Raw genomic sequence first — 41,854 nt, 5'->3', positions numbered from 1 at the left:
TCTGGGTGACCAGTTCCACGGCGCCTGTGGACCAGTCGACGCGTGTGGTGGGGACACCTACGTGCAGGGTGGGTGGCACCACGCCTGCGGTCATGGCCTGCACCATTTTGATGACGCCTGCCACACCTGCGGCTGCCTGGGCGTGTCCGATGTTGGACTTGACCGAGCCCAGCAGCAGTGGCCGGTCCGCTGGGCGTTGCTGCCCGTAGACCGCCAGCAACGCCTGTGCCTCGATCGGATCGCCCAGCGAGGTGCCCGTGCCGTGGGCCTCCACCACATCCACGTCGGCGGGAGTCAGCTCGCCCTGGGCCAGTGCCTGCCGGATCACTCGCTGCTGCGACGGACCGTTCGGAGCAGTCAGCCCATTCGACGCACCGTCCTGGTTGACCGCCGAACCCCGCACCACCCCCAGCACCCGATGCCCACGACGCCGCGCATCCGACAACCGCTCAAGGAGCAGCAGCCCGACACCCTCACCCCACCCCGCACCGTCCGCGTCGTCCGAGAAAGACTTGGAGATGCCGTCGGCCGAGAGCACCCGCTGGCGGGCGAACTCCACCAGGATCGACGGGTAGGTCATCACCGTCACCCCGCCCGCCAGGGCCAAGGAGCACTCACCACCACGCAACGCCTGCGCCGCGAGATGGATGGCGACCAGCGACGACGAACACGCCGTGTCCACGGAGACCGCCGGCCCCTCCAACCCGAACACATACGAGATCCGTCCGGCGGCGACACTGGCCGCGCCGCCGATGCCGACGTAACCGTCCAGCGTGGCCGGGTTGAGGTTTCCGGCGCTGTCGTAGTGGTGGTACATCATGCCCGCGTACACGCCGGTGTCGCTGCCGGCCAGTGAGTGGGGGTTGATCCCCGCGTGCTCGAAGGTCTCCCAGGCCGTCTCCAGCAGGATGCGCTGCTGCGGGTCCATGGTGGTCGCCTCGCGGGGCGAGATGCCGAAGAGGTCGGCGTCGAAGAGGTCGGCGTCGTGCAGGAAATTGCCCGCGCGGGCGTACGTGTGCCCGGCCGCGTCGGGGTCGGGATCGTAGAGGTCCTCGGGCCAGTTCCGGTTGACCGGAAAGTCCGACAGGGCATCACCGCCGTCGGCCACCAGGCGCCAGAGGTCGGCGGCCGAGCGGATGCCACCGGGGTAGCGGCAGCCCATGCCCACGATCGCGATGGGTTCCGACGAACCAGCAATCAGCTGTTCGTTTTCGTGGCGAAGTCGCTGACTTTCCTTCAACGAGGCCCTGAGTGCCCGCACGAGGTCGTCCTGCGAATTACTCACACACTCTCCCACGGTTGATCGCGGACGAGCCAAAATGGCACCACTACAGGCCTCGCCGGATGAATGGGGCGGTGAGCTCATCCGGCCGGCGGGCCAAACAATGGATTTCTCGTCCTCGATTCTTTATGGGCGGGGACGGGGCGGGCAACCCTTAGATCCCGTCGACGCCCCCTAATTCGGGGGTTGCAGAAGCTCGGCGGGCAGGTGGGTCAGTTCGGTACGGCGGCTTATCCCGAGTTTGCGGTAGATCTGCGTGAGATGCTGCTCGACGGTGCTGACCGTCAGGAACAGCTCGCCGGCGATATCGCGGTTGCTGCGTCCGGCCATGGCAAGCAGCGCCACCCGTTTCTGGCTGGCGGTCAGCGCGGTGGCGGCGGTGCGGCCGGCCCGCTCACCCAGGCCGGCGTCGGCCAGGTAGCCGCGTATCCGTGCTTCCAGCTCGGTGTCGGCGCATTCCTCCGCGAGTCGCAGGGCGGTGGTCAGGGTGGCGCGGCCGCGCTGCCGGTCCGCGCAGCGCAGTTGCTCCACGCCGGTGTCACACAATGTGTAGGCGAGTTCGATGCGGGCGCCGGCGTTCTCGTGGACGAGCGCCGACTCGCGCAGCAGGTCGAGCCGGAACGGGGAGTCGGCGAGGGCCGCGGCGCGGCGCAGACTGATGCCCAGGACCCGGGGTGCGGCGCAGGCGCGGGCCAGCCGGATCTCCTCCAGGGCCAGCGCGAGGCCCGCGTGCCGGTCACCCGAGGCTGCCAGCGCGTACGCCGCACCGGAGCGCCAGAGCACGACGACCGAGTTGTCCATCCGCCACGACTTCAGTGCGTTCCCGCAGGCGATGAAGTCGGCGTGGGCCTCGGCGTGGCGTCCCGCGGTCAGGTGCACCTGGCCGCGGGCGTAGCGGTGGTAGAGCCACAGCGCGCTGGTCGGGGGCGGTTCGACCGCGACCCGGTCGAGTACCTCACTGTCGTGCCGGAGGGTGGCCACCAGTCTGCTCCACTCGATCACCAGCCGCCACGGCGACGTGGCGAACTGCTCGGCAGCCAGTTCCAGCGCGAGCGCGTTGTGCCGAACCGATGCCTTGAGTGAGCCCAGTTGGCGCTCCACGGTGGCCTGAATGGTCAGGAACAAGGACTGCCAGGCGACTCCGGAGCTGCGGCGGGCCTGCTGGGCGAGCCGTCGGCTCCAGGTCGCGGCGCTCTCCAGACGGTCGGCGTGCAGCAGTGCCCAGATGGCGGCCAGCGCGCCGTGAAAGGTGCGGGGGCCCAACTCCAGGGCGGTGAGAGCCCATTCGGCACGCGGAGCCACCTCGTAGGCGGGCATCCCGTTGAGCGCCGCCGCCAGCGCTTCGGTGGCGACCGTCAGCGGAGGGGTGTCGCCGATTCCGTTCCAGGTGCCGGCCGTCGGGGCGGGCGGCGTGCCGAGCTCGCCCGGGTACAGGCATCTGATGAGCGTGCGCACGCTGTGGAAGGAGGCGGCGTCGGCGTCGGACGGCAGTGGGCCGCGCAGCAGGGAGAGTGCAGCGCCGCCCTGGCCCACCCAGCACAGTTGCTCGGCGAGGAGCAGCCGTGAGGGGGCGTCCAGCCTGCGGCGAACGGCGGCGCGCAGCCGCGCCAGTACCCAGGGGTCCGGTGACTCCGGCGGGGTGTCCGTGGCGCCTTCGAAGAGGTGCAGCAGCCAGATCTGCACCGCCGACCAGCGCGGCGACTCGACCAGGCGGTCGAGCAGCCGCGCGGCGAGCCGGCGGCGGGCCGGAGCGTGTCTGAATCGCACCGGCATGGCATCGTTGTCGACGAGGCCGTGTTCGGCGAGGACCGCCGCGCAGCGGTCGAGCCGGGACGAGGGGACGCGGGCCAGTCCGGCGAGACGTTCGCAAGGCACCGTACCGGTGGCGATGCTCAACAGCAGTGCCACGGGCAGCAGTTCGTCATCGAGGTGGTCGGCGACATGGGCGACGGCGCGCGCGAGCCGGGGGCCGTCCGCCATGCGGACGGCGGCGACGCGACCGGCCTCGGGTACGACCTGCCCCGGAGGCAGGTCCATCAGGTCCTCTGTCAGCGCGTGGATCAGGGGCTCGACGCCACCAGTGGCGTCGAGCAGGGCGTGAACGAAGGCGACATCGGGAACGCGGCCGAACGCGGAGGTGAGCGCCTTGCGTGCGATCGGCCAGCTCGTGCTGGTCAGCGGCATGACCGGGCCGGACCGGGGTCGAGGAGCAGCGAGAGCACGGAAACGGATAAAGGTCTTAAATCCATCAACACCTCCCCATGTCCCTCGCGCCACGGGCCACGGACCCCGGGGGCGAGGTGCGGAACACTGCGTACGGTCGCCGATATTAACCCTGTTCATCCGTCGGGCCAATGGGCCCAGGCGGGGGAGAGCGCGGCAGGGAATTCTCTGCGCCATCTCTCGCCAATCGTGCAGTTCATCCCGATGTAACTAGCAGGTTATGCCTGGGAAACTGGCGGTTGCGGGGAGGGCCGCGCTCCAATCCCACGCCGGTCTCCTGGGCGGCACTTGCGTAAGCAAAACTGCTAAAGCCGGGGGGCCTCCGCTCTGCGGGAAAGAATGAGGGCAGCCACTGCGCATGCGGCACCTCGGGTCATCGCACACCTGCCGCATCCGAAAACCGTGTGCGCGGGAAGCGCATTGTTAGGGGGCGGGTAGGGGCTGACGGACCCGTCGGCTTCCTCCTTATTCTGTGTTTGGCCCATCCGCCGGTGACCTGGAAGAGGAACTCGCGATGGCTCTGATCCCGGCTCCGTCCACGCCCACTTCGGACGGCACCGATTTCCGCGACCCGGACCTGCGTCTTTCGGGACTGCTCGACCCCGGGTCCATGGCCCCGGTCGGTCCGGTCGACGGGTGCGGCGTGACCCGGGTGACGGGTCTGATCGACGGCGCGCCCGTGGTCGCGTTCTGCACCGATGCCACGTCCATGGGTGGCGCGCTCGGGGCGGCCGGTGCGGACCGTATCGTCGAGGCCATCGAGTTCGCCGTGGAGCACGGCCGGCCCGTGATCGGGGTGTGGCACTGTGGCGGCGCCCGGCTCACCGACGGTGTCGAGTCCATGGACGGCGCCGGGCGCATGTTCCGGGCCATGACCGCAGCCTCCGGCCGGGTCCCGCAGATCTCGGTCGTGGTCGGTCCGGCCGCCGGCGCCGCCGCGTACGGCCCCGCCCTCACCGACTTCGTCATCATGTCCGAAGCGGCCCGCGTCTTCGTCACCGGACCCGACGTGGTACGTGCCGTCACCGGCGAGACCATCGACATGGCCGGGCTCGGCGGCCCCGAACCGCACGGGACGCGCTCCGGCGTGGCACACGTGGCCGTCGGGTCCGAAGCGGAGGCCTACCGCACGGCGCGCGCCCTCACCGGCTACTTCGCCCGGCCCGGCGCAGTGGCCCCCGGCACGCTCGGCGACTGCGCCGACCCGGCCGGCCTGCTGCCCGAGTCGCCCCGGCGCGCCTACAACGTGGTACCGCTGGTGCGGGCCCTGCTCGACGACGACACGTTTCTCCAGATCCAGCCCCGCTGGGCCCGCAACATGGTGGTCGGCCTCGGCCGGCTGGCCGGCCGCTCCATCGGTGTCGTGGCCAACAACCCGCTGTACAAGGCGGGTTGTCTCGACTCGCTGTCGGCGGAGAAGGCGGCGCGGTTCGTGCGCACATGCGACGCCCTGGGAGTGCCGCTCCTCGTGGTCGTCGACGTGCCCGGATATCTGCCCGGTGTCAGCCAGGAGTGGGACGGCGTCGTGCGGCGCGGCGCCAAACTGCTGCACGCGTTCTCCGAGACGGTGGTCCCCCGGATCACGCTGATCACCCGGAAGTCGTACGGCGGTGCGTACCTGGCCATGAACTCCCGTCCTCTGGGCGCCGACGTGGTCTTGGCCTGGCCGGACGCCGAGGTGGCGGTGATGGGCGCGGAGGCCGCGGTCAACGTGCTGCACCGCCGTGTGCTCGCCGCTGCTGACGCCGCCGAACTGCCCGAACTGCGCAGGCGCCTGATCGGGGAGCAGCAGCGCAAGGCCGGCGGCCTCGGGCGGGCGCTGTCGCTCGGCGCGGTGGACGAGGTGGTGGCTCCGGCCGACACCCGGCGCCGCCTCGCCCGGGCACTCGAGGACCTGCCCCCGCGCCGCGGAGCGCACGGCAACATCCCGCTGTGAACATCCGCTGTGAACTTCCCGCTGTGACGCGCCCTTACGACCGGAGAAACGCGTGGTGAATGCTATGCAGCTGCTGTCCACCGAACCCCTGGCGGTGACCGGTCTGGCGCTCCCGGCCGCGGACGGGGAGCCGGTGCCCGCCCCCGCCGTTCTCACGGCGCTGGGAATCGGCGACGGCGATGTCACCCACCCCAGGCTGCTGCGGCGGGTGTGGGAGGCGCTGGAGGATGCCCGGACCGTGCCGTCGCGGCTGCGCGGCACCCCGGTCACGCTGCTGCTGGCCGACGGCGCGGACGAGGTGCGCCGCGCGTTCGGGCTCGCCCACGACGACTGCGACGACGACTGCGACGACGCCGGCGGCAACGGCGGCGGCAACGGCGGTGACGGTGAAGGCGGCCGTCACGGCGACAGCGGCGGTTTGACACTCGCCGGCGGGCCGGACGGCATCGTGGTGCTGCGCCCACTGGCCGGGGCACTGGCCGACGGCGACCCGATCCGCTGCGTGGTCGGAGCCATGGCCGCAGCCGGGACGGGCGCTGAGAGCGGAGAGGCGGACGGCGGAGAGGCGGACGGCGATCTCGCCGAACACGTCCGCGCGGTGCTGGCGCCGTACTGGTCCGGTCTCCCGCTCACTGTCGGGCCGGCGCCCGCCAGTCCGGCGGAGGAGCCCGGCAACGGACCGCTGTCGCCGCCCTGGGTGCTGTCCGCGCCCACCCCGGCCGGCCTCGCCGCCCGCGCCGCCGACCTGCGTGATCTGCTCGTCGGCCCGGCGGCTCCCGCCTCCGCCTCCGCGCCTGCACCTGCACCGCGCGATGCCGACCTGGGCTGGTCGCTGGCGACCACCCGCGAGGAGTTCCCGTACCGGGCTGCGGTTTTCGGCGCCGACCGGGCCGCCGCCCTCGACGGGCTGGCCCGCGGGGAGCACGGCACGGGTAGCGCCACCGGGTTCGCCGAAGTACCGCCCGGTGTCGTGTTCGTCTTCCCCGGCCAGGGCCCCCAGTGGCAGGGCATGGCCGTGGAACTGCTCGACACCCATGCGGTGTTCGCCGCCCGCTTCCACGAGTGCGCCCAGGCCCTTGAGCCGTATCTGACCTGGCGGATCGAAGACGTGCTGCGTGGCGCGCCCGGCGCGCCCGCCATGGTCGCGCTCGACGTCGTACAGCCGACGTTGTTCGCGGTCATGGTGGCGCTCGCCGCGATGTGGCAGGAACTCGGGGTCCGCCCGGCGGCCGTGGTCGGACACTGCCTCGGCGAGGTCGCCGCCGCCTGCGTCACCGGGGCGCTGTCGCTGGACGACACGGCCCGCGTCGTCACCCTGTGGAGCCAGGCCCAGGCCACCCTCGCCGGACACGGCGACATGATGTCGGTACCCCTGCCGGCCGAACGGGTCACGGAGCTGCTCGCCGACTACGGCGGCGATCTGGAACTGGCCGGAATCAACGGCCCGGCCCTGGTCACTGTCTCGGGGCGGGCCACCGCGGTCGACGACCTGCTGACCCGGCTGCGTGCCGAAGGAGTCCGTGCCCGCAAACTCCCGGTCGGCTTCGCGGGCCACTCCGTCCAGGTGGAGACGCTCCGCGAGGGCCTGATGGCCGATCTCGCCACGCTGCGTCCCCGGCTGCCGCACGTGCCCTACTTCGCCACGCTCGACGGCGTATGGCTCACCGACGACCGGCTCGGCTCCGAGTACTGGTACCGCAATCTGCGCGAGTGCGTCCGCTTCGACCGGGCGGTGGGCGAGGTCCTGGACGCCGGCCACCGGATCTTCTTGGAGATCAGTCCGCACCCGGTGCTCACGCTCGCCGTGGAAGAGGTGATCGCACAGCGCGGCGTGGACGCCACCGCGCTGGCCGGCCTGCGCCGCGACGCGCCGGGCGCCGATCGGGTCGCCGCCGTCCTCGCCGAACTGTACGTGCGCGGAGTGCCGGTCGACTGGCGGGCCGCGTACGCGGGCTGGCGGCCGCGCACCGTGGCGCTGCCCGGCTATCCGTTCGACCGGGCCGCCGGTACCGCCGGCGCGGTGGCCGACGGGCCGCATCCGCGCTGGGCGGCACTGGCGCCCGACGACCTCGACGCCGAGCTGCTGGCGCTGGTCCGGGCGGAGGCGGCCGCGGTCTGCGGCCAGGAGCCGGAGCCCGCTCTGACGTTCTGGGAGCAGGGCTTCGAGTCGGTCACCGTGGTGGAACTGCGCCGGCGGCTCGGCGACGCCATCGGGCTGCGGCTGCCGGTGACCCTGCTGTTCGACCACCCCACTCCGCTCGCCGTGGCCGCCCGGCTGCGTGCCGAACTGACCGGCGCCACCGAACCGGCGTCCGCCCCCGGGCCGGCGCACCCCGGCAACACCCCGCACCCTGGCGGCGCCGACGACGATCCGGTCGCCGTGGTCTCCATGGCCTGCCGTTTCCCGGGCGGCGTGCGCACCCCCGAGGAGTTCTGGCAGCTGATCGTCGCAGAGCGCGACGCCGTCGGCCCGTTTCCCGCCGACCGGGGTTGGGACGACTGGACGGGGGAAGGCGAACTCGCCCAGCAGGAGGGTGGGTTCCTCGACGTCACCGGCTTCGACCCGGCGTTCTTCCGGATCTCCCCGCGTGAGGCACTGGTCATGGACCCGCAGCAGCGCCAGCTGCTGGAAGTCGCATGGGAGACGTTCGAGCGCGCCGGCATCGTTCCGGACACGCTGCGCGGTGCACGAGTGGGCGTGTTCGTCGGCGCCATGGCCATGGACTACGGCCCGCGTATGCACGAGGCCGGCAACGACGCACAGGGCTATGTGCTGACGGGCAACACCGCCAGTGTCGCCTCGGGGCGGCTCGCCTACACCTTCGGCGTGCAGGGTCCGACCGTCACCGTGGACACCGCCTGTTCCTCGTCGCTGGTCGCCCTGCATCTCGCGGTCCAGGCCGTGCGCACCGGCGAGTGCGCCATGGCACTGGCCGGCGGTGCCACCGTGATGTCCACCCCGGGCATGATCGTCGAGATGGGCCGGCAGGGCGCGCTGTCCGCCGGCGGGCGGTGCCGCGCGTTCTCCGCCTCCACCGACGGCTTCGGGCTCAGCGAGGGCGCCGGTCTGGTGCTGCTCGAACGGCTCTCCGACGCCCGGCGCAACGGCCACGACGTACTCGCCGTCATCCGCGGCAGTGCCATCAACCACGACGGGGCGTCCAACGGTCTGACCGCGCCGAACGGGCTCTCGCAGCGCCAGGTGATCCAACAGGCACTCGCCGCCGCCGGGGTCGGCCACGCCGACGTCGACCTCATCGAGGCCCACGGCACCGGCACCACGCTCGGCGATCCGATCGAGGCCGAGGCGCTTCTCGACACCTACGGCCGCGGGCGTCCGCCCGGCAGTCCCGTCCGGCTCGGCTCGGTGAAGTCCAACATCGGGCACACCCAGGCCGCGTCCGGCATCGCCGGGGTGATCAAGGCGGTCCTGGCCATGCGGTACGGCGTCATGCCCCGCAGCCTGCACATCACCGAGCCGACCCCGCACGTCGACTGGTCCTCCGGTGACGTCTCGCTGCTGACCGCCACCGTCCCGTGGCCCGAGCTGGACCGGCCGCGCCGTACTGGCGTCTCCTCGTTCGGCATCAGCGGCACCAACGCCCATGTGATCCTCGAAGGCGCCGACGAGCCCGCCACGTCGGGGGCCGCGGACGGCGCACCGGTGACGGACCCACCAGTGACGGACCCACCGGCGACCGCCGTACCGGTGGTGCTGTCCGCGCCGACAGCGGGCGTCGTGCGCGAACAGGCCGCCCTGCTGCGCGACGCGGTCGCCGCCGACCCGCGGACCCGGCCCGCCGCGCTCGGCGCCGCGCTGGCCCGGTCGCGCACCGTGTTCGGCCACCGGGCCGCCGTGCTCGCCGCCACCCGCGAGGACCTGCTGGCCGGCCTCGACGCGCTGGCCGACGGTCTCCCGGCGGCCGGAGCCAGGACGGGTGAGGCGGTCGCCGGCCGACCGGTGTTCGTCTTCCCGGGCCAGGGCGGGCAATGGGCCGGCATGGGGCGCGAACTGCGCGACGCCTCGCCGGTGTTCCGCGAGCGGCTGGCCGAGTGCGAGGCGGCCCTCGCACCGTATGTCGACTGGACCATGGACCAGGTACTGGCGGACACGCCGGAGGCGGCGGCCCTGCTGCGCCGCTCCGACGTGGTGCAGCCGGCGCTGTTCGCGGTCATGGTGGCGCTGGCGGCCGTATGGCGCTCCTACGGTGTGACACCGGCCGCGGTGATCGGGCACTCCCAGGGTGAGATCGCCGCCGCCTGCGTGGCCGGCGCGCTGTCGCTCGACGACGCGGCCCGGGTGGTGGCGCTGCGCGCCTCGGTGCTGATGGACGTGGCCGGCACCGGCGGCCTGGTCTCCGTGCAGGCCGACGCCGAGCGGGTGGCGGAGCTGCGCGCCCGGTTCGGGGACCGGCTGGAGGTCGCGGGGCTGAACGCGCCGACGCTGACCGTGCTGGCCGGTGCCACGGCCACCCTCGACGCCTTGCTCGAACTGTGCCGGGCAGAGGGCGTGCGCGCCCGCCGGGTCGACATCGACTACGCCTCGCACAGCTCGGCCATGGCCGGGCTCGGCGACCGGCTGCTGCCGCGGATCGACGGCATCCGCCCGCGCTCCGGCCAGGTGCCGCTGTACTCCACGGTGACCGGCGCCCGGCTCGACACCGCCACCATGGACGGCGCGTACTGGCTGCGCAATCTGTGCTCCCCGGTCCGGTTCGCCGACGCGCAGCGGGCACTGATCGCGGACGGCCACCGGCTGTTCGTCGATGTCGGCGCCCACCCCGTGCTGACGGTGGCGATCCAGGAGAACCTGACGGCGGCCGGGGTGAGCGGGGCAGCGCTCGGCACGCTGCGCCGCGGCGCGGGCGGCCCGGCCCAGATGCTGACGGCGCTGGCCGACGCGTGGGCGCACGGTGCCGCCCCCGACTGGGACGCCGTGTTCCCCGGCGAGCGCGGCGACGTGTCCGTGCTGCCCACCTACCCGTTCCAGCGCGAGCGGTACTGGCTGGCCCCGGGGGACGGCCACGCCCGCGGGGGATCCGTCTTTGGCGCGGTCGCCGTCGACCACCCGCTGCTGGAGGGCCGGATGACACTGGCCGACGGCGACCGCTCGGTGCTCACCGGGACGGTGTCGCTGGCCGCCCACCCGTGGCTGGCCGGGCACGCCGTGGGCGGCGGCGTGCTGCTGCCCGGCACCGCGCTGCTCGAACTGGCCACCCAGGCCGGCGACGGCGTGGGCTGCGATCTCGTCGAGGAACTGGTGCTCGAAGTGCCGTTGCCGCTCGACGAGGACGCCGCTGCCTCGCGCATCCAGATCGTAGTGGACTCCGCGGGCCCCGACGGACGGCGCCCGCTGACCGTGCACGCACGACGCTCGGACGACGAGCCGTGGACCCGGCACGCGAGCGGCACGCTGGCCCGTTCGGCGACCGCCGCACCCGACGCCACGCCCGGCGCGGGAGCCGGCCTCATGCCGCCCGCCGACGCCGAGCGGGTCGACCTGACCGGGGCGTACGCGCGGCTGGCCGAGGCGGGCTACGCGTACGGCGACACGTTCCGGGGGCTGCGCGCCATGTGGCGGCGCGGGGACCGGATCTGGGCCGAGGTGCTGCTGCCGGACGACGTCGCCACCGGCGGCTTCCATCTGCACCCGGCGCTGCTGGACGCGGCACTGCATCCGCTGCTGGTCGGCTCCGCCCGTCTTGAGCTGCCGTTCACACTGCGCGGCGTGCGGCTGCACGCCACCGGCGCGACGATGCTGCGGGTCTGCCTGGAGCGTTCCGGGGACGGCCCGGTGCGGCTGTGGGCGGTGGACGCCGACGGAGCTCCCGTACTGAGTGTGGCGGCGCTGACACTGCGCACCGTCACCGCCGGGCAGGCGCCCACCGGCGCAGACGGCCTGTTCCGGATCGCCTGGCGGCCGGTCACGGACGCGGCCGCGGCCGAGGCACCGGACGGCGCCACCGTGCTCGCCGCGCCGGACACCCCGGCCGGCGTCGACCCGGCGAGTGCCGCGCACCAGGTCGCCGAGCAGGTCCTGCACCGGGCACAGGAGTTGCTCGACGGGGCCGGACCGGTCGTCGTCACCACGCGTGGTGCCGTGGCGGCCCGGCCCGGCGAGGACGCCGATCCGGCACAGGCCGCGGTCCGGGGTCTGCTGCGCGGCGCGCAGGCGGAGCACCCGGGGCGGTTCACGCTCGTCGACACGGACGGCAGTCTCGACCCGGCGGCGGTTCCGGCGGGGGAGCCGCAGGTGTGCGTCCGCGACGGTGCGGTGCTGGTGCCCCGGCTCGTCCCCGCCACGGCCGAGGGGATCCTGCCACGCTCCGACAACTGGCGTCTGGACGCCACGGCTCCCGGCACCATCGACGGGCTGGGCGTGGTCGAGGCGGCGGCGCACGGCGAACTCGGCCCACACGAGGTGCTGGTGGGGGTGCGGGCGGCCGGCCTCAACTTCCGGGACGTGCTCATCACCCTCGGGCTGTATCCCGGGGACGCCGCGCTCGGCACCGAGGGAGCGGGCGTGGTGCTCGCCACCGGGCCGGACGTCACCGGCCTGGCGCCGGGCGACCGCGTCACCGGATTCCTGACCAACGGGTTCGGCCCCCGGGCCGTCACCGACCACCGCAAGCTGGCGCGGATCCCCGACGGCTGGACGTACGCGCGCGCCGCCGCGGTGCCCGTGGCGTATCTGACCGCCTACTACGGCCTGGTGGAACTGGCCGACGTGCGTCCCGGCCAGAAGGTGCTGGTGCACGCGGCGGCCGGCGGGGTCGGCGTGGCGGCCGGCCACATCGCCCGGTACCTCGGCGCTGACGTGTACGCCACCGCACACCCCGGCAAGTGGGACACGCTGCGCGCGCTGGGGTACCCGGACTCGCACATCGCGAGCTCGCGCGACGCGGGTTTCGCGGAGGCGTTCGGCGGCGGCTTCGACGTGGTCCTCAACTCACTGACCGGCGAGCTGCTCGACGCCTCGATCGGCGTGCTGCGGCCCGGCGGCCGGCTGCTGGAGCTGGGCAAGACCGATCCGCGTGACCCGGCCGCCCTGCCGGATGTCGTCTACCGGCCCTACGACCTGCTGGCGGAGCCGCCGGCCGAGCGGCTGCACGAGATGCTCACCACCGTCCTCGGGCTGCTGGCCGACGGCACCTGTCCCGAGGCGCCGGTGACCACCTGGGACATGCGCGAGGCCCCGGACGCGTTCCGCCACCTCCAGCAGGCCCGGCACGTCGGCAAGATCGTGCTGACCCTGCCGCCGCCGCTCGACCCCGACGGCACGGTGCTGATCACCGGCGGCACCGGCACGCTCGGGGCCCTGGTGGCCCGGCACCTGGTCACCACGCACGGCGCTCGGCATCTGCTGCTGGCCGGCCGGCGCGGGCCCGCCGCCGACGGCGCGGCCGAGTTGCGCGCCGAACTGGCCGCGCTGGGTGCCACGGTCACCATCGCGGCGTGCGACACCGCCGACCGCGACGCCTTGGCCGAGCTGCTGTCCGCAGTCGATCCCGGCCGTCCGCTGACCGCCGTGGTGCACGCGGCCGGCGTGCTGGCGGACGCCACCGTCGGCAGCCTGACCGACGAGCAACTGCACGCCGTGCTGCGCCCGAAGGCGGACGCCGCCTGGCATCTGCACGAGCTGACCCGCGACCAGGAGCTGGCTGCCTTCGTGCTGTTCTCCTCGACCGCCGCAGTGCTCGGCACGGCCGGGCAGGCCAACTACGCCGCCGCCAACGCGTTCCTGGACGCGCTGGCCCGGCACCGGCACGGTCTCGGGCTGCCCGCGACCGCGCTGGACTGGGGGCTGTGGGCCACGGCGAGCGGCATGACCGGCTCCCTGAGCCGGGGCGACCTGGACCGGCTGCGGCGCACCGGGCTGCGGCCGATGAGCGCCGCCGACGGGCTGTCCCTGCTGGACGCCGCGCTGCGCTGCCCGGCTCCGCAGCTGGTGGCCGCCCGGCTGGACCGTGCCGCGCTGCGGGCCCTGGACACGCCCGATCCGCTGTTCCAGCGGCTGCTGCCCACCACGGTCAGCCGGCCCGCCGCCCAGGGCGCCTCCGGCTGGGCCCGCGAACTGGCCGGCCTCGAAGACGGCGAGCGGCGCGCTGCCGCGCGGCACCAGGTCCGGACACACGCCGCAGCAGTCCTGGGACACACGCCGGAGTCCGTCGGCCCGGACCGCACCTTCCGCGACCTCGGCTTCGACTCGCTCACCTCGGTCGAGCTGCGCAACCGGCTCGCCGCCGGCACCGGTCTGTCGCTGTCGGCCGCCGTCGTGTTCGACCACCCGACCGTCACGGCGCTCGCCGATCACCTGCTGTCCCTGGTGGCGGGCGAGCAGCCGGCGGCGTCCGGGCCCGCAGTGGCCCGCGACACCGGTGACGACCCGGTCGTGGTGGTCGGCATGGCGTGCCGCTTCCCCGGCGGGGTGCGCTCACCCGAGGACCTCTGGCAGCTCGTCAGCGACGGGAAAGACGCCATCGGCCCGCTGCCCGACGACCGCGGCTGGGACCTGGCCGCCCTGCTCGACCCCGCCGGCCGGCCGGGCACCACGTACGCGGAGGCCGGCGGATTCCTGTACGACGCCGGTGACTTCGACCCGGAGTTCTTCGGCATCAGCCCCCGTGAGGCGCTGGCCATGGACCCGCAGCAGCGGCTCCTCCTCGAGACGACGTGGGAGGCGTTCGAGCAGGCGGGCATCGACCCGACCCGGCTGCGCGGCAGCAACACCGGCGTGTACACCGGCGTGGTCGCCCAGGAGTACGGCACCGACCGCCACGACGGCGACGAGGAGACCGAGGGCTACCTGCTGACCGGCCGGACGTCGAGCCTGGCCTCCGGGCGGGTGTCGTACGTGATGGGCTTCGAGGGCCCGGCCATCACCGTCGACACGGCGTGCTCGTCGTCCCTGGTGGCGATGCACATGGCCGCGCAGGCGCTGCGCGCGGGCGAGTGCGATCTCGCGCTGGCCGGCGGCGTCACCGTGATGGCCACCCCGTTCACCCTGACCGAGTTCGCCCGGCAACGCGGCCTGTCCGCGGACGGGCGCTGCAAGGCGTTCTCCGACGACGCCGACGGCACCGGCTTCTCCGAGGGCGCGGGCCTGGTCGTCCTGGAACGACTGGGCGACGCACGGCGCCTGGGACACCGGGTGCTCGCGGTGCTGCGCGGTTCAGCGGTCAACCAGGACGGCGCCTCCAACGGGCTCACCGCCCCCAACGGACCGGCCCAGGAACGCGTCATCCGCCAGGCCCTCGCCACCGCCGGACTGCGCCCCGGCCAGATCGACGCCGTCGAGGCACACGGCACCGGCACCCGGCTCGGCGACCCCATCGAGGCACACGCGCTGCTCGCCACCTACGGGCGCGACCGGCACCGGCCGCTGCTGCTCGGCTCGGTCAAGTCCAACATCGGGCACACCCAGGCCGCCGCGGGCGTCGCCGGCGTCATCAAGATGATCCTGTCGATCGGCGCGGGCACCCTGCCCCGCACGCTGCACGCCGCGACCCCGTCCCGGCACGTCGACTGGTCCCAGGGGCGGGTGCGGCTGCTCGACGAGCCCGCGCCGTGGCCGCACACCGGCGAACCGCGACGCGCCGCGGTCAGCTCCTTCGGCATCAGCGGCACCAACGCGCACGTGATCCTGGAACAGCCGCCGGAGCACGCCGGCGCCGAACCCGGGCCCGCCCCCGCCTCGGGGGTGACGCCGGTGCCGTGGCTGATCAGCGCGCGCGGCGAGCCGGCCCTGCGCGCGCGGATCCGGCAGCTGCGCGAGCTGATCGACGCCGACCCGGGACTCTCCCCGCTCGCGGTGGCCCGTGAACTCGCCGTCGGCCACGCCCAGTTGGAGCACCGTACGTATGTGGTGGGCACCACGGCGCAGGAGCTGCGCCGCCGTCTGGACGATCCGTGGGACGCCGTCGAGGCCGGTACCGCCGCTGTCGCCTTCCTGTTCAGTGGACAGGGCGCGCAGCGGGCCGGGATGGGCCGCGAACTGGCCGGCGCGTACCCGGTGTTCGCCGAGGCGCTGGACGCCGCGCTGGCGCACCTCGAACCGGAGCTGCGCGAGATCATGTGGGGCGACGGGGCCGCGCTGACGCGCACCCGGTGGACCCAGCCCGCGCTGTTCGCCGTGGAGACGGCCCTGTTCCGGCTGCTGGAACACTGGGGAGTGCGCCCCGCCCACCTGCTCGGCCACTCGATCGGCGGGATCACCGCCGCGCACGTGGCCGGAGTGCTCGACCTGGCCGACGCCGCGACGCTGATCACGGCCCGGGCCCGGCTCATGGACGAGCTGCCGGCCGGCGCCATGGCAGCCCTGGAGGGCACCGAGGACGAGATCGCCGCGGCGCTGCCCGACGGCGTCAGCGTGGCGGCACTCAACGCCCCCGGCACGGTGGTGGTCTCCGGCACCCCGGACGCGGTTGCCGCGCTGTCCGCCCGGTGGCGCGAGCGCGGCCGCCGTACCCGCGCCCTGGACGTCAGCCACGCCTTCCACTCGCCCCACATGGACCCGGTCCTGGACGCGTTCCGGGCCGTCGCCCGGCGTCTGACCTACCACGAGCCGAACATCCCGGTCGTCTCGGACCTCACCGGCCGCCCCGCCACGGCAGAGCAACTGTGCGACCCCGAGCACTGGGTGCAGGCGCTGCGCAGGCCGGTCCGTTTCCAGGACGGCCTCGCCGCGTTGGCCGAGCTGGGCACCGAGGTCTTCCTCGAACTGGGTCCCTCCCCGGCGCTGAGCCCCCACGTGCCCGCCCCCGGCGTGGCCGTGCCGCTGCTGCGCACCGACCGGCCGGAGCCCGAGAGCCTGGCGGCTGCGCTCGCTGCTGCGCACACCCACGGCGTGCCGGTCGCCTGGGACACCGTGCTGCCCCAGGCGCCCCCGGTGACGCTGCCCGCCTATCCGTTCCAGCGAGAGCGGTACTGGCTGACCAGTCGCCCGGAGCGGGCCACGGCGCAGGACGCCGGGTTCTGGAACATGGTGGACGGCGGCGACGTCCGGGCGCTGGCTGACACGCTGCGGGCCGACGAGGACGAGGCCGACGCGCTGGCCACTGTGCTGCCCCGGCTGTCCGCCTGGCGGGAGCGCGGTCGCCCCGGCTCCCGGTTGGACGGCTGGCGCCACCGCGTGACCTGGCGTCCGGTGGCCGCGGACCCGGCATCGGCAGCGGCTCCTCGCGGCACCTGGGTCGTGGTGGTCGCCGACGGCGAACCGGACACGGCGTGGCCGGACGCGGTGACCGAGCTGCTGGCCGAGCACGCCACCGTCGAACTGCTGACCCTCGCCGGCGAGCCGGACCGCGAACGGCTCGCCGAGCGGCTGCGTGCCGCCGCGCCGAGCGCGGTGCTGTCCCTGCTGCCGTTGTCGCGGGCGACACATCCCCGCCACCCCGGCCTGCCCTGGGGACTGGCCGCCACGCTCGTGCTGACCCAGGCGCTGGCCGACACCGGCCTGGACGCACCCATGTGGACACTCACCTCGGGCGCGGTCGGCGCAGGCGCCGACGACCCGGTCACCGACGTGGCGGCCGCCCAGTGCTGGGGCCTGGCCCGCTCGGCGGCGCTGGAACACCCGCGCCTGTGGGGCGGCCTCGTCGACCTGCCCGCCGCCCCGCCCGGCGAGGAGCTGCGCGACCGGCTGCGGCTGGCCCTTTCCGGACCCGGCGGCGAGGACCAGCTGGCGGTGCGCACCACCGGACTGTTCGCCCGCCGTCTGGTCCCCGCGCCGGTGGCGGCACGCCCCGGCCCGGACGACGCATGGCGCCCGCGCGGCACCGTGCTGGTCACCGGCGGCACCGGCGGCCTGGGCGCCCATGCCGCCCGCTGGCTGGCCGCGAACGGTGCCGAGCGGCTGGTACTGGTGAGCCGGCGGGGCGCCGACGCCCCCGGAGCCGCCGCGCTCGCAGCCGAGCTGGACTGCCCGGTCACCGTCGCCGCCTGCGACGTCACCGACTCCGGGGCGCTGGACGAGCTGCTCGTCCGGATCCGCGCCGAGGGGCCGCCGCTGCGGGCCGTGGTGCACGCCGCGGGCCTGCCGCAGGACACCCCCCTCGCCGGGACGAGGATTGCCGAACTGGCCGAGATCAACGGCAAGGCGACCGCCGCCGGGCACCTGAGCCGGTTGCTGGCCGACGACCCGCTGGACGCGTTCGTGCTGTTCTCGTCCGTCGCGGCCACGTGGGGCAGCGCGGGCCAGGGCGCCTACGCCGCCGCCAACGCCGCGCTCGACGCGCTCGCCGAGCAGCGTCGCGCCCGGGGCGCCACCGCCACCTCGATCGCCTGGGGGCTGTGGGCCGGGCAGAGCATGGCGACCGACATGCTCGCCCGGGTGGAGCGCACCGGGCTGCGGGCGATGGCCCCCCGGGCCGCGATCGCCGCCCTGCAGACGGCGCTCGACCAGGACGACACGACGGTCACGGTGGCCGACGTGGACTGGCCCAGATTCCTGCGTCTGTTCGCCATCGCCCGGCACCGGCCGCTCTTCGCCGACCTGCCCACCGCGCGAGACGCGGGAGCCCCGGCCCGGTCCGGCGAGGACTCCGTCAACGACGCGGCCGGGCTCGCCGGGCTCGCGCCCGTCGTCCGCTCGGCCCGCCTGCTCGAGCTGGTGGCCGGGCACACCGCGGCCATCACCGGCCGCGCCGCCGATCCCGACACCCGTCGGCCGTTCAAGGCGCTGGGATTCGACTCGCTGATGACCGTCGAGCTACGCAACCGGCTCGCCGCGACGCTCGGCATCGAACTGCCCAGCACGCTGGTCTTCGACTACCCGAGCCCGGCCGACCTGGCCGCACGGCTCGACACACTGATCGCCGGCCCGCCGGCCCCGGACGCCACAGTCCCGGACTCCGCGACGCCGCCGGCGACCACCACCGCGGCTGCCGACGACCCCGTCGTGGTGGTCGGCATGGCGTGCCGCTTCCCCGGAGGCGCGCGCTCGCCCGAGCAGCTGTGGCGGCTCGTCAGCGACGGCGTGGACGCCGTCGGCGCGTTCCCCGCCGACCGTGGCTGGGACGTCGACAACCTCTACCACCCCGACCCCGACCACCCGGGCACCACCTACAGCGACCGGGGCGGATTCCTCTACGACGCCGGTGACTTCGACCCGGAGTTCTTCGGCATCAGCCCCCGTGAGGCGCTGGCCATGGACCCGCAGCAGCGGCTCCTGCTGGAGACCGCCTGGGAGGCGTTCGAGTACGCCGGCATCGACCCCGCCCGGCTGCGCGGCAGCAACACCGGTGTGTACGCGGGTGTCTCGGCACAGGAGTACGGCGGCGGACCCGGCCACGGCCCGGACGACGTGCGCGGGCATCTGGCGACCGGCGGCGCGACCAGTGTCGCCTCCGGCCGCATCGCCTTCACGCTGGGCCTGCACGGTCCCGCCGTCACGGTCGACACCGCGTGCTCGTCGTCGCTGGTCGCCACCCATCTGGCGGCGCAGGCGCTGCGTACCGGTGAGTGCGATCTGGCGTTGGCCGGCGGCGTCACGGTGATGTCCGGACCGGCGGTGTTCCTGGAGTTCAGCCGGCAGCGCGGGCTCGCCCCCGACGGGCGCTGCAAGGCGTTCTCGGACGACGCCGACGGTACCGGCTGGAGCGAGGGCGCCGGACTGCTGGTGCTGGAGCGCCTGTCGGACGCGCGCCGGCTCGGACACCGCCCGCTGGCGATCGTCCGGGCCACCGCGGTCAACCAGGACGGCGCCTCCAACGGGCTCACCGCCCCCAACGGACCGGCCCAGGAACGCGTCATCCGCCAGGCCCTCGCCACCGCCGGACTGCGCCCCGGCCAGATCGACGCCGTCGAGGCACACGGCACCGGCACCCGGCTCGGCGACCCCATCGAGGCACACGCGCTGCTCGCCACCTACGGGCGGGAGCACACCGCCGAGCGGCCCCTCCACCTGGGCACGGTCAAGTCGAACATCGGGCACACACAGGCCGCGGCCGGTGTCGCCGGAACCATCAAGATGATCATGGCGATGAACCAGGGCGAGCTGCCCCGCACCCTGCACGTCGCCGGCCCGTCGAGGCGCGTGGACTGGGACACGGGCCACGTCGCGCTGCTCACCGCGGCGATCGCCTGGCCCGACACCGGCGAGCCCCGCCGCGCGGCGGTTTCCTCGTTCGGCATCAGCGGCACCAACGCGCACCTGATACTGGAGCAGGCCCCACCGCTCGCCGACGCGTCCACGGCGGAGCCCGCCGCCCCGCCCGTTCCCGTGCCGTGGCTGCTCAGCGCGCGCACCGAGCCCGCGCTGCGAGACCGGGTCCGCCGGCTGCGCGCCTTCCTCGACGAGCGTCCCGAAGCCACCCCCGCCCAGGTCGCCCGCGCCCTGGGCACCACCCGGACGCACTTCGAGCACCGGACCTCGGTGGTCGGCGCCACCCGCGACGAACTGGCGCGCCGCCTCGACGGACCGCCCGCCGCCGTACGGCGCGGCGACGGGCACACCGCCGTGATGTTCCCGGGCCAGGGTGCGCAGCGGGCCGGGATGGGACGCGAGCTGTACGCCTCGTACCCCGTCTTCGCGGCCGCCTACGACGAGGTCTGCGCCCATCTCGACCCCCGGCTGCGGGAGATCGTCGACAAGGGCGGGGAGCAGCTCGACCGGACCGAGTTCACCCAGCCCGCGCTGTTCGCGGTGGAGACGGCGCTGTACCGGCTGCTGGAGAGCTGGGGCGTCCACCCCGGCCTGCTGATCGGCCACTCCCTCGGGGAGCTGACGGCGGCCCATGTCGCGGGCGTGCTGAGTCTGCCCGACGCCGCCCGGCTGATCAGCGCCCGGGCGCGGCTCATGCAGGCGCTCCCGCAGTCGGGTGCGATGGCCGCACTGGCCGTGGCCGAGGAGGAGATCCGGGCGGAACTGCCGCCGGGCGTCGGCATCGCCGCGGTCAACGGCCCCGGCTCGGTCGTGGTCTCCGGCGACGCGGCGGCGGTCCTGGCGCTGACCGGCCGCTGGCGCGAACGGGGCCGCAAGACGCGCAGGCTGGCGGTCAGTCACGCGTTCCACTCGCACCACATGGACCCGATGCTCGACGAGTTCCGCCGGGTCGCCGAGGAGGTCACCTACCATGAGCCGGCCATCCCGATCGTCTCCCACGTGACCGGCCGCGAGGCCACCGCCGCCGAGCTGACCGACCCCGGGTACTGGGTGCGGCAGCTGCGCGAGCCGGTGCGGTTCCACGACGGTGTCACCCGGCTGCGCGAACTCGGCGTGAGCGTCTTCCTGGAGGCCGGTCCGGACGCCGTGCTCTCCGCGCTGGTGGAGGGCGCCGACGCCGTCGTACCGCTGCTGCGCGCCGGGCGCCCCGAGCCCGCCACGGTCATGACGGCGCTGGCGACCGCGCACGACCACGGCACGCCTGTCGACTGGGACGCGGTCCTGCCGCCGGCGGCGCCCCTCCGGCTGCCCACCTACCCCTTCCAGCACCGCACGTACTGGCTGCCCGGCGGCCGCACGTCCGGCACCACCGACGCATCGCCCTCCGCGGTCGGGCACCCGCTGCTGCGGGAGCTGATCGAGCTGGACGACGGCGGTGCGCTCTACACGGGACGGGTCTCGCGGCGCGCTCACCCGTGGACCGACGACCACGACGTGTTCGGCACCACGGTCATCGCCGGGGCGACCTGGGTGGAGCTGATCGCCTGGGCGGCCCGCGAGCAGGGCTGCCCCGAGATCGTGGAGCTCAACCACGAGGCGCCGCTGGTGCTCCCGACCGACCGGGTCACGGATCTGCAACTGCGCCTCGCCGCGCCCGGAGCGGACGGCCGGCGGCAGGTCACGCTGCGCTGCCGGGCCGACGGGACGCGCTCCGGCTGGACCGGCCTGGCCCGGGCCGTCGTGACCGGCGGTGCCCCGCTCGACGCGGCTGCCCCCGACACGCTGCGCGTCTGGCCGCCGAGGGACGCGGAGCGGCTCGACACCGAGACGTTCTACCGGCGGTTCGAGGAACATGGGTTCTTCCGCTGGGGCCCCGCGTTCCAATCGCTGCGCACGGCGTGGCGCTCCGGCGACAGCGTCCTCGCCGAGCTGCACTTTCCCGAACACACCGACGCGGGTGGGTACGACCTGCATCCGGCACTGCTGGACGCCTCGCTGCACGCCCTCGGCCTGGACGGCACCCCGGACGGGCTGCTGCCGCCGATCGAGGACGCCGGGCTGCCGACCGAGCGGCCCCGTATTCCGTTCGCCTGGCGACGGGTGCGGATCCACGGCCGGGGTGCCCGGACGGTGCGCGTCCGCATGGTCGCCGCCGCCGACGGCGGCGCCGAGCTGACACTGGCCGACGAGTCCGGGCGGATCGTGGCCGAGATCGGCTCGTTCGTCACCATGCCGATCTCCCGTGACCAACTGCGCGGTTCGCTGACGACCCCGCGGCACGAGTCGCTGTTCCACCTGACGTGGGACCGGATCACGCCACCCGAGCACGACGCCATGCCCCGGGCGGTCCGGCTCGGCGACGAGTACGAGCGCTCGGACGACCGCGCCGCGGCCCTGGCCTCCACCCCGCCGGAAGTCGTCGTGGCGCGGGTCCCCGACGGCGACGACCCGCACTCCGCATCCGCCGACCCGACGTCCGTGCACGCGCGTACCGTTGGAGTCCTGGGACTGATCCAGAGCTGGCAGGCCGCCCCGAAACCGGCGTCGGCCCGGCTCGTGGTGCTCACCCGCGGCGGCGTGACCCTGCCGTCGGACCCGGTGCCGCCCGCACCGGCACACGCGGCGGTCTGGGGCCTGGTGCGGGCCGCCCAGGCCGAGGAGCCCGGCCGGTTCACACTGATCGACGTCGACGAGGAGCCCGCCGACGCGCTGCTGGCCGCGGCGCTGGCCACCGGCGAGACCCAACTGGCGCTGCGCGGCGGCCAGTTCCATCTGCCCCGTCTCGCGCGGCTGCCCGACGCCCCGGCGCAGCGCACCGTGCGCCCGTCCGACCCGGACGGCACGGTCCTCGTCACCGGCGGCACCGGCACGCTCGGCGGGCTGCTCGCCCGGCATCTGGCCGAGCGGCACGGTGTGCGCCACCTGCTGCTGGCCGGGCGACGGGGCGTGATCAGCGACGAACTGCGCGACGAACTCGCCGCGCTGGACGCCGAGGTGACGGTCGCGGCCTGTGACACCGCCGACCGCGACGCACTGGCCGCGCTGCTGGCCTCGGTGCCGGCCGCACACCCGCTGACCGGCGTCGTGCACGCGGCCGGGGTCATCGACGACGCGGTGCTGGCCGAGCAGACGCCCGAGCGGCTGCGGGCCGTGCTGCGGTCCAAGGCCGACGCGGCCTGGCACCTGCACGAACTCACCAAGGATCTCGACCTGTCCGCCTTCGTGCTGTTCTCCGGCGCCGCCGGGGTCCTCGGCGGCGCGGGGCAGGCGAACTACTCCGCCGCCAACGCGTTCCTTGACGGGCTCGCCGCCCACCGGGCCCGGCTCGGGCTGCCCGTCACCTCACTGGCCTGGGGTCTGTGGGAACAGCCCAGTGGTGTCACCGGGCACCTGGACGACGCCGACCGCAGCCGCATCGCCCGCGGCGGTATGCGGCCGCTGCCGACCAGGATGGCGCTGACCCTGTACGACGCCGCGCTCGCCTCCGGCGTCCCCACGCTACTGCCGGCCTGGCTGGACCCGTCCGCGGTGGCCGATCCGGCGGCGGTACCCGCGGTGCTGAAGACCCTGGTACGCGACAGCACACGGTCCGGCGCGGGCGCGACGGGCACCGCGGCGGCCGCACGGGCCGCCGCCGACGACCTGCGCGGGCTCAGCTCGACCGAGCTCAAGCGCCGGCTGCTCGCCCTGGTCACCACACACGTGGCCACGGTCGCCGACCACGCCGCGCAGGGTGTCGAAGCGCGCCGCCCGTTGAAGGAGCTGGGCTTCGACTCCTTGATGACCGTCGAGCTACGCAACCGCCTGGCCGGCGCGACCGGTCTGTCGCTGCCGGCCACGCTGGTCTTCGACCACCCGACCCCGGCGGCGTTGGCCCAGCACCTGCACGATCTGCTGGGGCCGGACGACACCGGCCCGGAACCCGCACAGGAGAAGGTCTCCGACGAGGCCGTCCGTGCGGCGCTGCTGTCGGTCCCCATCGCCGCGCTGCGTGACGCCGGTCTGCTCGACGCCCTGCTGCGGCTCACCGCGCCGGAGCCCGGAAACACCGCGGCGCCGGACGTCGAGGAAGCGGCCGAGTCCATCGACACCATGGACTCGGAGGACCTGATCCGCATGGCGCTCGGCGGAGGCAGGTGAGCAGCGCACCCGAAGACCCCGCAGCGGGGCGGACGTCCCACGAGGAACGTACGCCGACCGGACCACCGCACCCAGGTGACCTGGACGGGTCGCTGCCACCGGGAGGACCTCCCGGCGGCAGCACGCCCCCGCCCACTGCGGCCCCTCGGGCGGCCCCGGACCCCCGGGGCCGCCCGGCGCGGCACAAGGCCGCCGCCCTCCTTTGACCCCCTCACCCCCTCCGACGAGCCTGCCCGGGGCCGGTGTACGCCACCGGGTTCGCCGTCCGGAAGCGTTAGGAGCAGCATCCCGCCATGCCCCAGCAGATACTCGCCGACATCACCGCACACGTAGGGCAGGTCCTCGTCACGGAGGGCACCACGGTCACCGCCGGAGACACCCTCGCGATCCTGGAGTCCATGAAGATGGAGATCCCCGTCGAGGCGGACACCGCCGGCACGGTCACCAAGCTGGCCGTCATCGAGGGCGACGTACTCCGCGAGGGGGCTCTGATCGCCGAGATCTCCTGAAACGCTGTCGTCCGGGCAGCCGGTTCCGTCGGCTCATGGGTGACCGGCACCTGGGCGAACACGGTGTGCGGCGGGCGGTGCTCACCACGGACGCGGAGCAGTGGAGCACCACCACCGCACCGGCTTCCTCCACCGCGCCGGACGCGGCGCCCGGCACGCCGGTCCCCGACGATCCGTACGGGCCGGCCGGGAAATGCCTCCCACATGCTGCGGCGGCTCGGGCTCGGCGAGATCTCGCTGACCCACGACGCCTTCCCGGGGGCAGCAAAATGATCTTGGACGACGAACCGCCGCAGTAAAAGCCGGATTCTGCGATCTGCGATGGAGCCTCCGCGGTGATCTTCGCGATCAGCACCAGGCTCCGGTGGAGTCGTAGATCGCTCCGACGTTCGCGCTGTAGATCCAACCATCGTAGGAGCCCCTGCCGGGCGGATAGGCCGTGACGTGGTACCAGAGGTGTTCGACGTCCTGCGCCTGGGCGGCAGAGGCCTCATCGCCTGGCCGTACGCCCGCCGCAGGGCCGCTCTGGATCGCTTGTTCACCGATGCGGGGCTTTCCGCGCCGTTTACGCTGTGAGGTTCGCCCTCGGGAGTGGACACCGGGTTTCATGCGACGAGTGACAGCGTAGGCGACAAGGTCAGTTGTTGTTCGAACTCGGCTGGTGTGAGGTAGCCGAGGGCGGAGTGGCGGCGGCGTCGGTTGTAGTAGGCGAGCCAGCTGAACAGCTCCAGACGTGTCTGCGCTTTCGAGGTGAGGCGTCGCCCGTGGAACAACTCGCGCTTCAGGCCCTGGAAGAACGATTCGGCCAGGGCGTTGTCATAGCTCGACCCGACGCGCCCCATGCTGCGGCGGATGCCGTGCCGACGGCAGACTTCGACGAAGGCCCGGCTGACGTACTGGGCGCCCCTGTCCGTGTGAAAGGCGACGCCGTCGACCCGGCCGCCGCGGGCGGCGACCGCCATCTCGAGTGCGTCCGTGACGAGCTGAGTGCGCATATGGTCGGCAATGGACCAGCCGATCACGCGGCGCGAGCAGATGTCGATGACCGTCGCCAGGAACATCCACGACGAGCCGACAGCGACATAGGTGATGTCGCCGCACCACCTGCTGTTCAGCGCCGTGGCCGTGAAATCGCGCATCACCAGATCCGGTGCGGGCGGAGCCGTCCTGTCCGCGATCGTGGTCCGCTTCTTGCGACGCAGATGACGGCCGACGATATGGTTCACCCGCATCAGCCGGGCCACCCGCTTCCGGTTGACCTTGCGGCCCCGAGCCCTAAGTTCGGCATGGATGCGCGGGGCGCCGTAGGCGCCATGGTGCTCGGCGTGGATCTGCCGGATCTCAGCGACCGCGGCGGCCTGCTCGGCCTGACGCGCGGCGCGGGCCTGCGCGGTGGCCTGCTGCTGGTAGTAGCCGGACCTCGAGACGCCCAGGACCCGGCATATCCGCTGCACGCCGAAAGCGGCGCGATGGTCGGAGATGAAGTCCCAGCGGTCGGGGCTCACTTCACCTCCCGAGCGAAATAGGCGGCTGCCCGGCGCAGGATCTCCCGCTCCAGCTGCCACTCCTTCTCCGCCTTCAGCAACCGCTGGTTCTCCGCCCGCAGCCGGGCCAGCTCCTCGGCCGGGCTGAGCGCGGTGCCACCTGGCGGCCCGGGCGCGGGCCGGCCGGCGTCCTTGCGGACCCACGTGCGCAGCGTCTCGCCGGTCATCCCGAGATCCGCGGCCACCGCCGCGTACGTCCGCTTACCGCCCGACGCGCGATACAGCGCGACAGCATCCTTCCGGAACTCCTCCGGATACGGAGACTTCCGTCCCACCTGGACATCCCTCCCTGGACCATCAAGATCCATTGTCAGGGTGTCCACTCCAAAGGGTCAGCCTCACTGCGCCCGTCGACCACCGACCCGGCAACCGCCCGCGAGCGGCTCACCTGGACGAGTGCCGGCCTCGAGAACCTGTGGTCGAGGGGAGCCCGGAGCATCCTGGCCGCAGCACCGACTCCCGCCGTGGCCGCGAAGTTGCTCCGGAGGTGCCTGCGGTCTCCGCTCAAGCAGGCTAGGGCCTGTTGCGAAAGTGGATCTTGTTCGTTGATGATCACTTGGCGTGGGACGCGGGGATCTGACGAACGGCCAGTGGGCCCGGCTTGAGCCGTTGCTGCCGCGGGGCATCAAGCCGGGTCGGCCTCAGGTGTGGACGCGGCGGCAGCTGATAGACGGCATACGGTGGCGAACCCGGACTGGTGCTCCCTGGCGGGATGTGCCCGAGCGGTATGGGCCGTGGGACCGGGTCTATGACCTGTTCCGACGCTGGCAGCGGGACGGCACCTGGGCCCGCATCCTGACCCGGCTCCAGGCCGAGGCCTACCCAAAGGGGCTGATCACCTGGGACGTGAACGTCGCCTCCACCGTCTGCCGGGCCCATCAACACGCCGCCGGAGCGGCGAAAAAGGGGATCTCCAAAAGGAACCGCCCGGCGGGATCTTCGTCGAGCCGGCCGACCACGGCCTCGGACGTTCCCGCGGCGGACTGACCAGCAAGATCCACCTCGCGGTGGAGCAGGGGCAGAAGCCCCTGTCCGTCGTGATCACGGCCGGGCAGCGGGGCGACTCGCCGCAGTTCGAGCCGGTCCTGGAAGCCATCCGGGTTCCCCGGCCGGGTCTCGGCAGGCCACGCAAGCGCCTGGACCGAGTCCGGGCCGACAAGGCGTACGACTCCCGCCGTAATCGCTCCTACCTGCGCAGACGCGGGATCAAGGCCACCATCCCGGTTCCGGCGGACCGGGTCCGCAACCGTCTCAAGCGCGGGTCGCGTGGCGGGCGGCCGCCGACGTTCGACAAGGACGACTACAAACAGCGGCACGCGGTCGAGTGCGGGATCAACCGGCTCAAGCGCCACCGGGCCGTCGCCACGCGGTACGACAAACTCGCCGTCCGCTACGAAGCGACCGTGCTGATCGCAGCCATCAACGAATGGCTCTGACCTCCGTATATGCTGCGGTGGCACCCACTGTCGAGCAGTAGCCTGCTCCTATGGGGATCAGCGTTCAGGTTCGCGCGTACACAGGCGCGGTTGAAGCCACGTGCGTACATCCATCCATTGCTGACCTGTGCAGACGGGCGGCGAGCCAGAACCTGCCCATGCTCGGATACGTCGATCCCTGCGACGACACCGTGTTCAACCGATCGCAGCTCAAAGTCCTCATCCCGGAACTCCGGGCCTTGGCGAACGGCTCAGTCGCCGAAGAAGCCGAGGCGGTGCACGAGATCCTTGTGCTGACCGCCCAAGTCGAGCGCAAGGCTCACCGGTATCTCGTCTTCAACGGCGACTGACGGCGCCACTTTCACAACAGGCCCTAGCCGCGTCCGCGGCATTCGGCGTGAAGCCGAACGGCTCCACGAGGTCCTTGGCCGCGACTACCTCCACCAGCTCGCCCAGGCCCAGGCGGCTCTGGGACAGCAGACTTCCGCTCTGCTCAGGCAGCTGGACACCGCATGAAACAACGCCGACCAGCTCGAAGAAGCGGGCACGCATGCCTTGGGGTTGCATCCAGATGCGCCGGTCAGCGCCGGTCATCCGCAGCTTTCCTGGGCTTGCCGCACTGACCGGCGCCCGGGTCCTGGCGGAGATCGGCGACGACCGCGCAGGCTGAGACCGGTCAGGAGACGCATAACGTGCGGGGACGTTGCGGTGTGTTCGTCAGGTGTCGAACCGACCGCGTGCACTCTCGATGTGTCCGAGGTACTGGTGGGTCCAGCCGCAGATGGCGTCGACCGTGGTGCGCAGGGCCCGGCCCGGCTCGGTGAGGGTGTACTCGACCTTCGGCGGCACGGTGGGGTGCACCTTCCGGTCGACCAGACCGTTGCGTTCCAGCATGCGGAGGTTCTGGGTGAGCATCTTGTGGCTGATGCCCTCGACCTCGTTCCGCAACTCGCTGAAGCGCAGGGTGCGCTCGCCGAGTGCCTCGATGATCAGGAGCGCCCACTTGTTGGCGACGTCCGAGAAGATCTCCCGCGCCAGGGAGTCCGCACGCCGCAGATCAGCGTTCTCGGGCAGATCCTTGAGCAGTTGCTTGGTCACCATCAGGTTCCTCAGTCACCGAAAAGTGCGTTCTTCCAGGTCGGCCGTCACTCTCCTACAGTTTCCGAGTAACCACAAGAGAGCACTAACCGGAAAGGTGAGCACCATGGCCACCGCTGATGTCTTCAATCACCACGTGCCGGCCGAGAGCGAGTTTGGCTACTCACAGGCGATCAAGTCCGGGGACCTGATCCACGTCTCGGGACAGCTCGCTTTCGACGCGGCGGGCGAGTTCCTCCACGCGGGCGACTTCGCCGCCCAGCTCGAGCAGACCTACGCCAACATGGACAAAATCCTGAACCACTACGGCACCACCCGGAACCAGGTCGTCTCGCAGACCTTGTACGTGGTGAACCTGCGGCAGAACGCCCAGGCGGCAGCGGAGGGCAACCGGGAGTACTTCGGCGACCACCGCCCGGCCAGCACGGTCCTGGGCGTCACTGAACTGACCTTGCCCGGCCAGGTCATCGAGATCAGCTTCGTCATCGACACGAAGCTGCCCGCTTGAGGCCCCCCGCACGCGACGTCTCTCCGCTGGACGGACCACGGGGATGGACGAGGTTGGCAATCAGATCCAAGCGTCCTGGCTGCGCATGGACGGCGATCCAGCGCCAACCATACTCAGAGGTGTCCTGGTGAGTGCGTGTGTCTGATCCGGTCCGGCACAGGCTGGCGTCTTCGTGTCCGGTTCCGGGTGAGGCTGTGGAACACCGCGAGGGACAGCCAGATCCTGGCTGTCCCTCGCGGCTGCCTTAGCGGTCTGGCATAGTGCTCCGGACCTGATGCCTGGTCAGGTCACTCGGCGGCGGATCCACCAGGCGCAGAACGCGGTCAGGGCCAGGGCGAGGACGAGGTAGAGCCCGGTCTCGGCCAATTGAAGAGCCCAGAAATTGCCGGCGGGCTGGTACGTCACCTGCTGCTTGTAGCCCAGGGCGCCGAGGTCGGCGACGCAGCGGTCGACCTGCTGCAGGGCGGGCGGGCCCGCCTCGGTGCGCAGGCAGTCGGCGAAGGACGACGGCACGGGGGCCGGCTGACCGGCGGCGTTCAGCGTCTCCTGGGAGGTGACCCAGGCCCCGGGCATTTCTTCGAGGTGCACGATGATCTGCTCGGCGCCGTCCTGGATGCTGATGGGGGCACCGTCGGGCTCGATCGACACGGTCGTCCGGTCTGCGGCGGCCAGGTGGGCCCGGATCCACATGGCCACGGCGATCTGGCCGGCGGTGTAGAGGGCGAAGGTGGTGGCCATCGCGGGCAGGGTGCGGCGGATGACCAGGCCGAGGGCGACGCCCAGGACGAAGGCGAAGGCGGCGTGGGCCATGGGGACGACACCCCGTGCGGCGAAGGCCACGGGGTCGAGCCGTGGGAAGTACGTGTCCGTCGCGCCGCCGCCGTTGATGGCCCGGTCGATGGGGCTGCTCCACCAACTCACCGCGAGGCTGGTCAGCCCGGCGGCGGCCATGGAGGCTGCCGCGCCGAGGCCCAGCTTTGTCGCCAGCCAGCGGGTGCGGGTGATGCCCTGGTTCCACGCGAGGTAGTGGGTGCCGGTCTCCAGTTCGCGGGCGATCAGCGGCGCGCCCCAGAACATCCCGATGACCGCCGGCACGGCGAGTACGACCAGCAGTCCGGTGTAGTAGAGGGTCTGGTCCGCACTGGAGACCTGGTCCACCAGGCTGCTGCCGGCCGTCCGGTAGAGGTCGGCCAGCTGCGGGCCGGAGACCGCGAGTGTGGCGGCGAGGACGGCCACGGCGGCGAACAGCACGGCGGCCTGGGTACGGAACTGGCGCCAGGTCAGCCAGATCATCGGAGTACCTCCAGTGCGGGCCGGGTGTCGCGCACCACATCGGCGGGCCGGGTCATGTAGGCCAGGACGATGTCTTCCAGACCGAGCGGGGTGACGGTCCAGGAAGGGTCGTGGACCGCGGTGTCGGTGCGCACCAGCAGAGTGGTCTGCCGCTCGGTGTGGCTGGCGGTGATGACGTGCTGGCCGGCCGGGAGCGTGTCCGTGTCCCGGCGCGGTCCGGTGAGCCGGTGGTGGCAGGCGACCAGGTCGTCTATGTCGCCGGCCACCTGCACCCGGGAGTCGACCAGGACGATGACGTAGTCGCAGGTCCGCTCCAGGTCGGAGACCAGGTGGGAGGAGAGCACGACGCTCAGCTCGTGCTCGGCGACTGCCTCCATCAAGTCCTGCATGAACTCCCGCCGGGCGAGCGGGTCCAGGGCCGCGACCGGCTCGTCCAGGATGAGCAGCTCCGGGCGCTTGGCGATGCCCAGGGTGAGAGCGAGCTGCGCGCGCTGGCCGCCGGACAGCTTGCCGGCCCGCTGCTTGAGGTCCAGACCGAGGCGACGGATCCGGTCGCACGCCACGGCGTCGTCCCAGTCCGGGTTGAGGCGCTTGCCGAGGTCGAGGTGGTCGGCGACGCTCAGCGCCGCGTAGACCGGGGTGTCCTGGGCGACGAAGCCGACCTTGGCCAGCTGTTCCACACCCGCGGCAGGACGGCCACCGCACACCTCGATGATGCCGGCCGTCGGGGTCAGCATGCCGGAGGCCAGGTTCAATAACGTCGACTTGCCGGCGCCGTTGGGGCCGACCAGGCCGACCACCCGGCCGGCGGGGACGTCCAGGTCGCAGTTCTGCAGCGCCCAGCGCTGTTTGTACCTCTTGCCCAGGCCCTGGGCTCGCAAGACGGCGCTCACGCTACGTCCTCTCCGGCGGCGTTACGAAATGTGCTCATGAACAGCGCCTCGATGCTCTCGTCGTCGAGCCCGGCCAGGCGGGCCTTGGTCAGCCAACGCTGCAGGTCCTTGCGGAGCGGTCCGTGCGCGGCGAGCGTGCCGTCGGCCAGCGTCCGGGTCACGAACGTCCCGACGCCGGGACGGGCGGCCACGAGGCCGTCGTGCTCCAGCTCCCGGTACGCCTTGAGCACCGTGTTCGGGTTGACCGCCATCTGCTTCGCCACGTCCTTGACGGTCGGCAGCCGGTCCCCCTCGTGCAGCAAGCCCAGGCGCAATGCGTGCCGGACCTGCTGCACCAGCTGCTGGTACGGGGACAGGCCAGAGCGGCTGTTCAGGTGGAACTCAATCACCGGTTCCTCCATTTATCTAGTTGCCTAGTACTTTAGCCCCCTCAGGTGGTGGTCGGTCAACAGGGAAGACGCCGCATCCGTCACACCCTGCGCACCACCATCGAATGGAGCCACGGTCTGTGCTCACCGACAAAACGGGAACTGTGGCCCGGCTTTCGGTCTTCGCCGGCGGCTTCACTCTGGCGGCCGTCGAACAGGTGGGCTCGGGAGGTGAGTTGGCTGACTGCGATGTGCTCAACCTGGTCGGGGCGCTGGTCGACAAGTCGGTGGTGCAGCGGGTCGAGGGCGAGGGCGAGTACCGCTACCGGCTGCTGGACACGATCTGCGGGTACGGCGCCGAGCAACTCGATCACAGCGGCCGCAGCGAGGAATACGCACGACGCCACCGGGACTTCTTCCTGCACATGGCCCAGCGGGCAGGCGAGGAGTGGCCGGGCGACCAGCAGGTCGAGTAGGGCAACCGGCTCGCTGCCGACTTCGACAACTTCCGTCTCGCCATGAACTTCGCCATCGCCCACTCCGGTGACCAGACGGCGCTGCGGCTGGTGAACGGCCCGTGGGGGGCTGTGGCTGGGCAAGAGGCGACTGACTGAGGCCCGACACTGGATCGACAAGGCGCTGACGGGCGAGCCGGAAGCGACCGTTGAGCAAGGCGTCGCCTTGTACCACGGGGCCTACTTCGGACTGCTGCCGGCCGACCGGCAGGCCCAGGAGATGGTCCGGCGCTGCCGGACCGTGGCCGATTTACCCGTCGGGCGTCGACGTGTCCAGTTCTGCCCTGCGCTTCCTGTCCGCCAAGCTCCGTCAGCGCCGCCAAGAACTCGGTACCCGCTGGCGGCGCCTGAGTGTCGGCCGTCAGGCCCTGCTCACTCTTGCCCATCTCCGCAACGGCCACCCGTATGCCCAGCTCGCGGCCGGGCTCGGGATCGGCACCACCACCGCCCACCGCTGCATCACCGAGGCCGTCGAGGTCCTGGCCGCCCTCGCCCCGACCCTTGCGGAGGTGGTCCGCACAGCATCGTCGAAGGCATTCGTGCTGCTGGACGGCACCCTGCCGATCGACCGGATCTCCGCGGACCGGCCGCAGGCGGTGAACCGGTCCCACGCGAAGATCCGCGCCCTCGTCGAGCAGGCCATGGCCACCCTCAAGTCCTGGCGGCTCCTCCGCAAGCTCCGGTGCTCGACCACCCGGATCGCCAGCCTCGTCCAGGCCATCCTCACGCTTCATCTGACCAGCTCAGACCGATGATGGAAAAGCCTCAGTGACTACTGTTGAGGACTCGTGACGGAACCGGATCGACCCGCGGCCTGTGCTCGATAGCGCCCCGGTGTCGTGCCGAACTCCCGCGTGAAGGCGTGGGAAAGGGCGTAGGGGCTGCTGTAGCCGACTCGACCGGCGATGGTGGCGAGCGTCTCCGTGGTGTCACGGAGCATGGTGGCGGCAAGGATCACGCGCCACCAGGTGAGGTAGGCCATCGGGGGGCGGCCGACGTGTGTGGTGAAGCGGCGTGCAAGGGTGGGTCGGGAGACGCCGGCCTCCGCGGCCAGACGGTCATTGCTCCACTGCGCGGCCGGCCTCGAGTGCATCGCCCGCAGGGCGGCAGCCGTCGCCGGGTCACTCAGTGCGCGGGGCCAGGCTCCGCTGGTGGTCTCTGTCATCCATGAGCGAATCATGTAGACGAGGAGGAGGTCGAGCAGATTCGGGAGTGCCATGCAGGAGCCGGGCCGCACTTCGTCCAGTTCACCGGCGAGCAGATCGATCGCAGCGCGGAGTTCGAGGTTGCTGCCTACTTGGCTGGGCAGGTAGACGATCTCGGGCAGTTCCGCCATCAGCGGGTGCATGCGACTGCAGTCGAGCCAGTACTTGCCAGAGAGAATCTCCGTTCCGTAGTGGTCCGGCTCGGCTCGCTGGTCCGTGTATGCAAGCCATTGCTCGAACGGGACCGCCTTCCTCGCCGCAATCGCCGGGTCGACGGGGGAATCGGCGATCACATGGCCGGTGCCATGCGGGAGGAGCACGGCGTCTCCCACACCGAGGGATACCGGGGCACCACCATCAGCCAGTAGCCAGCAGCCGCCCTTGAGGACGACGTGGAAACCTGCTCCGTCGTACGGGTCAAGCCGCGCGCACCAGCTGCCGCGCGTCCGCAGTCGGTGGAACCACGGGTGTCCGAGGTGCACGGCAGAGATCGCGTCGCTCACCACATCCATCAGTCCAGAGTACCGTGCGCATGATGTGTGATACGGACGCGTATTTTATTGAACTCAATGGTTATTGAGGCTCTCGCTGGACCTTCTTAAGGTCGATTGCATGATCAACGAAAACGAGTGGATGCAGACCATGGTGCTGGGGGACGTCGAGGTCATCCGGGTCGTTGAGTGGCACCAGCCATTCCTGCCTCCCTCTGTCTTCCTCCCGACAGCCCCTGACGACATGTGGAGGGACAACGCGGACTGGCTGGCGCCGGACCACTGGGACCCGGACAGTGGCTTGGTGGTGACTGCTTTGCAGAGCTGGGTTCTGCGTAGTGCAGGCCGGACCATTCTGGTCGACACCGGAGCGGGCAACGGGCGCGTACGACCGGGTATGGGGCCCTTCCATGACGCACAGAGTGACCTTCTCGGCCTGCTGGAGCGGGCCGGTATCCGTCGGCAGGACGTCGACGTCGTGGTCAACACCCACCTGCATGTAGACCACGTTGGTTGGAACACCGTCGAGGCGGACGGGGAGTGGGCGCCAGCATTCCCCAATGCTCGGTACCTCATCCCGGCTGCGGACGACTTCCATTACGGTCCCGACAACGCGTACGGCAACGGTGTGCAGGAGGTCGACCGCCTTATCTACGAGGACAGTGTCGCCCCCATTCACCAAGCCGGGCAGTCCGTGCTGTGGGACGGCCAGTATCGCATCGACGAACACCTCACCTTGCAATCTGCACCAGGTCACACACCCGGCTCCTGCGTGCTGAGCCTGGCGTCCGGCACCGACCGTGCGGTCTTCGTCGGGGATCTGTTGCACAGCCCGGTCCAGATCCTCGATCCCTGCTGCAACAGCAGTGCTTGCCTCGACCCGGCACAAGCAGCGGCCAGTCGCCGTCGGATCCTGGAGCGGGCGGCCGAAGCACACGAACTGCTCGTCCCTGCACACTTCGGCGGCGCTGGAGCCCTGGAAGTCCGGCGGAGCGGCGATGGGTTCGCCCTCGGCCCCTGGGCGACAGCCGTCCCGGAATAGCGCGACGCGGGGGCCAGCGACCAGCAGATGCGCGGAATCATCGCCGAAGGGTTTAAGGAAGTGTATTTCCAGGACGGCGGCGGTCGCGCTATGGGACTGTCGGACGTGGAAATCAACGACATTGATTACCTCGATCTGGATTACTGACTAGGAGCGAAAGCGTGACCGCTGATTTTCCACCTGAGCCAAAGCACGACAGTTGTCACCAAGGCAGGCGTGTTGTCACCAGGGCCACCGGCTGCGAGTGCTGAGCAGAGTTCTGGACCGCGGTGCCAGCCTCAGCTGTCCACCCCGGCTTCCCACTTGCGCTGGCGCAGCGTGTAGTCGCTGAAGAGATGTCGGCTCCGGTCGAGCAGTTCACCCACCTCCGCGTCGCCGCGCCGCCCGTCCGGCGACGGATGCCAGCTCTGCACTGATTGCGCGGCCCAGGTGCGCAGCTTCATATCGGGGTCCTCGAGCAGACCGACCGCCGCCCGTAGCGCCACGATGCCGCCGTGCGCGTCGAGCAGCCGGAACGCGCCGACGCGGACGTGCCGCGGCCACTCGGAGCTGGTGCGCTCCAGTAGCCAGTCGGCGGGCAGTTCCTTGGCCGAGGGCAGCAGGGCGGTGGCGGTCTCGCGGACGACCTCGGCGGCAGGGTCGTCGAGGAGCGGCCGCAGCTGCTTCACATCCGCGCAGTCCAGCGCCCGCAACCCGGCCACGGCTCGCGCCCGCACCCCGGCCGCCGGGTGCGCGAGCAGCGGCCGCAGCAGTCCGGCGTCCGCGCGGTTCCCGCACTCGGCCAGCCCGATGACCGCACCGGGCGGCAACTCGGGGTCGTCCGGTGCCGTGCACCGCTCCCGGTACCGGGCCGCCGGGTCACCACCCTGCTGTCGTACGACATACCGGGCACAAGCACGCACGAGTGCGGAACGGTCGCTGAGAAACGGCTCTGCCTGCTTCGACCGCCCCGCCCGTCTCAGCGCGGTGACGCCGGCCGAACGGACACGCGGGTTGCGTGCGGACAGCAGTGGAGGCAGCACACCCTCGTAGGCATCTTCATCCCCCAGAGCCGTGAGCGCCGCTGTGGCACACAGGTCCTGGACCATGGTGTCTTGGTCCCCGGCGGCCGCGCGGGCCAGCTCAGCGGGACGAAGCAGTCGGCCCTCGATGGCCAGCCGGTACGCGAACCGCCGGACGATGCGGTCGGGATCAGCGAAGAGAACAGCGAGCTGCCCGTGGGATGCCTGGCGCAGGATCTGGCCGAGCACATCGACGCCGAAGGCACCTCTGTCTCGGCGGCCGACGCGGAGGATGAGCGGCGCGAGGTCGAGGGCAGAGTCCACGTTCAGGGCCTCGCACAGCAGCCGCCGCGCGTGCTCGCGCACCGGGCTGACCCAGTCGGCGCAACGGATCACGACCAACGGCAGCAAACCGGGGTACCGGACCGACTGACGCACCGCCTCCTGACGGATCCGCCCGTCGCGGTGGCAGAGGGCAAGTGCGAGCCGAGACTCGCCGAGCTGAGTCAGGTCGGCGGGCAGTGGGGCGGAGTGCTCCCACCCCGGCAGGAACTGCGGGCGGTACCAGGCCACCTCACGCACTCCTGCGTCCAGCGCGAGCCAGTCAGCGGGGTCGGCGACATCAAGCGTGCTTTGAAGCGGCGCACCACCCGCGAGCCGCGTCGCTGCCGCTGTCCTGTCCTCGAAGTCCTCAAGCATTCCCGCCCCTCCAGCAGTCGTACCAGGTGAGCGTAGGGGGCGGGGTTCGCATAGGCGCGGGAAATATGGCCCGTGAGCCGAGGACCGCCGCTCGGCACCCTGCTCACCAGAAGCCGAACCCGGTGACATCTCCCCTGCTTCGCTTGCCGCTGGTGACAGGTAGCGCGCCGCATCGGTGACAACCACCATGCTTTGCCCTACTGAAGCCGCAGGCCAGCGGATGCCGATGGTGACAACTCTCGTGCTTCGGCACAGCTGAGACTGAGCGTCTGAGTTGGCCCCTTACAAGACATCTCAATTGGTGATCGAGCCGGCCGTGACAGGCAGCGATCAGGTGCAGGCGCGGTGACTTGACCATGATGTGAGACTTGCAGCATGGACATGGGACGTGAGTCGCGGTGGGAAAAGGACGCAATGACGGTGGAGATCGGTTTCGCCCTGGTGACCGCCGCCGCGCTGGCTGGGGTGATCTTTGCCGTCGCCTGGACATTCGGCCTTGCCCTTGACCTCTCTGGTTCGGCAGAGAAAGGCGTGATGGTAGGCGGCGCACTGTTCGGCGCGGTGGCCGGAGTGTGGCGTCTGGTACGGGTGCTGCTTCGATTCGACGATCAGCGCCGCATGGGCCGCTGACTACGGGCCTGCCACTTGAGGTCGGTAGCCTCCCGGTGTGGGGATAGTTGAGCGGCTGGTACCGGATGAGCTGTGGGAGTTGTTCCAGCGGGTGGTGCCGGAGGCGCCGTCGCGGCCGCAGGGTGGCGGTCGGCGTCGCCACGGCGACCGCGAGGTCTTGGCCGCGGTCGTGTTCGTGGCGACCTCGGGCTGCACGTGGCAGCAACTGCCGAAGTCGTCGTTCGGGCCGTCCGGAGCGACAGCCCACCGCCGGTTCACCGAGTGGACGAAGGCCAGGGTATGGGCCAAGCTCCACCGCCTGGTCCTGGACGAACTCGGCTCCCGCGGCGACCTGGACTGGTCGCGGTGCGCGATCGACTCGGTGAACATGCGGGCCTGAAAAGGGGGACCTGACGGGTCCGAATCCTGTCGACCGGGGTAAGTACGGCTCGAAGATCCATCTGATCACCGAGCGAACCGGTCTGCCCTTGTCTGTCGGCATCTCCGGTGCCAACGTCCACGACAGCCAGGCCCTGATCCCGCTCGTGAAGGGGATCCCCCCGATTCGGTCCCGCCGAGGGCCCCGTCGGCGCAAGCCCGGCAAGCTCCATGCCGACAAGGGCTACGACTACCGCCACCTGCGGCAATGGCTGGCACAGCGAGGCATCCAGCACCGCATTGCCCGCAAGGGCGTCGAGACTTCACAGCGACTGGGCCGACACCGCTGGACGATCGAACGGACGATGGCCTGGCTGCCGGCTGCCGCCGACTCCACCGCCGCTACGAGCGCAAGGCCGAGCACTTCCTCGCCTTCACCAGCATCGCCTGCACCCTCATCTGCTACCGCCGGCTCGCCAAATGAGATGGCCTGTTAGCGCTTGAGTTGGCCCGTCTGAGCGCCAGTGTTGGCCCGCAGGGTAGCGGCTGCTCCGTTGACCTGCTGAGTCTTTGGGGAAGTCTTACGGGAGGCGGGGCGAGCGGGCGGTTCTGGGGACATGAAGGTTACGGACCGTGCTGTTCGTGATGTCCGTTCGAGCCTGTGGCGTGGACGTGATGGGCTTGTTTACCGACCGGGTTCAGGACGTCCGTCATGTTCTGAAGTCGGTACGGAGGACGAATGGTGCGGCACCGTGGCGGCCGTTGGGAGCGATGCGGCGGGGGCTTGTGGGGGCGGTATCAGTTCGATCAGAAAGTCCTGGTCGGCGGCGCCGGAGCATCGGCCTTGGACGACTTCCGTCCCTTCCTTGACGTCTTGGCCGCGCAGGCTCAGGCACTCGTCGGTGATGACAGGGCGGATCCGGAAGTGAGTCGGGGCCTGTGGGCCAAGGGGCTCGATGCGGAACTGTTGGGCCCGGTTTTCGTCGGTGCAGTCTTCGCGGGGTTCGAGCAGGTCGCGGCCCGCACCGTTCAACAGGACTGTCAGGCAGCCGATGCTGTACTTCGGGTGATGCCATTGGATCTGCACGATGTCCGCGCCGACTGGTTCGAGGAACACGTGCGGCAGGACGGCCTTACTGCAAAGGCGCTGGGCGGCGACCGCGGTCTCGTATTGGCCTGTGCGATCTCTGCCTTCGGTGAGACACAAACCCGGGGTCCGAGCGGGGTGGATGAGAGCCCAACTGCCGACGGCCAGTATGCGCAGCCCGGCTACTGGCATCGCGCCCGGTGCTGTTGGTGACTTGGAGCTGTCGAGCAGACCGCCGATGGCCAGGGCGCCAGCAGCTCCGGTGGTCGCGGCGAGGGCCAGGCCGACTGCTCGGCGCCATAGTGGGCGGCGCGAGGGTACAGATGCACCAGAATCCGGACCATCGCCATCGTCGCCGGTCGGTTCGAGTTCGTCGACGGCTGGTGCAGGTTCGCCGACGGCGATGCGACGGCGCGCCTCCAGCCACTGCCGTACGTCCTCCTCAGCAAGGCCGCAGGCGCGGGTGAAAGCGACGACGAACCGTTCTCGCGGCAATGTGGTGCGGCCGAGCGTAGTCGCGATCGTGCTGGCCGGCAGGCTGTCAGTGTGCGCGGTGGCCTTGGCCTCGAGCTGCCGATAGGTCAGTCCGGACCAGGACCGTAACGCGCGCAGCGCTGCAGTGAACTCGGTAGGCGTGCCGACCAGCGCTGGCTTCGGCGCTTGTGCCGGTGACTCGGCTAAGTGGCTCCCCGTATCTCTCATGACCTCAGTATGGCCGCACGACAGAGGCGGAACGCGATCCAATCCGGGCATGTTCGGGTGCGTTCGGAACTCATTGAGCACAGTTCCGCATGCACCCGAACAGCAATCTTTCTTGTGGCGCATGAGTGGCTCGGACAGTCTCGAACTCGGCTGAAGCCGGTCGATCCCGAAGCCTTCGGGACGGCGATTAAGTCAAGGCCAAGCGGGCGCCCGGAACTCGACCGGACCGCTCGGGAAGATCCGGCATTTACTGCGGCAGCTCTGCCCGGGAGGCAATCCGGACAAGCAGACGACACGCCGCTGGCGTGTTGTCGCCCACGGCGGCCCTTGTCCCAACGAACCGAAGGAGCACCTATGCGTTTCCGTGCGGCTGTGGCAGGACTGGGAATCGGAGCGGCACTGGCGCTGGGCGGTGTGTCGGCGCCCGCGCAGGCCGCCCCCCACGACGGAGCCTCTTCTGCTCTGGCGCCCAATTGCACCAAGGGCAAGAACCTCACCAACGGGTGGGGGCAGTGCACCACCGCAGGAACCTACAAGTGGCGCGTCCGCGTCTACTGCACGCTGGGAGGGTCCGGGACGAGCAGCGTCGTGACTGGCCCGACCCGGACCAACGCGTACTGCAGCTGGGGCAACGTGGAGAGCGTGACCATCGAGCACCTCTGACCCGCCCGGACTCCCCGCCGCGCTCGGGGTTCGCCCCGGGGAGCCCAACGTCAGGTGGTGCCTACGACCGATTCCGCCCCGGTGGCCAAACCGATCAGCAACTCCCCGGGCCTGGCCAATCACGTCAGGCTAAGCCTGGGTCTGAGGCTCATCCACCAACGACAAGGGGCCCCGCCGACGTTGACCGGTCGGCGGGGCCTCTTGTTCAGGGCGTGGTCAGCGATTGAGCGTTCTGCTTGGCGAAACGGGCCAACTGAGCCGCTCAGTCACATCCGCCCATCGACCGCGACAAGAGCCCGCTGTTCGACGCTGACCACGACCCGGTCCGGGTCGCAGACGCGCTGCGCCGCAGCCCGCACTTCGCGGCTGCGGACGCCGGCCCGGGCGGCGACACGGTGTGGTTCACCAGTCAGGCCGGCATCAACTACACGCTGACCTTCAAGGCGGCGGAGCCCACCGACGACGACCTGCTGCCCGAGCCGGTGCTCACCGAGGCTATCGCCGCGGCGATCCTCAAGCACCCCGGCTTCGTCGCCGCCGACGCGGACTCCCCGCGCGCGGACACCATCACCATCCAGTCCCGCAACCAGGTGCGCCACCTCCTTGTCCTGGACGTCGACCGCGGCAACGCTCTCGCCCCGGAAGACCTGTCCACCCCGGCCGTCGACGTCGCCCTCGCCGCCGACAGGCTGCTCGCCGGCGACCCCAGCGACTCGGAGCGCGCCACGGCCGACCTCCTCAACTACGTGGCCGCCACCTGGGACAAGCAGGACCTGCCGCTGCGCGAGCACGCCCAGGCCGTCGCCCGCACCCTGCGCACCCAGTAGCAGGGGATCCGCCCATGAGCGCATCCACGGCCACACGGCGCGCGTACGGTTGGGGGAGGACCCGCCGGGAGGACCAGATGAGCGCGCAGCCCGACCACGCACCCGTGACCACCTATGCCCCCGCGCCCGGGGCGCCGGCCGAACTCCTCGCCCAGCTGCGCGCCGACCGGCGCGCCGACCGCTGGGTGCCGGCCTTCGAGCGGGAGTGGGCGGCCGCGCTCGAGGAATCGCGGCGCACATTCTCCCTCGCGCCGCTGTACGAGGTCGTCCAGGAGTGGCAGGGCCGCATCGCGCACGCCCCGGCCGTCGACGCGTTCGTCGCTTCCAGCTACGACGACAGCGACGCCATCGACCTGGCGGAGCTCCGCCGACGTCGCGGGTGAGCCCGTCGCCGTACGCGGTCCGCGTCTCCGCCCCGGCCGCCAAGGTCCTCGACACGCTGCCCGAGCACGCGGTGGACACCGTGTGGGACATCCTCGCGGCGGCCGCCGCCGATCCGTTCGGCTTCCGGCAGTTCGACACCGACGACGACGAGGGTGAGGACGTCCGCTATGCGGCCGTCGGCCAGCTCTCCGTCACCTACTGGGTCAACCGGCCCCTGAACAGCCTGACGGTCCTGAACATCGTCTGGCTCGGGTAGCCACCCGCGACAACGGCCCGGCCCCGCCATTGCAGCTGCCGGGGCCAGGCCGTTGCCCATCGTAGCCACCGCCGTATCCACCCGTTACCACCCGGCGGCAACGCCGGTTGTCACCAGGCGCCGCGGGGGCGGTCGGCACCGAGCTGCACCTCGCGCCGGCACTCCGGGCACGCCGGCCGTCCCTCCACCCGACGCGGTTTGACGTCCTTCACCCAGCTGAACCCGCACAGCGCCTTGTGTGTGACCTGGAAGGATTCGTCCTTGGTGGCGTGCGAGCCGTAGCCCGGCACCAACCAGGTGAACGTCGCCTCCCCGTCGTACGGGGCGCCGTTCGGCCACTCGTAGGCCGCCTCGGTCGTGGTGCACCGCATCCGCACATCAGGCTCCGTCCAGCGCTTGCCGTACCGAAGCTCCGAGCTGGCGTCGACCGCGTCCGCGAGGCGCTCGAAGGACAGGTCGAAGTCGTGCATGTGTTTCCACCGGCCGGGCCGCTGCTGGCGCATCAGCGAGCGGAACATCAGCAGCAGCCGCGCCAGGTCGTGCTGATCGACCCGGACCGTGTTCGTCTCCGCGTCGAACCCGTACGTCGGGTCGTGGGGGCTTCTTCGGCATCGGTCCTCGCTCGCGTCGCTCCGGCGGCCAGCACTCCGCCACAGGGCGG

General features: G+C 71.7%; 26 protein-coding genes and 2 pseudogenes. 16 read left to right on the top strand and 12 right to left on the bottom strand.

What is annotated here, in order from left to right:
- Both Sdi02f_RS35290 and Sdi02f_RS35285 read right to left on the bottom strand, forming a co-directional pair.
- Positions 1-1,285, bottom strand: a 1,285-nt coding sequence (locus Sdi02f_RS35290; protein ID WP_245962287.1) for a beta-ketoacyl synthase N-terminal-like domain-containing protein, incomplete at its 3' end; no start/stop codon positions are given.
- A gap of 171 nt (positions 1,286-1,456) precedes the next feature.
- Positions 1,457-3,466, bottom strand: coding sequence for a helix-turn-helix transcriptional regulator (locus tag Sdi02f_RS35285; protein ID WP_108934774.1), 2,010 nt, complete (start codon positions 3,464-3,466; stop codon positions 1,457-1,459).
- Positions 3,467-4,019: 553 nt separating this feature from the next.
- On the opposite strand from Sdi02f_RS35285, the gene Sdi02f_RS35280 reads away from it, so the two are divergent.
- From Sdi02f_RS35280 to Sdi02f_RS35265, 3 genes are all read left to right on the top strand, one after another.
- Positions 4,020-5,441 (top strand): acyl-CoA carboxylase subunit beta, encoded by a 1,422-nt coding sequence (locus Sdi02f_RS35280; RefSeq protein ID WP_108934773.1) that lies wholly within the window; start codon positions 4,020-4,022, stop codon positions 5,439-5,441.
- Between the two features lie 64 nt (positions 5,442-5,505).
- The gene (locus tag Sdi02f_RS35275) at positions 5,506-23,685 is read left to right on the top strand and encodes a type I polyketide synthase (RefSeq protein ID WP_245962286.1); all 18,180 of its coding nucleotides are present in this window, start codon (positions 5,506-5,508) and stop codon (positions 23,683-23,685) included.
- Positions 23,686-23,978: 293 nt separating this feature from the next.
- Entirely contained in the window at positions 23,979-24,194 is a 216-nt protein-coding gene (locus Sdi02f_RS35265; RefSeq protein WP_030405160.1) for a biotin/lipoyl-binding carrier protein, read from the top strand.
- A gap of 605 nt (positions 24,195-24,799) precedes the next feature.
- Here the strand turns inward: Sdi02f_RS35265 and Sdi02f_RS35255 are convergent.
- A protein-coding gene (locus Sdi02f_RS35255) for an IS3 family transposase (protein WP_108934770.1) occupies positions 24,800-26,013 on the bottom strand; the annotation gives its coding sequence in 2 pieces (ribosomal slippage) (positions 24,800-25,764 and positions 25,764-26,013; 1,215 coding nt in all).
- A gap of 286 nt (positions 26,014-26,299) precedes the next feature.
- Here Sdi02f_RS35255 and Sdi02f_RS35250 point away from each other — a divergent pair.
- Positions 26,300-27,174 (top strand): IS5 family transposase gene (locus tag Sdi02f_RS35250; RefSeq protein ID WP_245962285.1). Its coding sequence is split into 2 segments (ribosomal slippage): positions 26,300-26,693 and positions 26,693-27,174, totalling 876 coding nucleotides; the frame shifts between segments, so codons are not numbered across the junction.
- A 50-nt stretch (positions 27,175-27,224) separates the two neighbouring features.
- Entirely contained in the window at positions 27,225-27,524 is a 300-nt protein-coding gene (locus tag Sdi02f_RS35765) for a hypothetical protein (RefSeq protein WP_159107706.1), read from the top strand.
- Here Sdi02f_RS35765 and Sdi02f_RS35240 read toward each other — a convergent pair.
- Positions 27,511-27,768: a hypothetical protein gene (locus Sdi02f_RS35240; RefSeq protein ID WP_108934767.1), complete on the bottom strand. Its 258-nt coding sequence runs from the start codon at positions 27,766-27,768 to the stop codon at positions 27,511-27,513. The genes Sdi02f_RS35765 and Sdi02f_RS35240 overlap by 14 nt on opposite strands.
- A gap of 123 nt (positions 27,769-27,891) precedes the next feature.
- Positions 27,892-28,275, bottom strand: a complete 384-nt coding sequence (locus tag Sdi02f_RS35235; protein WP_053639570.1) for a winged helix-turn-helix transcriptional regulator — start codon at positions 28,273-28,275, stop codon at positions 27,892-27,894.
- 103 nt (positions 28,276-28,378) lie between these two features.
- On the opposite strand from Sdi02f_RS35235, the gene Sdi02f_RS35230 reads away from it, so the two are divergent.
- Positions 28,379-28,780 (top strand): RidA family protein, encoded by a 402-nt coding sequence (locus Sdi02f_RS35230; protein ID WP_031087320.1) that lies wholly within the window; start codon positions 28,379-28,381, stop codon positions 28,778-28,780.
- Between the two features lie 282 nt (positions 28,781-29,062).
- On the opposite strand, the gene Sdi02f_RS35225 is transcribed toward Sdi02f_RS35230, so the two are convergent.
- The 3 genes from Sdi02f_RS35225 to Sdi02f_RS35215 are packed head-to-tail and all read right to left on the bottom strand — an operon-like array spanning position 29,063 to position 31,367.
- Positions 29,063-30,073 (bottom strand): ABC-2 membrane transporter-related protein, encoded by a 1,011-nt coding sequence (locus Sdi02f_RS35225; protein WP_108934766.1) that lies wholly within the window; start codon positions 30,071-30,073, stop codon positions 29,063-29,065.
- Positions 30,070-30,966, bottom strand: coding sequence for an ABC transporter ATP-binding protein (locus tag Sdi02f_RS35220; protein ID WP_108934765.1), 897 nt, complete (start codon positions 30,964-30,966; stop codon positions 30,070-30,072). Before Sdi02f_RS35220 ends, Sdi02f_RS35225 begins: the two co-directional genes overlap by 4 nt.
- The gene (locus tag Sdi02f_RS35215; RefSeq protein WP_108934764.1) at positions 30,963-31,367 is read right to left on the bottom strand and encodes a GntR family transcriptional regulator; all 405 of its coding nucleotides are present in this window, start codon (positions 31,365-31,367) and stop codon (positions 30,963-30,965) included. Before Sdi02f_RS35215 ends, Sdi02f_RS35220 begins: the two co-directional genes overlap by 4 nt.
- A 92-nt stretch (positions 31,368-31,459) precedes the next feature.
- On the opposite strand from Sdi02f_RS35215, the gene Sdi02f_RS36640 reads away from it, so the two are divergent.
- Together Sdi02f_RS36640 and Sdi02f_RS35205 are read left to right on the top strand one after the other, a co-directional pair.
- A complete protein-coding gene (locus Sdi02f_RS36640; protein ID WP_497595322.1) occupies positions 31,460-31,810 on the top strand; it encodes a winged helix-turn-helix domain-containing protein in 351 nt (116 codons plus the stop codon).
- Positions 31,811-32,097: 287 nt separating this feature from the next.
- Positions 32,098-32,604, top strand: a complete 507-nt coding sequence (locus Sdi02f_RS35205; protein WP_108934778.1) for a transposase family protein — start codon at positions 32,098-32,100, stop codon at positions 32,602-32,604.
- Between the two features lie 17 nt (positions 32,605-32,621).
- On the opposite strand, the gene Sdi02f_RS35200 is transcribed toward Sdi02f_RS35205, so the two are convergent.
- On the bottom strand, positions 32,622-33,566 hold the full coding sequence (locus Sdi02f_RS35200) for an AraC family transcriptional regulator (protein ID WP_108934763.1): 945 nt from the start codon (positions 33,564-33,566) through the stop codon (positions 32,622-32,624).
- Positions 33,567-33,666: 100 nt separating this feature from the next.
- Between Sdi02f_RS35200 and Sdi02f_RS35195 the strand changes: the two genes are divergently transcribed.
- Both Sdi02f_RS35195 and Sdi02f_RS37025 read left to right on the top strand, forming a co-directional pair.
- On the top strand, positions 33,667-34,587 hold the full coding sequence (locus Sdi02f_RS35195; protein ID WP_108934777.1) for an MBL fold metallo-hydrolase: 921 nt from the start codon (positions 33,667-33,669) through the stop codon (positions 34,585-34,587).
- Positions 34,588-34,734 (top strand): annotated as a pseudogene (locus tag Sdi02f_RS37025) (telomere-protecting terminal protein Tpg); the annotation flags it as partial.
- Between the two features lie 131 nt (positions 34,735-34,865).
- On the opposite strand, the gene Sdi02f_RS35185 reads toward Sdi02f_RS37025, so the two are convergent.
- Entirely contained in the window at positions 34,866-36,287 is a 1,422-nt protein-coding gene (locus tag Sdi02f_RS35185; RefSeq protein WP_245962283.1) for a hypothetical protein, read from the bottom strand.
- Positions 36,288-36,662: 375 nt separating this feature from the next.
- Here Sdi02f_RS35185 and Sdi02f_RS35180 point away from each other — a divergent pair, with 375 nt between their 5' ends.
- Both Sdi02f_RS35180 and Sdi02f_RS35175 read left to right on the top strand, forming a co-directional pair.
- Positions 36,663-36,917, top strand: coding sequence for a DUF6332 family protein (locus tag Sdi02f_RS35180; protein WP_174843439.1), 255 nt, complete (start codon positions 36,663-36,665; stop codon positions 36,915-36,917).
- A 43-nt stretch (positions 36,918-36,960) separates the two neighbouring features.
- Positions 36,961-37,758, top strand: a pseudogene (locus Sdi02f_RS35175) (IS5 family transposase).
- Positions 37,759-37,959: 201 nt separating this feature from the next.
- On the opposite strand, the gene Sdi02f_RS35170 reads toward Sdi02f_RS35175, so the two are convergent.
- On the bottom strand, positions 37,960-39,063 hold the full coding sequence (locus Sdi02f_RS35170; protein ID WP_245962282.1) for a helix-turn-helix domain-containing protein: 1,104 nt from the start codon (positions 39,061-39,063) through the stop codon (positions 37,960-37,962).
- A 372-nt stretch (positions 39,064-39,435) separates the two neighbouring features.
- On the opposite strand from Sdi02f_RS35170, the gene Sdi02f_RS35760 reads away from it, so the two are divergent.
- The 4 genes from Sdi02f_RS35760 to Sdi02f_RS35155 all read left to right on the top strand — a co-directional run bounded on the left by Sdi02f_RS35760 (position 39,436) and on the right by Sdi02f_RS35155 (position 41,193).
- Positions 39,436-39,726, top strand: a complete 291-nt coding sequence (locus Sdi02f_RS35760; protein ID WP_159107705.1) for a hypothetical protein — start codon at positions 39,436-39,438, stop codon at positions 39,724-39,726.
- Positions 39,727-40,121: 395 nt separating this feature from the next.
- Entirely contained in the window at positions 40,122-40,553 is a 432-nt protein-coding gene (locus Sdi02f_RS35165) for a hypothetical protein (protein ID WP_108934761.1), read from the top strand.
- 77 nt (positions 40,554-40,630) lie between these two features.
- Complete coding sequence (locus Sdi02f_RS35160; protein WP_108934760.1) at positions 40,631-40,936, top strand: DUF6247 family protein; 306 nt, start codon at positions 40,631-40,633, stop codon at positions 40,934-40,936.
- Positions 40,933-41,193, top strand: coding sequence for a hypothetical protein (locus Sdi02f_RS35155; RefSeq protein WP_108934759.1), 261 nt, complete (start codon positions 40,933-40,935; stop codon positions 41,191-41,193). Before Sdi02f_RS35160 ends, Sdi02f_RS35155 begins: the two co-directional genes overlap by 4 nt.
- A 110-nt stretch (positions 41,194-41,303) precedes the next feature.
- On the opposite strand, the gene Sdi02f_RS35150 is transcribed toward Sdi02f_RS35155, so the two are convergent.
- The coding region (locus Sdi02f_RS35150) for a hypothetical protein (protein WP_245962281.1) at positions 41,304-41,854 on the bottom strand (551 nt) is incomplete at its 5' end.

Origin of the sequence: Streptomyces ardesiacus, from assembly GCF_003112575.1 — a bacterium.
Lineage (GTDB): Bacteria > Actinomycetota > Actinomycetes > Streptomycetales > Streptomycetaceae > Streptomyces > Streptomyces ardesiacus.
Note: the sequence above shows the minus strand (reverse complement) of the source record. Positions and strands in the feature narration are given on the sequence as shown.

Coding starts and splice junctions, on each gene's coding strand:
- Sdi02f_RS35285 (WP_108934774.1), bottom strand. CDS start 3,466: ATGCCGCTGACCAGCACGAGCTGGCCGATCGCACGCAAGGCGCTCACC.
- Sdi02f_RS35280 (WP_108934773.1), top strand. CDS start 4,020: ATGGCTCTGATCCCGGCTCCGTCCACGCCCACTTCGGACGGCACCGAT.
- Sdi02f_RS35275 (WP_245962286.1), top strand. CDS start 5,506: ATGCAGCTGCTGTCCACCGAACCCCTGGCGGTGACCGGTCTGGCGCTC.
- Sdi02f_RS35265 (WP_030405160.1), top strand. CDS start 23,979: ATGCCCCAGCAGATACTCGCCGACATCACCGCACACGTAGGGCAGGTC.
- Sdi02f_RS35765 (WP_159107706.1), top strand. CDS start 27,225: ATGGGGATCAGCGTTCAGGTTCGCGCGTACACAGGCGCGGTTGAAGCC.
- Sdi02f_RS35240 (WP_108934767.1), bottom strand. CDS start 27,768: ATGACCGGCGCTGACCGGCGCATCTGGATGCAACCCCAAGGCATGCGT.
- Sdi02f_RS35235 (WP_053639570.1), bottom strand. CDS start 28,275: ATGGTGACCAAGCAACTGCTCAAGGATCTGCCCGAGAACGCTGATCTG.
- Sdi02f_RS35230 (WP_031087320.1), top strand. CDS start 28,379: ATGGCCACCGCTGATGTCTTCAATCACCACGTGCCGGCCGAGAGCGAG.
- Sdi02f_RS35225 (WP_108934766.1), bottom strand. CDS start 30,073: ATGATCTGGCTGACCTGGCGCCAGTTCCGTACCCAGGCCGCCGTGCTG.
- Sdi02f_RS35215 (WP_108934764.1), bottom strand. CDS start 31,367: ATGGAGGAACCGGTGATTGAGTTCCACCTGAACAGCCGCTCTGGCCTG.
- Sdi02f_RS36640 (WP_497595322.1), top strand. CDS start 31,460: ATGGAGCCACGGTCTGTGCTCACCGACAAAACGGGAACTGTGGCCCGG.
- Sdi02f_RS35200 (WP_108934763.1), bottom strand. CDS start 33,566: ATGGATGTGGTGAGCGACGCGATCTCTGCCGTGCACCTCGGACACCCG.
- Sdi02f_RS35195 (WP_108934777.1), top strand. CDS start 33,667: ATGATCAACGAAAACGAGTGGATGCAGACCATGGTGCTGGGGGACGTC.
- Sdi02f_RS35185 (WP_245962283.1), bottom strand. CDS start 36,287: ATGCTTGAGGACTTCGAGGACAGGACAGCGGCAGCGACGCGGCTCGCG.
- Sdi02f_RS35180 (WP_174843439.1), top strand. CDS start 36,663: ATGGACATGGGACGTGAGTCGCGGTGGGAAAAGGACGCAATGACGGTG.
- Sdi02f_RS35170 (WP_245962282.1), bottom strand. CDS start 39,063: ATGAGAGATACGGGGAGCCACTTAGCCGAGTCACCGGCACAAGCGCCG.
- Sdi02f_RS35160 (WP_108934760.1), top strand. CDS start 40,631: ATGAGCGCGCAGCCCGACCACGCACCCGTGACCACCTATGCCCCCGCG.